This window comes from Pseudomonas sp. FW215-R2 (assembly GCF_058789255.1).
This window is the reverse complement of record NZ_JBYTBO010000002.1, coordinates 339,327-395,079: the sequence shown is the minus strand read 5'-3', so window position 1 is coordinate 395,079 and position 55,753 is coordinate 339,327. Positions and strand designations below refer to the sequence as shown.

Sequence of the window (55,753 nt, the reverse complement as noted above, 5' to 3'; positions counted from 1 at the left end):
GCTCGCGGCGCTGCCCGGCACCGGTGGTGGCGGGGTGGCGCAGCCGCTGGCCAGCAAGGCGAGGGCGGCGACGGCGAAGAGTTTGAAACGCATGCAAAGACTCCGTTCTTAAGGTTGTTTGAGGCTGGCCACAGCAGTGGCGTTGGCGCTCGGGATCACGTGGGCGGCGAGCCCGGCGGCAAACACCTGGTTGCCTACGGCGCGCAGGGTGATCACCTGATAACGCTGATCGACGGTGATCTTGACCACCGAACCACCCACGGCGCTCGGCAGGGTAACCTGATGCTCACCCTTTTTCAGGCGCAGACGCACCACCTGGGTGGTGTCCGGCAAGGTACGCCACGTACGGGTATCGGCACCTTCGAGCACAGCTGAAGAGATACCGACCGCCAGGCCCGCCAGCGGGTTGGTTTCGTTGATCTTCTTCTGCGCCACGCCTTTGGTGATCGCGCGCACCATGGTGCGTACGATGATCCCCGGCATGTCATCGCGCAGGGCGCGGCGGGACATGGCAGTGGTGCTGTTGAGGGCGGTCAGGTTCAGTTGCTGGCCGTCGACACCGATCTGCGCGAACGGCGCGGTCGAGGTGTCAGGCTTGATGATCGGGAACGACAGCGGGGTGATCACCACGCTGTTGGAGATCGGCAGCGGCAGCGGGACGCGGATCGAGTCGCGGGCCGGTGCCAGACCGCTTTGCACCACGATCAGGATGTCGCTGTCATCGCTCTTGACCGGTTTGTCCAGGTTGACCAGCGCCTGCTCCAGCAGCGGCGTGTTCGGGCGCAGCTCGGCGGCCTTGCGATAACCCGGTGCCGCCAGGTCTTTTTCGTCCAGGGCTTCGTAGACGAAGCCGGCCAGGTAGTGGCTGAACGCACTCTGGTAGCTGTTCTTCAGGCCGACCACTTCCGGGGCGTCGAGGCTGGCGACCGGGTAGCCTTGCAGGTCCTTGTACTGGGTCTTGATGCCTTCTTTCTCGGCTTCCTCTTCGCTCTTGAGGTATTCCTTGTCGCGCAGGTCGGCGATCACGGCTTCACGTTCGTGGGTCTTCTTGATCGCGGTGCGGGCGCCGTCGAAATCGTTGACCGCCAGCAGGTTCAGGGCCATCTGCGTGGTCAGCATGACTTTTTCGTAGTCGTAGCCTTCGTAGCGACGAACCTTGTCGTTGACCAGGAAGCTGCCGAACTGGGCCAGGTATTTGTCGGTGTCGAGCTTGACCGAGTCTTCCCACTTGCCCACTACCTGGTCGGCGCTGGTCCAGGCGTTCTGGCTGCCGGACAGATCACCCTTGGCGCGTAGCAGTTCGCCTTTTTCGAAGTAGTAGAGCAGGTCCTTGTCTGGACCGGTGTTGTTCTTTTCCAGCAGGGTCAGGGCGGCGTCGACGTTGCCGGTGGCCAGTTGCTGGTTGGTCTGGGCCAGTTCGGAATCGTAGTTGCGAAACGCCGAACAGCCGGACAGCAGGGTGACTGCGCCAAGCGCGATCAGAGTGGGAGCGCGGAATGCCATGGGGTACTTCTTCCATGAGTAGCGACAGCCTCGGGTGCGGGTCGGGCTGCTGGGACCGATCGGCAGTGGCGTTGGCCTCCTGCCAATTCCTCATAATCAGAGGAGCTTTAATGCCGCATCGCGATAACGAGGGCGCGGCATTATAGGCGGCCGATGCTGGCTATGTAATAGCTTTTTAATCGCACCGGTTAGTTCTGTGCCACTACTTATCAGGTAGCCCGGCATTGCCGATCGCATTGCCGATATCGCTCAAAAGTCTCAAGTTGACCAATTGATGATCGCGGTCGATCCGCAGGGTGACCGGTGCCGCACCCGGCACATTGGGGGCGCCGAACTGATGATTGCCCTTTTTCAGCCGCAGCCGTGCCACCAGTGTCTTGTCTGGCAGGGTGCGCCAGGTTCGCGTATCCGCTTCTTCAAAGGGGTCGTGCTCAGTGACGACCAGCGAGGCCTTGGCCGGGTTGCGTTCATTTTCATGGGCCTGGGAAATGGCCGCCATGTTGGCGCGGAACATCGCCCGGGAAATGATCGCCGGCATATCGTCGCGTAACGTGCGAAATGCCATGTCGGTGACGCTGTTGATCGCGGTCAGCGGCCGTTTGCGGCCATCCACCATGATGTGGTCGAACGCCGGTGTGACAGTGTCCGGCACCAGGATGGGAAAGGAGATCGGCGCGGTAATGACCAGGTTTTCATTGAGCCGCACCGGGATCGGCACGCTGACGGAACTGCGAGCCGGGGCCAGACCGCTCTGGACGACGATCAGCACGTCGCTTTCATCATTGTTGGCCGGTGGCTTGTCGAGGTTGCGCAGCGCCTGTTCGAGGAACGGTGTATTCGGGCGCAACTCGATTGCCTGGCGATATCCCGGAGCCGCCAGACCCCGCTCGCCCAGCGCTTCATAGGTGAATCCGGCCAGGTAATGGCTGAAGGCACTCTGGTAGCCGTTTTTCAGTTCAATCACCGCCGGCGCATTCAGGGTCTGGACCGGATAGCCCTGCAGATCCTTGTATTGCACGGAGATGCCTTGAGTCTTGGCCTGCTCCTCGAGTTCCTCGTACTGACGTTCCCGTTGACGGGCAATCAGTGTTTCGCGCTCGTGGGTTTTCTTGATGTCGGCCCGGGCGCCGTCGAAATCGCCGACGGCCAGTTGGTTGAGGGCCATCTGCGTGGTCAGCATGACCTTTTCGTAGTCGTAGCCGTCGTAGCGGCTCAACTTGTCGTTGACCAGCATGGTGCCCATTTCATAGGAGAACCGATTGAGCAGCTTCATGGGCGCAGAAGGCACGACCTCTTCACGTTGAAACACCATGCGGTCGGCGCTGCGCCAGGCCGTCTGACTCTGCGGCAAGGCGTTGGCGAAGCTGAGTATCGAGCCCTTTTCGAAGTAATAGAGCAGATCCTTGTCTTCCCAGGGGTTGTGCCATTCCAGCAGATCCAGCGCGCCCTGAAAGTCGCCGCGCATCAACTGGGCATTGGTCTGTTGCATCTCCAGATCGTAATTGCGGTAGGCGGCGCACCCGCTCAGTTGCAGGATCGTGCCGATTAACACCGGGAACAGCAGGCATTGGCGCATGGAGTGCAGCTCGTCCTTGAACAGTGAGGCGGGAGGTGTCGGATTATAGGGGCGGGCGATGGCTATGTGCCGGAGATTGGAGAGAAAGCTTGAGTCAGGCTTCCGCGACGTGAACAATGTGTTACTTCGCATTTCCAATTGAGACCCCTTCATGACTGCCTCGTCCCGATTCCTGGCCTGGCTGGTGTTCCCGTTGTTTGCCCTGAGCAGCTTCAATCTGCTGGCCGAAACCGTGGAAGGCGCGCCGCAAGCGCTGCACCTGCTCGATTACATCAGCGCCGATTACCCGCCAACGGTAGAGGCAGGCAAGGTCATCGACGATGCCGAATACCGTGAACAACTGGAGTTCACCCGCGCGCTGCAAGGCTTGATTGCCGGCATGCCGGCCAAACCGGAGAAGGCTGGTCTGGAGCAAGGCATCGACGCTCTGCTCGCCGCGATCACCGCCAAGCAGGACGGCACGGACGTCGCCCGTCAGGCCCGGCAACTGGGGGCGAAACTGGCGGTGGCCTATGAAGTCAGCCAGGCCCCGATCATCACCCCGGATCCGACCCGTGGCGCGCCGCTCTATACCCAGCACTGCTCGGTGTGTCATGGCACCAACGGTGCCGGCGATGGCCCTGCGGGTGTCGGCATGGAGCCCGCGCCGGCCAACCTGCGTGATGCGGCGCGCCTGGATCACCTGAGCCTGTACGCGATCTACAACACCCTCGGCCAGGGCGTCGAAGGCACCGACATGCCGGCCTTCGCCGATCAACTGGACGATCGTCAGCGCTGGGATCTGGCGACCTATATCGCTCAGTTCAGCGCCGATCCGGCCACGGCCAAAACCGACAAGACCTACAACATCGCCGACCTCGCCCGCCAGACGCCGGCCGAAGTGCAGGCTGCCGAGGGCGCTGAAGCCGCTGCGATCTTCCGTGCGCAACGGGCTCAACCGCCGCAGGTCAAGCGAGGCCCGGCGCAGTTGCTCGACTACACCGCCGCGACGCTGGACAAGAGCCTTGCCGCTTACCGCGCCGGCGAGCGTGATCAGGCTTATGACTTGTCCGTTGCCGCGTATCTGGAAGGCTTCGAACTGGTCGAAAGCTCGCTGGATAACGTCGACGCCAACGTGCGCAAGGACACCGAAAAATCCCTGATGGCCTACCGGCAATCGCTGCAGGATGGCTTGTCGGTCGAGCAGGCCGAGCAGCGCCTCGACGCGGCCAAGGCCAAACTCAAGGAATCCGCCGGCCTGCTGGGCAGCGACGGACTGAGCTGGTCGCTGAGTTACATCTCCGGGCTGCTGATTCTGTTGCGTGAAGGGCTGGAAGCGATTCTGGTGCTGGCGGCGATCCTCGCGTTCCTGCGCAATACCGGCCAGCAATCGGCGGTGCGCAGCGTCAACGTCGGCTGGGGCCTGGCGCTGCTGGCCGGTCTCGGCACCTGGGCGCTGGCGGCGTATGTGATCGATGTCAGCGGCTCCCAGCGCGAACTGCTGGAAGGCGCCACCGCGCTGTTCGCCAGTGTCATGGTGCTGTGGCTCGGGGTGTGGATGCACGACCGTCGCCACGCAGCGGCCTGGCAGGACTACATCAAGCAGAGCCTGGTCGGTGGCGGTGGTCGATTCGGCTTCGCGATCCTGGCGTTCTTCTCGGTGTACCGCGAGCTGTTCGAGGTGATCCTGTTCTACGAAACCCTGTGGTTGCAGGCGGGGCCTGCCGGGCACAACGCGGTGTTGGCGGGTGGGGCGACGGCGCTGGTGCTGCTGTTCGGTCTGGCGTGGGTGATCCTGCGCGGCTCGGCGAAACTGCCGCTGGCACTGTTCTTCAGCATCAACGCGGCGTTGCTCTGCGCGCTGTCGGTGGTGTTTGCCGGTCATGGTGTGAAGGCGCTGCAGGAGGCCGGGATTTTCGGCACTCGCCCGGTGGCGTTCTTCGATTTCGAATGGCTGGGGATTCATGCCGACGCCTACTCGCTGACGGCTCAGGCTGTGGCGATTGCGGCGATCATCGTGCTGTATGGCCGCAGTTGGGTGGCTGAAAAGCGCCGAGTGGCGGCTTGAGATGATGCGCGTATGGATCGATGCCGACGCCTGCCCGAAGATGGCCAAGGAGTTGGTGGTGAAGTTCGCCCTCAAGCGCCGCTTCGAGGTGGTGCTGGTGGCGGGGCAGCCGCAGAGCAAACCGGCGCTGGCCATCGTCAAGCTGATCGTGGTGCCGAGCGGCCCGGATGCGGCGGATGATTATCTGGTGGAACACGCGGTGCCGGGCGAACTGGTGATCTGCAGCGATATCCCGCTGGCCGACCGGCTGGTGAAGAAAGGCGTTGCAGCGCTGGATCCGCGAGGCAAGGAGTTCGACGCACAGAACATGGGTGAACGGCTGGCGACACGCAACCTGTTCACCGATCTGCGTGAGCAGGGCCAGGTCAGCGGCGGCCCGGCGCCGTTCGGTGACCGAGAGAAGCAGGCGTTCGCCAATGCGCTGGACCGGATCCTGACGCGGTTGTCCCGCGAGGTTTGATCGTCACCCGCAGCACTTGATCGTTCCCACGCTCCGCGTGGGAATGCAGCCTTGGACGCTCCGCGTCTGATCTGTATCCGCGGTGAGGCTGGGACGCGGAGCGTCCCGAGAGACATTCCCACGCAGAGCGTGGGAACGATCGCCGTAGAAGAGGGGTCAGGCGTCGTTTTCGTGGGTCAGTTCAAGCACGCGATCCACCAATTTGTTGATCCCCGAAGCCGCTTCACTGATCGACTGCGCCAGCATGTAGGCCGGGGTGGTCACCAGTTTGCGCGCCTTGTCTTCGATGATGTCGGTCACGGCGCAGTCTTCGTGGGTGGCGCCCATCTTGCTGATCGCCGTGGCGGTGTCGGCATCGTTGCCGATGGTGCAGGTCACGCCCGGGCCGTAGATCTTGGCAGCCAGCGCCGGCGAAATGCACATCAGGCCCACCGGTTTACCCGCTTCGGCAAAGGCCTCGGTCAGCGCCAGTACGTCCGGCTGAACGCAGCAGCCCGCGCCGTCGACGGCGAAGTTCGACAGGTTCTTCGCTGCGCCAAAACCGCCGGGCACGATCAGCGCATCAAAGTCATCGACATCGGCTTCACGGACATCCTTGACGTTGCCCCGGGCGATGCGTGCCGATTCCACCAGCACGTTGCGCGACTCGGGCATCTCCTTGCCGGTGAGGTGGTTGATCACATGCAATTGCGCGATGTCCGGTGCGAAGCACTGCACCTGGGCGCCGCGTTGGTCGAGGCGCAGCAGGGTGATGACGCTTTCGTGGATCTCGGCGCCGTCGTACACGCCGCAACCGGACAGGATCACTGCAACTTTTTTGCTCATGGGTTTCTCTCCAGATTCATGGCGCTAAATGTCCACTAATTTGTCGTTCGTTGCCATAGGGTCGGGCCGCGGCTACACCTAGGATCTGTGCACACGGATCTCGATCAGGGCGCGTCATGAACTTCATTCTGTATGCGGTGCCGTTTTTCTTCGTATTGATCGCGGCCGAGCTCATCGCCGACCGTTGGCGCGGGGTGAGCAACTATCGCCTGGCCGATGCGGTGAACAGCATCAGCACCGGGGTGTTGTCGACCACCACCGGCCTGCTGACCAAAGGCGTTGGGCTGGTGACCTACGGCTTTGCCCTGGAGCATCTGGCGCTGGTCAGGTTGCCGGCGGACAGTGTCTGGGTGTGGGTCTTTGCTTTTGTCCTCTACGACTTCTGCTATTACTGGCTGCACCGCATGGGGCACGAGCGGAACATTCTCTGGGCGGCGCATTCGGTGCATCACCAGAGCGAGGACTACAACCTTTCCACCGCCTTGCGCCAGACCAGCACCGGGTTTCTGCTGGGCTGGATCTTCTATCTGCCGATGGCCGTGCTCGGCGTGCCATTGCTGGTGTTCGTCAGTGTTGCGGCACTGAATCTGCTGTACCAGTTCTGGGTTCACACCAGACACATTCCCAAGCTTGGCTGGTTTGAATGGTGCTTCGTCACGCCGTCCAATCATCGGGCCCACCATGCACAGAACGCTCTCTACATGGATCGCAACTACGGCGGGGTGTTCATTATTTGGGATCGCCTGTTCGGCTCGTACCAGGAAGAAGATGATAACGAGCCGGTGATTTTCGGTGTGACCACACCGCTGGCGAGCTGGAATCCGCTGTGGGCCAACGTGCAGTTCTACGCGCAGTTGTGGGACGACGCGCGCCGCGCCGGGAGCAAATGGGACAAGCTGCGGATCTGGTTCATGCGCACGGGGTGGCGGCCGGCGGACGTGGCGGCGAAATACCCGATGAGCAAGCCGGACCTGAGCCGGTTCCGCAAATTCGAAGTGCCGCTGGGCGCACGACAGCAGTGGTATGTGGTGCTGCAATTCGGAGTTTATGTGGTGCTGGGCAGTTATCTGATGAATCTGGAGCACAGCCTGTCGACCGGCGCCCTGGTTCTGGGCTGGGGCGCGGTGGCATTTGGTTTGTTTGTGTTGGGCGTGGCCCTGGAGAATCGCCCGTGGGCGCTGAGGCTAGAACTGCTGCGGTTGGCGGCGAATTTGCCGCTGGTATGGCTGGCACCGCAGGTCGGGCTATGGCCGGCCGGCCCGCAGATGTGGGGCGGCCTGTTCGGTTACAGCCTGCTCAGCGGCGTCGGGCTGTATTGCTGCCGCCAGCGGTTTATTCGGCTGGCGTCTTAGGGTCGGTAGCCTTGGCCAGTTCGGCCTTGTGCCGTTCGGCTTTGGCCAGTTGTTCGGCCTGCTCGTCCTCGTAGACCTTCTTGGCCAGCCGGGCATTCTTGAACCGGCGGCGCAGCCACAGGCCGACACCCAGCACCAGCAGCGCACCGAGTACCCACAACTCATATTTCTTGATGCTGCCCAGCATGCCTTCGAGCACCGCACCGAAGTGGTATGCGGCCGCAGCGAGGGCGGCGGCCCAGATCGCAGCGCCAATCCCGTTCAGCAGCAGATAGCGTCCCGGCGGGTAGCCCGACAGGCCGATCGCCACCGGCATTACCGTGCGCAGGCCGTACACGAAGCGGAAGCTCAGGACCCAGATGTCCGGGTGCTTGCGGATATGCTCCAGCGCGCGGTCGCCCATCATTTGCCAGCGCGGTTTGCGCGCCAGCAACTTGCGTCCGTGTTTGCGGCCCAGGAAGTACCACAGCTGATCGCCGGCATAGCTGCCGAAGAACGCCACGACCACCACCAGGTTGATGTCCATGTATCCACGGAACGCGAGGAAGCCCGCGAGCACCAGGATGGTTTCGCCTTCGAAGAACGTGCCGAGAAACAGGGCAAAGTAGCCGAAGTCATGCAGAAATTGTTGGAGCATTGTCTGGGTGCTGGCGAAATGAACGCGCAGCCTAACCCTTCGGACACATTCAGGAAAGTGTCGAAATGTGTCTCGACGTGAACATTTCCTACAACGACAATGGAATGCGACTACCTGCCACAGGGGTGCACATAACTGTAATACGTTGGTCATAATGGCCATCTATAACTGTCACGCTCGCCCGTTTGCGCGGGCTCAGGAGTCTGCCGTGAGCTTTACCCCAGCCAACCGTCTGTTCCCTGCCACCCGCCTGCGTCGCAATCGCCGTGATGATTTTTCCCGGCGACTGGTGCGTGAGAACGTGTTGACGGTCGATGACCTGATCCTGCCGGTGTTCGTGCTCGACGGTGAAAACCGCCGCGAAGCCGTGGCTTCGATGCCAGGTGTCGAGCGCCTGACCATCGACCTGCTGCTTGAAGAAGCCGCCAAATGGGTCGAGCTGGGGATTCCGGCGCTGGCGCTGTTCCCGGTCACGCCACCTGAGCTCAAATCCCTCGATGCCGTCGAAGCCTGGAATCCCGAAGGTATCGCCCAGCGCGCCACCCGCGCCCTGCGTGACCGATTCCCGGAGCTGGGCGTGATCACCGACGTCGCCCTGGATCCGTTCACCACTCACGGTCAGGACGGCATTCTCGACGAAGAAGGCTATGTGCAGAACGACATCACCGTCGATGCACTGGTCAAACAGGCGTTGTCCCACGCCGCCGCCGGCGCCCAGGTGGTTGCCCCGTCGGACATGATGGACGGCCGCATCCAGGCGATTCGCGAGGCGCTGGAGCTGGCCGGTCACGTCAACGTGCGGATCATGGCCTACTCGGCCAAGTACGCCAGCGCCTATTACGGCCCGTTCCGCGATGCCGTGGGTTCGGCCGCGAACCTGGGCAAGGCGAACAAGGCTTCCTATCAGATGGACCCGGCCAACAGCGACGAAGCGCTGCACGAAGTGGGCGCGGACTTGTCTGAAGGCGCGGACATGGTCATGGTCAAACCCGGCATGCCGTACCTGGACATTTTGTTCCGGGTAAAAGATGCCTTCAAAGTGCCGACCTTCGTCTATCAGGTTAGCGGCGAATACGCCATGCACATGGCGGCGATCCAGAATGGCTGGTTGAGCGAAGGCGTGATCCTCGAATCCCTGACCGCCTTTAAACGTGCCGGCGCTGATGGCATCCTGACTTACTTTGCTGTCCGTGCCGCTCAATTGTTACGAGAGCAGAAATAGCCCTCCCAGGAACATTCGATGAATACCGAAGGACTCACTGAAGTTGCCGTAAAAGAAGCTCAACCCGTGGTCGAGCAGATTACCGAAACCCCGCCGGAACTGGAGCCCGCGCCACCCGCGCCGGCAACTGAACCCGCTCCGGCGGCCCCGGCGATCGCGATTCCCGGCCTGGATGACAGCAGCCTGTATATCCACCGGGAATTGTCGCAACTGCAGTTCAACATCCGCGTGCTGGAACAGGCGCTGGACGAGTCCTATCCGTTGCTGGAGCGGCTGAAGTTCCTGCTGATCTTCTCCAGCAACCTCGACGAATTCTTCGAGATCCGCGTCGCCGGCCTCAAGAAGCAGATCACCTTCGCCCGTGAACAGGCCGGCGCCGACGGCCTGCAACCGCATCAGGCATTGGCGCGGATCAGCGAGCTGGTGCACGGTCATGTAGACCGTCAGTACGCGATCCTCAACGACATCCTGCTGCCGGAGCTGGAAAAACATCAGGTGCGCTTCATCCGTCGCCGCTACTGGACGACCAAGCTCAAGACCTGGGTGCGCCGTTACTTCCGCGACGAGATCGCGCCGATCATCACCCCGATCGGCCTCGACCCGACGCACCCGTTCCCGTTGCTGGTGAACAAGAGCCTGAACTTTATCGTCGAGCTCGAAGGCATTGACGCCTTCGGTCGCGATTCCGGCCTGGCGATCATCCCGGCGCCACGCTTGCTGCCGCGGATCATCAAGGTGCCGGAAGAAGTCGGCGGCCCTGGCGACAACTATGTGTTCCTGTCGTCGATGATCCATGCTCACGCCGATGACCTGTTCCAGGGCATGAAGGTAAAAGGCTGCTACCAGTTCCGTCTGACCCGAAACGCTGACCTGGCGCTCGACTCCGAAGACGTCGAAGACCTGGCCCGCGCCCTGCGTGGCGAGTTGTTCTCGCGTCGTTACGGTGACGCCGTGCGCCTGGAAGTCGCCGACACCTGCCCGAAACACCTGTCGGACTACCTGCTCAAGCAGTTCAACCTGAGCGAGACCGAGCTGTATCAGGTCAACGGTCCGGTCAACCTGACGCGTCTGTTCAGCATCACCGGTCTGGACAGTCATCCGGAGCTGCAATACACACCGTTCACGCCGCAGATTCCGAAACTGCTGCAAAACAGCGAGAACATTTTCAGCGTTGTCAGCAAACAGGACATCCTGCTGCTGCACCCGTTCGAGTCGTTCACCCCGGTGGTCGACCTGCTGCGCCAGGCTGCGAAAGACCCGCACGTTCTGGCTGTACGCCAGACCCTGTACCGCTCCGGCGCCAACTCGGAAATCGTCGATGCGCTGGTGGACGCCGCGCGTAACGGCAAGGAAGTGACGGCGGTCATCGAGCTGCGTGCGCGCTTCGACGAAGAATCCAACCTGCAACTGGCCAGCCGTCTGCAAGCGGCCGGTGCGGTGGTGATCTACGGCGTGGTCGGCTTCAAGACCCACGCCAAGATGATGCTGATCCTGCGCCGCGAAGCCGGCGAGATCGTGCGTTACGCGCACCTCGGCACCGGTAACTACCACGCCGGCAACGCACGTCTGTACACCGACTACAGCCTGCTGACCTCCGACGACGCCTTGTGCGAAGACGTCGGCAAACTGTTCAGCCAGTTGATCGGCATGGGTAAGACGCTGCGCATGAAGAAGCTGCTGCACGCGCCGTTCACCCTGAAGAAGGGCATGCTCGACATGATTCTGCGCGAGACGCAATTCGCGCTCGACGGCAAGCCGGCGCACATCATCGCCAAGTTCAACTCGCTGACCGATCCGAAGATCATCCGCGCGCTGTACAAGGCCAGCCAGTCTGGCGTGCGTATCGATCTGGTGGTGCGCGGCATGTGCTGCCTGCGTCCGGGCATCGCCGGGGTTTCGCACAACATTCACGTGCGCTCGATCATCGGTCGCTTCCTTGAACACACCCGCGTGTTCTACTTCCTCAACGGTGGCGAGGAGCAGATGTTCCTCTCCAGCGCCGACTGGATGGAGCGCAACCTCGACAAGCGCGTCGAGACTTGCTTCCCGGTGGAAGGCAAGAAGCTGCTGACCCGGGTCAAGAAAGAGCTGGAGTTGTACCTGACCGACAACACCCACAGCTGGAGCCTGCAGTCGGACGGCCGCTACATCCGCAACACGCCGACCGGCAACCAGAACCCGCGCAGTGCGCAGGCGACGTTGCTGGAGCGGTTGGGCAGTCCGATTCTGCCGGTCAGCAGCTGACTGAAGATTTCGGCGCAATAAAAAAGGCGATCCATCCGGATCGCCTTTTTTGTGCCTGCCGGTTACTCAGTGCACGGTCAGAACAATCCCCACCCGCGTCAGCCACTCGGCCTCAAGTGCGAAATCCGCCTGAGTCAGCTGGTTTTCATCCAGCCAGTTCTCCGGGAATTCCACATCGAGGTTGTCGCCATTGGCGTGCAGCGCGACCTGCGGCATGGTCTGGGTGCCGCGAATGTGATGGAACAGGATCGCAAAGCGCAGCAGCACGCACAGGCGGATCAGCTTGTCGCCGTCGTCGCCGAACTCGGCAAACTTGTCCTTGGGGATGTTGCGGCGGTGGCCGCGCACCAGCAGGGCGAGCATTTGCTGGTCTTCGCGGGAGAAACCGGCCAGGTCCGAGTGCTCGATCAGGTAGGCGCCGTGCTTGTGGTATTGGTAGTGAGCGATGTCGAGCCCGACTTCGTGCACTTTCGCCGCCCAGCCCAGCAGTTCGCGCCAGATACCATCGTCCAGCTGCCAATCGACAGCCACTTGATCGAAGGCGTGCAGGGCTTTGCGCTCGACGCGTACGGCCTGTTCCAGGTCGACGTGGTAGCGCTCCATCAGCGAGGTCAGGGTGCGTTCGCGCACGTCTTCGTGATGATGGCGGCCGAGCAGGTCGTAGAGTACGCCTTCGCGCAGTGCGCCTTCGCAGTGATCCATACGTTGCAGTTCGAGGGCGTCGAAGATCGCTTCAAGAATCGCCAGGCCGGCCGGGAAGATCGCGCGGCGATCCGGCTTGATGCCTTCGAAATCGATCTTGTCGACATCGCCGAGCTTGAACAGGCGGCGCTTGAGCCATGCCAGGCCTTCGGCGTTCACTTCGCCGGTGCCATGTCCGCCGGCCTTCAGCGCCAGGCCGATGGCGCGGATGGTGCCCGAGGAGCCGATGGCTTCATCCCAGGTCAGGCGGTGCAGGGCGTGTTCGATGCTCATGATTTCCAGCCGCGCCGCCGTGTAGGCCTGGGCGTAGCGTGCCGGGGTGATCTTGCCGTCCTTGAAGTAGCGCTGGGTGAAACTCACGCAGCCCATTTGCAGGCTTTCGCGCAACAACGGCTCGAAGCGCTGGCCGATGATGAATTCGGTACTGCCGCCGCCGATGTCGGCGACCAGGCGTTTGCCCGGAGTGTCGGCGAGGGTGTGAGAGACGCCGAGGTAGATCAGGCGCGCCTCTTCACGGCCGGAGATGACTTCCACCGGGTGGCCGAGGATTTCTTCGGCGCGGCGGATGAATTCGCCACGGTTGCGCGCCTCGCGCAGGGCGTTGGTGCCGACGATCCGCACGGCGCCCAGCGGCATACCGTTGATCAGTTGAGCAAAACGCTTGAGGCAATCAAGCCCGCGCTGCATGGATTCTTCGTTGAGATGGCGCTCATCGTCGATGCCGGCGGCCAGCTGAACCTTCTCCCCGAGACGTTCGAGAATACGGATTTCGCCGTTCTGGGCCTTGGCCACGACCATGTGGAAGCTGTTGGAGCCCAGGTCGATCGCGGCGATCAGGGACAGATTCTTGGCTTGGGATTGCGGCATGGTCTGGGGGTCTCGGTCGATAACCTCGACATCGTGCCACGATCAAACGCTGCCGCCAACGCGCATGGTACAAACCCTTGATTTAGCGCACTGACGGCCTGCTTTCAGCCTGCGACTTCCACGGTTCCGATGAAATTCGCCAGTTCCGGCGTCTGCGGATCGGCAAACAACACCTTCGGGTCGCCCACCTCATGCACCTTGCCCTGGTGCATGAACACCAGTTTGTCCCCGACCTCCCGGGCGAAGCGCATTTCGTGGGTGACCATGATCAGCGTCATGCCTTCCTTCGCGAGCTGGCGGACCACGCTGAGCACTTCGTTGACCAGTTCCGGGTCCAGCGCCGAGGTGATCTCGTCGCACAGCAGCACCTTGGGCGACATCGCCAGCGCCCGGGCAATCGCCACGCGTTGTTGCTGGCCGCCTGAGAGGCGATCCGGGAAGGCGTCGAACTTTTCGCCGAGGCCGACGCGCTCAAGCATCTGCCGCGCCAGTTCCGCAGCCTTGGCCTTGGGCACCTTCTGCACCACTTGCGGCGCGAGCATCACGTTTTCGCCCACCGTCAGGTGCGGGAACAGATTGAACTGCTGGAACACCATCCCGACTTTCTGCCGCAGGCTGCGCAGATCGGCGCGGGCGGCGTCGAGGTATTCGCCATCGACTTCGATCACGCCGTCGTTGATCGATTCCAGGCCGTTGAGGGTGCGCAGCAGGGTGGATTTGCCCGAGCCGCTGCGGCCGATGATCGCCACGACCTGACCTTCCTCGACGCTCAGGTCGATGCCTTTGAGTACGTGGTGATCGCCGTAGTATTTATGCAGGGCGGAAATTCTAAGCAGAGGCATGCAGTCTCCTTTCCAGGTAGCGCGCACTGAGGGACAAGGGGTAGCAGAGCAGGAAGTAGCCGGCGGCGACGAGGCCGTAGACCATGAACGGTTCGAAGGTGGCGTTGGCGAGCATGCCGCCGGTCTTGGTCAATTCGGTGAAGCCGATGATCGAGGTCACGGCGGTGCCTTTGACCACCTGCACCGAGAAGCCCACGGTCGGCGCCACGGCGATGCGCAGCGCTTGCGGCAGGATCACGTAACGCAGTTGCTCCAGCGGGTTGAGCGCCAGGCTCGACGAAGCTTCCCACTGGCCATTGGGAATCGCCTCGACGCAACCGCGCCAGATCTCCGCCAGATAGGCGCTGGTGAACAGCGTCAGGGCAATGGCTGCCGCCATCCACGGTGAAATCTCTACGCCGGCCAGCGCCACGCCGAAGAACACCAGAAACAGCTGCATCAGCAACGGCGTGCCCTGGAACAGTTCGATCCAGGTGCGGGCGATGCTGCTGGGCAGCGGTTTTTTCGAGATGCGCATGATCAGGATCAGCAACCCGACGATCCCGCCGCCAATGAACGCCACCAGCGACAACGCCAGCGTCCATTGCAGGCCGGTGAGCAGGTTGCGCAGGATGTCCCAGAACGTGAAGTCGCTCATTGGCTGCTCCTTGCGCTGCTTTTCGACAGGTAGCGCCGACCGAGCCAGTTCAGTAACTGACGGATCAGCAGCGCCATGCACAGATAAATGAGGGTGGTCAGGGCATAGGTTTCAAAGGCGCGGAAGTTGCGCGACTGAATGAAGTTGGCGGCGAAGCTCAACTCCTCGGTGGCGATCTGCGAACACACCGCCGAACCGAGCATGATGATGATGATCTGGCTGCTCAGGGCCGGCCAGACCTTGCCCAGTGCCGGCAGCAGCACCACGTGGCGGAACGCTTCGAAACGGCTCATCGCCAGCGCAGCAGCGGCCTCCAGCTGTCCGCGCGGAATCGCCTGGATACCCGCGCGGATGATCTCGGTCGAGTACGCACCGAGGTTGATCACCATCGCCAGCACCGCCGCCTGCCACTCCGAAATCTGCACGCCGAGGGACGGCAGGCCGAAGAAGATGAAGAACAGCTGCACCAGGAACGGCGTGTTGCGGATCAACTCGACGTATACGCCGAAGATTGTCGAGAACGGGCGGATGTTCCACGCCCGTACCAGCGCCCCGACAATACCCACACCAACCCCGAACAGCGCGCCGATGGCTGTCAGCTCAAGGGTGAACAGCGCCCCGCGCAGCAGCAGGTCGGTGTTTTCCACCACCGGCAAGAAATCGAACTGATAGGCCATGAAAGTCTCCCGCGTTGCCGGTCAGAGGTCGGCCGGCAGCGGCTCTTTGAGCCAGGTCTGCGCGTTCTTTTCCAGCGCGCCGTCAGCCTTGGCGGTGGTCAGGATCTCGTTGACCTTGCCCAGCAGCGCCGGTTCGTTCTTGTTCACGCCGACGTAGACCGGCGAATCCTTGAGCTTCACTTTCAGCGCCGGGACGCGTTTCGGGCTCTTTTCGCTGATCGCGACCATGACCACGTTGCCGCTGGCGATCAGGTCGACCTGGCCGGCGAGGTAGGCGGCGATGGTCGAGTTGTTGTCTTCGAAGCGCTTGATGGTCACGCCTTCGGGGGCGACCTTGGTCAGCTCGATGTCTTCGATGGCGCCACGGGTGACGCTGATGGTCTTGCCCTTGAGGTCGTCTAGGGTGCTGACGGCTGCCTCCGGCGGGCCGAACACGGCGAGGTAGAACGGCGCATAGGCGCGGGAGAAATCGATGACCTTCTCGCGCTCGGGGTTCTTGCCGAGGCTGGAAATCACCAGGTCGACCTTGCCGGTGGTCAGGAACGGGATGCGGTTGGTGCTGTTGACCGGGGTCAGTTCGAGTTTGACCTTGAGCTGGTCGGCCAGCAGTTTCGCGGTATCGATGTCCAGGCCGCGCGGCTTCATGTCCGGGCCGACCGAGCCGAAAGGCGGGAAGTCCTGAGGCACGGCGACTTTCAAGGTGCCGCGTTTGACCACGTCGTCCAGACCGTCGGCATGGGCGGGGGCCTGGCTCAGCATCAGACCGGCAAACAGGGCGGCGAGGAGGGCGCTGTAACGCTTCGTCATGGACAATCTCCGGATCGGCGGGAAGTGAATTCTGCGATCGGACAGAGCATGGGCCGTGCCAAGACAGCGGTTTGGCTGCGCAAAGCCACGGGTTTAGCGGGTTTGTTCGGTCTTACTGGTCTGAACAGTCAGGTTGGATTTCGCACTGCGATAGCGCATCGGCGTGCGCCGTCGAACCCCGCTGGGGCATGACTTGCCTGACGCCTCGAATAGCTTTACAACTGGCCGCACCTTGGCCTGGTCCGACTGGAAAACCATGAACTCGATCTCCCGCGCCGTACCCGAAGTGGCGCTGCAAGCGATCCGCAAACTGATTACCGAGCAGGGTTTCGGCCCCGGTGATGCGCTGCCCTCGCAGCGGGATCTGGCGGTACAGTTGGGGGTCAGCCGGGCGTCGTTGCGCGAGGCGTTGTCGTCCTTGAGTGCGCTGGGGGTGGTCAGCATCCAGCCGGGCAAGGGCGTATTCGTGCAGTCGCCGGTTGAGCTGCCGCGCGGGGAGGGTGCGCCGGCCTGGCCGTTTGCAGCCCAGGCCTCGCCGCTGGAGATCTTTCAGTTGCGCTATGCGCTGGAAGGGTTCGCGGCCGGGCTGGCGGCGGTGACGCTGAGTACGTTTGATCTGGATGAACTGGAAGACAACGTGGCGGCCATGCGCGAACAGCTGCGCGCTGGCGACTTCGAGGCCGCGGCGAAACTGGATTTCGAATTCCACCGGCGGATCCTGCGGGCCAGCGGCAATCAGGCGATGCTGAGCATCCTCACCGCCAGCGCCGACATCTTTCTGGAGAGCCAGAAGCTACCGTTCATCCGCGCCGAACGGGCCATGGAAACCTGGCAGGAACACCGCAAGATCCTCCGCGCCCTGGCGCGCCGGGCGTCCGCTGCCGCCCAGAAAGCCATGCAGGAGCACGTGCGCAACGCGGCGTTGCGCACTGGAATTGCCTTCATCGCCCCCGCCAGCGCGTGACTTGAGCTATACCCAAACTCATCGAGTGCCATAGCAAGACTCAATCATCTGCAGCTTCCTGAACAAGGGAAGGGCGGCTATGATGGGCCACGTTTTTTTGCTTACAACCTGGAGAATTCCATGAGCAGCGATCTGATCAAACACGTTAGCGACGCTAGCTTCGAAGCCGACGTACTCAAGGCCGAAGGCGCTGTCCTGGTCGACTACTGGGCTGAATGGTGCGGCCCTTGCAAAATGATCGCTCCGGTTCTGGACGAGATTGCAGAGACTTACAAAGGCAAGCTGACCGTTGCCAAGCTGAACATCGACGAAAACCAGGAAACCCCGGCCAAGCACGGCGTACGTGGTATTCCGACGCTGATGCTGTTCAAGAACGGCAACGTGGAAGCGACCAAGGTCGGCGCTCTGTCGAAGTCGCAACTGGCTGCTTTCCTCGACGCCAACATCTAAGCGTCGCGGTAAAGATTGTCCTCAAAAAGCCCCGCAAATCGCGGGGCTTTTTGCGTATTCAGGGCTAGACGCTCCGAAACTCAGGTGATACATTCGGCCCCGCACTGGTTTCTCCACTGCCCCCTGCTAGCCGTCGCCGACGCACTCCTTTTCGAACAAGTACGCGATCCTGTCGCCTTCTCCGCGGCGCGGCCTCATTAAGCCAAAAGCTTAATTTCCCCCCCTCCATAAATGATTACGTCATTCCTATATGAATCTGACTGAACTCAAGCAAAAGCCGATTACCGAACTGCTCGAATTGGCCGAACAGATGGGCATAGAAAATATGGCCCGTTCGCGCAAGCAGGACGTGATTTTCTCCCTGCTGAAAAAGCACGCGAAAAGCGGTGAGGAAATCTCCGGTGATGGCGTGCTGGAGATTCTCCAGGACGGCTTCGGCTTCCTGCGCTCCGCTGACGCTTCCTACCTCGCCGGCCCTGACGACATCTACGTCTCGCCGAGCCAGATCCGCCGTTTCAACCTGCGCACCGGTGACACCATCGTTGGCAAGATCCGGCCGCCAAAGGAAGGCGAGCGTTACTTCGCCCTGCTCAAGGTCGACACGATCAACTTCGATCGTCCAGAGAACGCGAAAAACAAGATTCTCTTCGAGAACCTGACCCCGCTGTTCCCGACCGTGCGCATGAAGATGGAAGCCGGCAACGGTTCCACCGAAGACCTGACCGGTCGTGTGATCGACCTGTGCGCCCCGATCGGCAAAGGCCAGCGCGGTCTGATCGTTGCACCGCCGAAAGCCGGTAAGACGATCATGCTGCAGAACATCGCGGCCAACATCGCCCGTAACAATCCTGAAGTTCACCTGATCGTGCTGTTGATCGACGAACGTCCGGAAGAAGTGACCGAAATGCAGCGCACCGTGCGCGGCGAAGTGGTTGCCTCGACCTTCGACGAGCCGCCGACCCGTCACGTACAAGTGGCTGAAATGGTGATCGAGAAGGCCAAGCGCCTGGTCGAACACAAGAAGGACGTGGTGATCCTGCTCGACTCCATCACCCGTCTGGCCCGTGCCTACAACACCGTGATCCCGAGCTCCGGCAAGGTACTGACCGGTGGTGTCGATGCCCACGCCCTGGAGAAGCCGAAACGTTTCTTCGGTGCTGCGCGTAACATCGAAGAAGGCGGCTCGCTGACCATTATCGCCACCGCGCTGGTTGAAACCGGCTCGAAGATGGACGAAGTGATCTACGAAGAGTTCAAGGGTACCGGCAACATGGAACTGCCTCTGGATCGCAAGATCGCCGAGAAGCGTGTGTTCCCGGCCATCAACATCAACCGCTCCGGCACCCGCCGCGAAGAGTTGCTGACCGCCGACGACGAACTGCAGCGCATGTGGATCCTGCGCAAGCTGCTGCACCCGATGGACGAAGTAGCTGCCATCGAGTTCCTGGTCGACAAGCTGAAAACGACCAAGACCAACGACGAGTTCTTCCTGTCGATGAAGCGCAAGTAACATCGTCGGTTGAGTCCGGAAGATGGCGCCCTTCAGGGGCGCCATTTTTTTGCCTGATTTTTGTCCGGGCGATCGCAGGTGTGCGATCTGTTAAGGTCCGTGTGCCGGAAAAACAAGAAGCAGCGCCTTGGGCTGTACAAAAAATAACCATCTGATTGGCATTAAAGATTTATGAGCACACTCGCTTATCGAAGGGATATCGACGGCTTGCGCGCAGTCGCTGTGATTGCCGTGGTGCTGTTCCACTTTGGCGTCCCGGGGTTCACCGGTGGATTTGTCGGCGTGGACGTGTTTTTCGTGATTTCCGGCTACCTGATCACCTCGATCATCTGGAACCAGCGCCAGGCCGGGCGTTTCAGCTTCGTCGAGTTCTGGGCCCGACGCGCCCGGCGGATCCTGCCGGCGCTGTTTGCGATGATCATCGCGGTGCTGGCGGTGGGCTGGTTCCTGCTGGCACCCAAGGACTACGAAGAACTCGGGCGCTCGGTGCGCTACCAGGTGACCTTCGTCTCGAACATTCTGTTCATGCGTCAGGATGGCTATTTCGACGTCGCTTCGGATCTCAAGCCGCTGCTGCACACTTGGTCGCTGGCGGTGGAGGAACAGTTCTACATTCTCTTCCCACTGTTGCTGACCCTGCTGTCGAGCCGTCTGAAACACTGGCGGCTGGCGCTGTTCGGCGTGTTGCTGCTGTCCTTCGGGCTGAGTGTGTGGGCGGTCCATCATTATCCGGAGAAGGCGTTTTTCCTGTTGCCGATGCGGGCGTGGGAGCTGCTGGCCGGTGCGATGCTCGCCGTGGCGCCCCGGCATTCGTGGCGCCTCAAACCGATGGCAGCGCAAGGGCTGAGCCTGCTCGGCATGGCGCTGATCCTGCTGGCCGTCTTCGGGTACGACAAAAGCACGCCATTCCCCGGCGCCGCGGCGCTGCTGCCGGTGCTGGGCGTGGTGGCGCTGATCCTGGCAAACGGTCATCGTGAAACATTGATGGGTCAATTGCTGAGCAGTCGGGTGATGGTCGGCCTCGGTCTGATTTCCTATTCCTGGTACTTGTGGCACTGGCCGGTGTTCGTGTTTTCCAGCTATGCCAGCGTCGAGGAACCGGGTGCGCAGGACATCGCAGGATTGATCCTGCTGACGCTGGTGCTGGGTTACCTGTCTTGGAAGTTCGTCGAAACGCCGTTCCGCGAGCGTCGCCTGCTCGCCGGACGCCGGCAGGTTCTGCTGGCCGGTTTTTGCGGCATCCTGGTGCTCGGCCTGGCCGGGCAAGCCCTGCGCTGGACCGATGGCTTGCCGTCGCGTCTGTCCGAACAGGCGTTGCAATATGCCAGGGGCCACGAGTGGCGGCCGGAGCTGATGGCGTGCCTGACGGACGACAAGGCCCCGGATGACAAGCTGTTCTGCCATTACGGTGTGGAAAGTCTGCCGGCCCAGGCGATGGTCTGGGGTGACAGCCACGCTACGGCACTGATTCCGGTGCTGGAGGACGCTGCGCAAGCCCATGGCGTCAACGTGATCCTCGCCAGCTCTGCCGGTTGTATTCCGGTTGAAGGGCTGGAGCATGACGCAGCCTGTTCGCGTTTCAATCGGCGTGTCGAGCAGGGGTTGAGCGCGCAACGTATCAGCGATGTGGTGCTGGTCGCGCGTTGGAGCCTCTATCTGTATGGCGACGCCAAAGGGGATCTCGACCATGCGCTCAGACAGCCGGATGGTAAGTACGACAGTGCCGTCGCTGAACAACGCCTGGCCGATGGGCTGCGCGCACGGCTTGCTCAATTGCGTGAGGACGGGCATCGGGTCTGGCTGGTGAAAGAGGCGCCGTTGCAGGCGTTCAACCCGCCGTATCGCCTGACACGCCTTGCGATGCTGGGCCATTCGGTGGATGAGGTCGGCCTGGCCATCGGTGAGCATGACAAGCGCCAGGCATTCATCAGCCGGTTGTTCGCCCAACTGGCGCAGGATCCGATGGTGCGGGTGATCGATCCGGCGCCACGGCTGTGTGATGAACACGGTCTGTGTCGCGCCGAACTCGACGGCTATTCGCTGTACAAGGATGACAATCACCTGTCGGAAGTCGGTGCGCGATTCGTGGCGCCGATCCTCGAACCGCTGTTTGTCAGTCTGCAGGCCGGTAAAAATCCGGGTAGCGGCCAGGTGAATGCAGCCAAGTAAGCAGTGACGGGCTGCCAGCGACCGGCATAGCAGGTAGGATGTACGCCTATTTTGAGGGTGCCATCGTCAATGAAATTCAAGGATCTTCGGGATTTCGTGCAGCAGCTTGAGCAGCGCGGAGAGTTGAAACGCATCCAGATTCCCGTCTCGCCGGTGCTGGAGATGACCGAAGTGTGCGACCGCACACTGCGGGCCAAGGGCCCGGCGCTGCTGTTCGAGAAACCGACCGGCTATGACATTCCGGTGCTCGGCAACCTGTTCGGCACGCCCGAGCGGGTCGCCATGGGCATGGGCGCCGAGTCGGTCAGCGAGCTGCGCGAAATCGGCAAGCTGCTGGCGTTCCTCAAGGAGCCGGAGCCGCCGAAGGGCTTGAAGGACGCGTGGTCGAAGCTGCCGATCTTCCGCAAGATCATCGCGATGGCGCCGAAAGTCGTCAAAGACGCCCCGTGCCAGGAAGTGGTCATCGAAGGTGATGACGTCGACTTGGCGATGCTGCCGGTGCAGACCTGCTGGCCGGGCGACGTGGCGCCGCTGATCACCTGGGGCCTGACCGTCACCAAAGGTCCTAACAAGGATCGGCAGAACCTCGGCATCTACCGTCAGCAAGTGATCGGCCGCAACAAGGTCATCATGCGCTGGCTCAGCCACCGGGGTGGTGCGCTGGATTTCCGTGAGTGGTGCGAGAAACATCCGGGCCAGCCGTTCCCGGTGTCCGTGGCCCTCGGCGCGGATCCTGCAACCATTCTCGGCGCCGTCACCCCGGTGCCGGACAGCCTCTCCGAATACGCCTTCGCCGGCCTGTTGCGCGATAGCCGCACAGAATTGGTGAAGTGCCGTGGCAACGACCTGCAAGTGCCGGCCACGGCCGAAATCATCCTTGAAGGCGTAATCCATCCGGGCGAGATGGCGGACGAAGGCCCGTACGGCGACCACACCGGTTACTACAACGAAGTCGACAGCTTCCCGGTGTTCACCGTCGAGCGCATCACCCACCGGATCAAACCGATCTACCACAGCACCTACACCGGCCGTCCACCGGATGAACCGGCGATTCTCGGCGTGGCGTTGAACGAAGTGTTTGTGCCGATCCTGCAGAAGCAGTTCCCGGAGATCACCGACTTCTACCTGCCGCCGGAAGGCTGTTCGTACCGCATGGCCGTGGTGACGATGAAGAAGTCGTATCCGGGGCATGCCAAGCGCGTGATGCTGGGTGTCTGGTCGTTTTTGCGACAGTTCATGTACACCAAGTTCGTTATCGTCACCGACGACGATATCAACGCGCGGGACTGGAACGACGTGATCTGGGCCATCACCACGCGCATGGACCCCAAGCGCGACACGGTGATGATCGACAACACGCCGATCGACTACCTCGACTTCGCCTCGCCGGTGTCGGGTCTTGGCTCGAAGATGGGCCTGGACGCCACTCACAAGTGGCCGGGCGAAACCACTCGCGAGTGGGGCCGCGTCATCGTCAAGGATGATGCCGTCACCCAACGGATCGATGCCATCTGGAATCAGTTAGGAATAGATTGATGCGTGTAACCCTGCAGCCCTCCGGAGCGGTGCTCGAGATACGGCCCGGAGAGCGGATTCTCGATGGTGCGCGGCGCCTGGGCTACGAATGCCCGCAAAGCTGCCGCAACGGCAATTGTCACGTGTGCGCAGCGCTGCTGGTGGAAGGCCGGGTCGAACAGGCCGGCAAGGTGCATGACCACGGCGAGTTCTACACTTGCATAGCGGAGCCGCTGGAAGACTGCATCCTGCTGTGGGATGGCGTGCTCGCGCTGGGAGAACTGCCGGTGCGCAGCCTGTCGTGTCAGGTCATCGAATGCCGGGACGTCGGTGGCGATACCTGGCGAGTGCGCCTGCGGGCGCCGGCCGGCAAGCCGCCGCGTTATCACGCGGGCCAGTACCTGATGATCGAGCGCGAGAGCGGCGAAAAGTCAGCCTTTTCCATGGCCTCGGCGCCCCACGGCGGGCGAGACCTGGAAATCCACGTACTGGCGCGTGAAGCCAGTGCCCTGAACCTGATCGAGCAACTGCAGCGCAATTCGATGGTGCGGGTCGAGCTACCGTTCGGCGACACCCACCTCGCGGAATTGCCCGACGGGCCGCTGGTGCTGATCGCCGCCGGCACCGGCATGGGTCAGATCCACAGCCTGATCGAACATTGCCGGGCCAACGGCTTCAAGCATCCGGTGCATTTGTACTGGGGCGTGCGTCGTCCGGAAGATTTCTATGAAATCGAGCATTGGGACGAATGGCTGAAGCTGCCCAACCTGTTCCTGCACAAAGTCGTCAGCGACCAGTGCGGCTGGGAAGGGCGCTGCGGGATGTTGCATGAGGCGGTGTGCGAGGACTTTCCGGATCTGAAACCCTTGCACGTCTATGCCAGTGGTTCGCCGGCGATGGTCTACGGCACGCTGGATGCGCTGGTGGAAGCCGGGATGGATGCCCACCAGATGCGCGCCGATGTGTTTGCGTATGCGCCGCGCTCTTGAGCCGCGCGACTGAGCCCACGGCTGAGCCTTCCTAGAACCGCACGCCCGTCGTCACCATGGCCGCGTTGGCGCCGAGAAAGACCAGCTCGGCGGCCAGCGGGCCGTAATGGGTGCCGACGGACGGGATGATCACCGGTGCAACGCCGAAGTGATTGAGCGGGATCTTGTCCTTGTAGTCACCCCGATAACCCTGCAGCAACCCACCGGTGAGTTTCACGTACACCGGATAATCGGCACTGTCGAAGCGTTTGCCGGCATAGGCGTAATTGGAGCGCTGGCGGAACGAGTTGCGGAAAGTTGCCCCGCCAAATACCCAGCCGGAAGCCTGATTGCGTTCAATGCCGATCAAGTCCTGATGATTATTGTGTTCGGGGTCGGGTGAGTAATGTTTGGTATAGACACTGGTCTGTGCATACCAGAAACCCTTGTCCTCTTGCGAATCATCGGCGGCCAGTGCGTGGCCGGTCTGAATCAATAAAAGTGCGGCCAAAAGCCTTGGTGTGTTCATCGTGCAGCCTCGGTTGAACGGGTTGGCTTGCGCCAGAGGAAAGCCGTTGTACGTAGGCGTTCAGCGACGGTAAATATGGGAAGTCCGAAATTTTAGTAGGAAAAATCCCGGGAGTTCATGAACGAAACCTGAACGAAGCGAAGGCTTATCGATATTTCATTCGGGTATTTAAGATATCTGCGCAATGGTATTAGGCTATATCAAACAAGATAGCCCTCGCGGATAACCCCGAATTAGCGCTATCAAAGGTGTCATACATCCTTTAGCACTTTTCGTTTTACAGTTACTGCTATATGTTCTATCAAGCGAATTGTGCTTACATCTTGTAATACTTGCGGGGCCGAATACTTCCGTCATGACAGCCATTGAATCTGCTTTTCTGAATCTGGCTTACCCTCCGCGGCTCGACCTGGGGCCGCAGCTGACTCACGAACAACTTCTCGCTTCCATGCAATCGACCATGGCACGCCACAAGGGTGGGCCGGTGTGGTTGTTCGCGTATGGTTCGTTGATCTGGCGGCCGGAATGTTCGGCGGTGGAGCGGGTGCGCGGGCGGGTGCATGGCTACCATCGCGGTTTGTACCTGTGGTCTCACGAACATCGCGGCACACCGGAAATGCCGGGGCTGGTGTTCGGTCTGGATCGCGGCGGCTCGTGCAGCGGCTTCGCCTATCGGTTGCCGGAAGACAACCTCGACAGTGCGCTGTATGCGCTGTGGAAACGCGAGATGCCGTTCCCGTCCTATCGGCCACACTGGCTCAACTGCCGTCTTGAAGATGGCAGCCAGGTACAGGCGTTGGGATTTGTCTTGGAACGACACCTGCCCAGCTATGCCGGCAATCTGCCGGATCATGTGCTGAGCCAGGTGTTCGAAAGCGCTTGCGGGCGTTACGGCACGACTCGCGATTATGTCGAGCAGACCGCTCACGCCCTGCGCAGCCACGCCATGCCAGACCGGAATCTGGAGGCGCGGCTCAAGCGCTGTAAGTCAAAAGCCGATCAGGCGACTGCTTCGCGGCTCTGACTGGCGACTTGCTTGTGCCACAGGGTCGGCGCCAGGAAGGCCATCGACAGCAGGCAAGCGCCCACCAGCAGCACGAAACCGCCATCCCAACCGAAGTGGTCCACGGTGTAGCCCATCGCTGCACTGGCCGCGACCGAACCACCCAGATAACCGAACAGGCCGGTGAAGCCCGCCGCAGTACCGGCGGCTTTCTTCGGCGCCAGCTCCAGCGCCTGCAGACCGATCAGCATCACCGGGCCGTAGATCAGGAAGCCGATCGAGAACAGCGCGATCATGTCGACGGTCGGGTTGCCGGCCGGGTTCAGCCAGTAAACCAGGGTCGCCACGGTCACCAGGGCCATGAACACCATGCCGGTCAGGCCACGGTTGCCACGGAAGATCTTGTCCGACATCCAGCCGCACAGTAGCGTGCCCGGAATACCCGCCCACTCGTAGAAGAAGTAGGCCCACGAAGTCTTGTCGACGTCGAAGTGCTTGGCTTCCTTGAGGTAGGTCGGCGCCCAGTCCAGTACGCCGTAGCGCAACAGGTAGACGAAGACGTTGGCCAGGGCGATGTACCAGAGCATTTTGTTGCGCAGCACGTATTTGACGAAGATTTCCTTGGCGCTGAATTCGTCTTCGTGGCTGGCGTCGTAGCCTTCCGGGTAATCGTTCTTGTACTTCTCGATCGGCGGCAGGCCGACCGATTGCGGGGTGTCACGCATGGTGATGAAGGCAAACGCCGCCACCGCCAGGGCTACCGCCGCCGGCACGTAGAATGCCGAATGCCAGTCGTTGAACAGGCCCATGCCGATCAGGAACAGCGGGCCGATCAGACCGCCACCGACGTTGTGCGCCACGTTCCACACGGACACCACGCCACCGCGTTCCTTCTGCGACCACCAGTGCACCATGGTCCGGCCGCTCGGCGGCCAGCCCATGCCCTGGGCCCAGCCGTTGATGAACAGCAGGATGAACATCATGGTCACGCTGGACGTTGCCCATGGCGCGAAACCGAAAATGAACATCACCCCCGCCGAGACCAGCAGGCCGAATGGCAGGAAGTAGCGCGGGTTGGAGCGGTCGGAGACCAGGCCCATCAGGAACTTGGAAAGACCGTAGGCGATTGCGATGGCCGACATCGCCAGACCCAGTTCGCCACGGGTATAACCCTCGTCGATCAGGTACGGCATGGCCAGGGAGAAGTTTTTGCGCAGCAGGTAGTAACCCGCGTAGCCAAAGAAGATACCGGCGAAGATCTGCCAACGCAGGCGTCGGTAAGTACTGTCTATTTTTTCTTCAGGCAATGGAGCCTGATGTGCGGCAGGTCGAAAGAAAGCAAACATTCAAGAGCTCCAAATTTCTTGTTTTGACTGCGGATGCGAATGTTACAGTTTCGTTACCGAAAATAGCACCGGTTCGCATCGGCAAAACAGCGGAAAATGTTGGAAGTCGCACGTTCTTTTACGAACCTGTCGCTCTGCTGTAAGAACAGGGCGTTTTCACCACTTGTGAACATGGGGTGGCTTAGACTCGCGATCCGTCGCCCGACTGATCAACAGAGATGAATGATGGCTTTGAAGGTTCGCATGCTGATGCGCCGATTATTGGCAGCGACGGTCATTGTCGTTGCGGTGCTGACATTGATTTACGCCGATCACCCTGCCCAGTCCGGTTTGCGCAATGCCACGGTGCTGATCATTCGCCATGCGGAAAAGCCGACTGAGGGGACAGTACTCAATGCCCGGGGCGAAGAAAGGGCCCGCGCCTACGTCGACTATTTCAATCCGTTGAAACTGGATGGCCAGACACTGACCCCGGAACGGCTGATTGCCGCCGGCGACAGCCCGGTGAGTTCTCGCTCACGCCTGACGTTGACCCCGCTGGCCGAGCGCCTGGGCCTGTCTGTCGAGCAGCCATACATCAATGGCGATGCCCACGAACTGGTCAAGCTGCTGCGCAAGAGCAATCAGGCGCCGACGATCCTGATCGCCTGGCATCACGGCCATATCAACCACCTGATTCAAGCATTCGGCGGTGACAGCACGGCCCTGATGGGCCAGAAAAAATGGCCGGACGAAGTCTACGACTGGCTGATCGTTCTGCGCTTCGATGAAGAGGGCCACCTCATCAAGGCCCGCAGCCGGAAGGTTCAGGAGCATCTGTTGCCGGGCGATGCTGAGGATCCTCCCGGCAACAGATGACGGCTCTGAGGTGCTTCAGCGCACCTGCACCACAACCTTGCCAACAGCCTTGCGCTGCCCAAGATCATTGATCGCCTGCGCCGCCTCGCTCAGCGGATACACCTGCGACACCAGCGGTTTCAACTTGCCCTCGGCAAACCAGCCGAACAGTTGCTGGAAGTTCGCTGCGTTATCCTGTGGCTGGCGCTGGGCGAAGGAGCCCCAGAACACGCCGAGCACGGCCGCGCCCTTGAGTAGCGCAAGGTTGACCGGCAGTTCGGGAATGCGTCCGCTGGCGAAGCCGACCACCAGCAGGCGGCCATTCCAGGCGATGGCGCGGATGGCCTGGTCGAACAGGTCGCCGCCGACCGGGTCGTAGATCACGTCGGCGCCCTGGCCGTCGGTCAGGCGCTTGATTTCGTCCTTGAGGCTGGTTTCGCTGTAGTTGATCAATTCGTCGGCACCGGCGGCCTTGGCCACGGCAAGCTTTTCGGCGCTGCTGGCGGCCGCGATCACCCGGGCGCCTATGGCTTTGCCGATCTCCACGGCAGCCAGGCCAACGCCGCCGGAAGCGCCGAGTACCAGCAGTGTTTCACCCGGTTGCAGGTTGCCGCGTTGCTTGAGCGCGTGCATCGAAGTGCCGTAGGTCATGCTGAACGCGGCGGCGGTGTTGAAGTCCATCGACGGCGGAATCGGCAACACGTTATAGCCCGGCACTGCGACCTGCTCGGCGAAGCTGCCCCAACCGGTCAGGGCCATGACCCGGTCACCGACCTTCAAATGACTGACTTTCTCACCTACCGAACTGACCACGCCGGAGGCTTCACCACCCGGGGAAAACGGGAAGGGCGGCTTGAACTGGTACTTGCCCTCGATGATCAGCGTGTCCGGGAAGTTGACCCCGGCGGCGTGCACGTCCAGCAGGATTTCATTCTTCTTGGCGACAGGACTGGCGACGTCTTCCAGCACCAGCGATTCGGCAGGGCCGAAGGCTTTGCACAGCACGGCTTTCATCAGGGCTATTCCTTTGGGAGTGATGGCCGATAAGTGTAGGTGTGGCAGTCAACGGGTCAACGAGCATGCCCGACCCTGATAGTCCGCCATAAGCTTGTGCTTGCGCGGCGGGTCGTTATGCTAGGCCGCAAACCGGATAAGGAGCGAATTGTGAAAGCGTGGATCATGTTGTTGCTGGCCCTGTCTCTGCCTGTGGCAGCGCTGGCCGAAGAAGCCAAAGAAGGCGAGGCGCCGAAGGTCAACTACATCACCTTGAGCCCGCCGTTCGTGGGCAACTACGGGCTGGACGGCACGCCGAAGCTCAAGGTCTACAAGGCCGACGTGGCGTTGCGGGTGACCGGTGACGAGGCGACCAAACTGGTCAAGGCCAACGAGCCGCTGATCCGCAATCAGCTGGTGGCGCTGTTCACCCAGCAGACCACCGATGCGATGGGCAGCATCGAAGGCAAGGAAAAACTGCGTCAGGAAGCCTTGAAGCAGACCCAGCAAGTGATGAATGACGAGACCGGCAAACCGGTGGTCGAGGATCTGTTGTTCAACAACCTGATCATTCAGTAAGACTGGATTGTGCATGAGCCGGTTTGCCGGCTCATGCACAGACGCATCAGCGCAATGCGATAACCGCCGCCCACTGCTCGGCCGTCACCGGCATCACCGACAGCCGCGAACCCTTTTGCACCAGTGGCATCTCGGCCAGGGCGGTCTGCTGTTTCAGGTAATCCAGCTTCAACACCCGGGCAAACGTCTCGACATGGGCGACATCGATCGCACTCCAGGCGTTTTTCTCCGGCGTGGCTTTCGGATCGTAGTAGTGGCTCTCGGGCTCGAGTGCCGTCGGGTCGGGGTAGGCCGCCTCGATAATCTTGCCGATTCCGGCAATGCCCGGCTCCGGGCAGCTGGAGTGATAGAAAAAGAACTCATCCCCCACCGCCATGGCCCGCAGGAAATTGCGCGCCTGATAGTTGCGCACCCCGTCCCAGCGCGCTTTGCCGAGTTTTTCCAGACCCTTGATCGAAAGTTCGTCGGGCTCGGATTTCATCAGCCAATAGGCCATGGTGTGTGCTCCTGAAACGGTCATTGGGCAGGTTGTCGGGCAATTTTATGACAAACCGACAGTCGGTTGACGCCAGCATTTGCGCAGAGGTTCACGTTGTCGCAAAATGCCGGCCTTTAAAGCTTGACGCTGCTGCACGGCCTACGAATGGAAACCGCTGCTGTCATCGTGATGATGTGCCTTGAGGGGGGCAATCGATGAAACGCAAACCGGATTTGCTGTGGACTTTGGTGATTTTGTTTGGTCTTGGCGTCGTGACCACCGGTTATGCGCAAAGTCTGTGGGCCAACAAGGCCGATGCTCCGATTGAAGTGGCGCAACAAGTACAGCAGTCGACAGCGTTCAAACGCTGACACCGTCTTTCCGACGCCGCTGAATCCCTCGCGGCGCCTACCCTGCGAAATACCACGCCTTGTCGGTCACCGTTCCCTGCAACGGTACATCCCAGCTGGCCTGCGCCAGTCGTTCGACTTTCTGACATTCATGGGCCAGGCCCAACAGCGTCGGCTTGCGCCAGTTCTGGCGTCGGGCCAGATACGCCAGGCTGCGGTCGTAGAATCCACCGCCCATCCCCAGGCGCCCGCCGACATCGTCAAACCCCACCAGTGGCAACAACACCAGATCCAGTGCCCAGATCTTGCGCTGACGGGCGACATTGACCCGGGGCTCAAGAATACGGAAACGGTTGGGCCGCAGCTTTTCGCCGGGCCGAATCTGCTGAAAGACCATTTTCGTCCGCGGCCAGGCGCTCAGCACCGGCAGATAGGTTTTCTTGCCTCGACGCTGGGCGGCGCGCAGCAGCAGGCGCGGGTCGATTTCACCGTCGGTGGGCAGGTACAGGGAAATGTGTCTGGCCCGGCGAAATTGCGGGTCCTGCGCGAGCTGTTTGTACAGACCTTCGGCGGCCTTGCGTTGCTGACTTGGCGTCAGGGAGCGGCGGGCCTTGCGCAGCAGGCGGCGCAGTTGGGGGCGGGGCAGCAACGCGGGTTCGGTCATGGTTCGGCTTCGGCAGGATGAGGACGAAAACGTACGCATAAAAAATCCGATGCCGGCATGCACCGGCATCGGATTCGAATCAGGCTCCCCGGATGAGCCGCTGTCGACTTAGCCCTTGAACCCGAGAGTTCAAGGTGGAGGATGCAGTAGGCTTTAAGGCTTTCCGTCTGGCGGACATGCACACCAGCCCAACGTGCAACCCCCAGGGTAGTGCAAATCGGCTCAGGGACATCGTCAACTGGCAAGCACCCCAGGGAGTGCGGCGAGTATACCTCAAGCCGCCTGGCGAATCAGCCCTTGCTGATGTCCGGATCGTCGGCCAGCGCCAGATCGACACGATCGAGCAAGTCTCGCACCTGTTCACGGGTCGAGCCGCTGGCCTGGATGTCCGGGCGCTCTTCTTTGTGCAAGAGATCGTGGGTGATGTTCAGCGCGGCCATCACGGCGATGCGGTCGGCGCCGATGACTTTGCCGCTGCTGCGGATCTCGCGCATTTTGCCGTCCAGGTAACGCGCGGCACTGACCAGATTGCTGCGTTCTTCCTGCGGACAGATGATCGAATATTCTTTGTCGAGGATCTGCACGGTAACGCTATTGCTTGAACTCATGAGTCTTGCTCCAGGGCCTTGAGGCGCGAAATCATCGATTCGACCTTACGCCGGGCGATTTCGTTTTTTTCAATGAGGTGAGCGCGTTCCTCGCGCCAGGTCTTTTCCTGAGCTTGTAAGAGTGCGTTTTGACTCTTTAGTTGCTCGACCCGAGTAATCAGCAGTTCGAGTCTGGCCATCAGCGCTTGCAGGTCGGTGTCTTCCATTGTGTCCACTGATTCGGTCTGATGGGTTTGGCTGGCGGACAGCCTTTAATGGTCTTGGCGAGTCTGTCGATGTAGGATACAAGGCCTTCATTCTAGACATAGCGCCGTCTGGCGCCTAGCTGCCCATGCCCATTCAGAATTCCCCGTACCAAGGCTTTGCCACCCTGCTGAATTCCAGCGGTCACTCCGTTTCGCCTGCCGAACTGCACGGCCTGTTGCTGGGCCGCAGTTGCGCCGGCGCCGGCTTCAATGCCGAAGAATGGCTGATCGATGCCGCCGAGCTGCTCGAAGGCGAGCCGCAGGACAACGTTCGTGCCGCGCTGATCGGTCTGCAGGAAATGGTCAAGAGCGAACTCACCGGCGACGACGTCACCGTGGTTCTGCTGCTGCCGAACGATGACGCGCCACTGGCCGAGCGCGCTGCCGCGCTGGGTGAATGGTGCCAGGGCTTCCTCACCGGTTTCGGCCTGAACTGCCGCGACAGCAGCATGCTGAGCACAGAGGCCACCGAAGTGTTGCAGGATCTGGCGGCAATCTCCCAGGTGCAAGACGCCCTGGAAGAGTCCGAAGACGGCGAAAGCGACTACATGGAAGTCATGGAGTACCTGCGCGTAGCGCCGCTGCTGCTGTTCTCCGAAACCAAGAAAGCCGACGTGCCGCCAGCCGCCAAGCCGTCGCTGCACTGATCGCGTGCCAGGGAAAGCCATCTGCCCATGATCCATATCCCGAAAGCGGAATACAGCCGTCGCCGCAAGGCGCTGATGGCGCAGATGGAACCCAACAGCATCGCCATCCTGCCCGCCGCTGCGGTTGCCATTCGCAACCGTGACGTCGAGCACGTCTACCGCCAGGACAGCGACTTCCAGTACCTGAGCGGTTTCCCCGAGCCACAGGCGGTCATCGTCTTGATGCCTGGTCGCGAACATGGCGAATACGTGCTGTTCTGCCGTGAACGCAATGCCGAACGGGAACTCTGGGATGGCCTGCGCGCCGGCCAGGAAGGCGCGATTCGCGATTTTGGCGCCGACGATGCCTTCCCCATCACTGACATCGACGACATCCTGCCGGGCCTGATCGAAGGCCGCGATCGGGTGTATTCGGCCATGGGCAGCAACCCGGAATTCGACCGTCATGTGATGGACTGGATCAACGTGATCCGCTCCAAGGCGCACCTCGGCGCCCAGCCGCCGAACGAATTCGTTGCCCTGGATCACCTGCTGCACGACATGCGCCTGTATAAATCGGCGGCAGAAGTGAAGGTGATGCGCGAAGCGGCGCGGATTTCCGCCCAGGCCCACATCCGGGCGATGCAGGCCAGCCGCGCCGGGCTGTACGAGTACAGCCTCGAAGCCGAACTCGATTACGAGTTCCGCAAGGGCGGGGCGAAGATGCCGGCCTATGGTTCGATCGTCGCCGCCGGGCGCAACAGCTGCATCCTGCATTACCAGCAGAATGACGCGTTGCTCAAGGATGGTGACCTGGTGCTGATCGACGCTGGTTGCGAAATCGACTGTTATGCCAGCGACATCACCCGCACCTGGCCGGTCAACGGCAAGTTTTCCGCCGAGCAGAAAGCGATCTACGAATTGGTATTGGCCTCGCAGGAAGCGGCGTTCGCCGAAATCGCCCCGAACAAGCACTGGAACCAGGCGCACGAAGCCACGGTTCGGGTCATCACCACCGGGCTGGTGAAGCTGGGGTTGTTGCAGGGCGAAGTTGACGAGTTGATCGCGTCCGAGGCCTACAAGGCGTTTTACATGCACCGCGCCGGCCACTGGCTCGGGATGGATGTGCATGACGTCGGCGAGTACAAGGTCGGCGGCGAATGGCGGGTGCTGGAAGTCGGCATGGCGCTGACCGTGGAGCCGGGCATCTACATCGCCCCGGACAATCAGAACGTAGCGAAGAAATGGCGCGGCATTGGCGTGCGCATCGAGGACGACGTGGTAGTGACCAAGAGCGGTTGTGAAATCCTGACCCACGGCGTGCCGAAAACCGTCGCCGAGATCGAAGCCCTGATGGCGCAAGCACGGACTTGCGCGGCATGAGTCGGGTCAATCTGGCAATCATCGGTGGTGGTCTGGTTGGCGCCAGTCTGGCGCTGGCCTTGCAGGCCGGGGCCAAGGCCCGTGGCTGGAAGATCGTGCTGATCGAACCGTTCGCCCCCGGCGACACCTGGCAGCCAAGTTACGACGCCCGTTCGTCGGCGCTGTCCTTCGGCTCGCGGCAGATCTATCAACGGCTGGGCGTGTGGCAGGAAATCTCCCGCCGCGCCGAGCCGATCAAGCAGATTCACGTGTCCGACCGTGGTCGTTTCTCCACCGCCCGACTGTCGGCGATGGAAGAGGGCGTACCGGCGCTCGGTTATGTCGTTGAAAACGCCTGGCTCGGACAGTGCCTGTGGCAGCACCTCGATAAAGAAGTGATCAGTTGGCGCTGCCCGGCGGAAGTCACTCGCATGGAACCGCTGCCAGACGGCTATCGCCTGACCCTCAACGATGAAACCACGGTCGAGTGCGATCTGGCGGTGCTCGCCGATGGCGGTCGTTCCGGTCTGCGCGAGCAACTGGGCATCAACGTGCGCAAACGCCCGTACAACCAGAGCGCGCTGATCGCCAACATCACCCCGAGTGAAGCGCACAACGGCATGGCCTTCGAGCGCTTCACCGATGAAGGCCCGATGGCGCTGTTGCCGCTGCCGGAGAACCGCTGCGCGCTGGTCTGGACCCGTCTGGGCATGGACGCGCAACGGCTGGCCGACCTGAGCGAACGTGATTTCCTCAGCGAGCTGCAAGGTGTGTTCGGCTACCGTCTCGGTACGTTGAAACAAGTTGGCGCGCGACATCTGTATCCGCTGTCGCTGGTGGAGGCCGAAGAGCAGGTGCGCTCGCATCTGGCCGTCCTCGGCAACGCCGCCCACAGCCTGCACCCGATTGCCGGGCAGGGTTTCAACCTGTCCCTGCGCGATGCCGATGCGTTGGCCGCCGCACTGCTGGCCAGCGACAAACCGCTGGGGGATTTCGCCACGCTGCAGGCCTATCGCGAGCGCCAGCGCCTCGATCAGGACCTCACCGTCGGTTTCTCCGATCAGGTCACGCGCCTGTTCGGCAGCACCCAGCCACTGGTGTCGCTGGGCCGCAACATCGGCCTGCTCGGCCTCGATCTGCTGCCGCCGGCCAAGCGCTGGTTTGCCCGTCAGGCCATGGGGCTGGGGACGCGGCCGGATGCGTGAGTGGCTGATCAAACAGTTTGGCAAGGCGCAGCTGATGCGCTGGATCATGACGTTCTACCCGCCGTACTTCGGCGCCGGCGTCCGGGTGAAGCACATCAGCGATGACTTTCGCGACATCCAGGTCTCGATGGGCCTGGGCTGGTACAACCGCAATTACGTCGGCACCCAGTTCGGCGGCAGTCTGTATTCGATGGTTGACCCGTTCTTCATGTTGATGCTCATGGAAAACCTCGGCTCGCGGTACATCGTCTGGGACAAGGCTGCCGACATTGACTTCATTGCGCCGGGCAAAGGCCCGGTGTTCGCCCGGTTCAACATCGACGACACCCTGCTCGACGAGATCCGTCGGCAGACCGCCAGTGGCGAGAAATACCTGCCGCAGTTGCAGGTCGACATTCATGACGGCGCCGGCAACCTGGTGGCGCGGGTCGGTAAAACCCTTTACGTGCGGCTCAAGCCGCAAGCGAGACAGGCTTAAAGCATGGAAATGCGCGCAGATCTGCTGATTGTCGGAGCCGGAATGGTCGGCAGCGCCCTGGCGCTGGCGTTGCAGAACAGCGGGCTGGAAGTCCTGCTGCTTGACGGCAGCCCGCTGAGCGTCAAACCCTTCAATGGCGATGCGCCGTTCGAGCCGCGAGTCAGTGCGTTGTCGGCAGCCAGCCAGCGGATCCTCGATCGCCTCGGCGTGTGGGACGGCATCGTCAACCGACGCAGCAGTCCCTACACCGACATGCACGTTTGGGATGGCAGCGGAACCGGGCAGATTCACTTCTCGGCCAGCAGCGTGCACGCCGATGTGCTCGGCCACATTGTCGAAAACCGCGTGGTGCAGGATGCCTTGCTCGACCGTTTGCACGATTGCGATCTGGGGCTGCTGCCCAATGCGCGACTGGAGCAGATGCGCCGCTCCGGCGACGACTGGCTGCTGACCCTGGCCGACGGCCGCACCTTGCGCGCGCCGCTGGTGATCGCGGCGGATGGCGCCAACTCTGCCGTGCGCCGTCTGACCGGTGTCGCCACCCGCGAGTGGGATTATCTGCATCACGCCATCGTCACCAGCGTGCGCAGCAGCAAACCGCACCGCATGACGGCGTGGCAGCGTTTTACCGATCACGGTCCGTTGGCGTTTCTGCCGCTGGAGCGTGATGGTCAGCAGGACTGGTGCTCGATCGTCTGGTCGACCACGCCGAGCGAAGCCGAACGGTTGATGGCGCTGGATGAAGCAGGTTTCTGCCGTGAGCTGGAACGCGCCTTCGAAGGTTGCCTCGGCGACGTCATCAGCGCCGATCCGCGTCTGTGCGTGCCGCTGCGCCAGCGTCACGCCAAGCGCTACGTGGCCGAAGGCCTGGCGTTGATCGGCGATGCCGCGCACACCATCCACCCACTGGCGGGGCAGGGCGTGAACCTCGGTTTCCTCGACGCCGCTGTGCTGGCCGAAGTGCTGCTGCAAGCGAACGAACGCGGCGAACGCCTGGCGGACGTGAAAGTGCTGAGCCGCTACGAGCGCCGGCGCATGCCGCATAACCTGGCGCTGATGGCCGCGATGGAAGGCTTCGAGCGGTTGTTCCAGTCCGATCCGCTGCCGCTGCGCTGGTTGCGCAACACCGGGCTGAAAATCGTCGAGCAGATGCCCGAGGCCAAAGCACTGTTTGTGCGTGAAGCGTTGGGACTGACCGGGGACTTGCCGGCCCTCGCCAAGGCCTGACGAATGTCGTGCAACATCTGGTAACTCCTTGGGAAAGTGATCGATTGAGCTGGTAAATGTGAGTCCTTATCATTTGGGCCACTTTTCCCGACCGAGAGATCACTCCCATGTTGGCACCCCAGCGTCTTTTGACCGCACTGGCCCTGACCCTGATTGGCAGCACCGCCGCCCAGGCCGCCGATGAGGTGGTGGTCTACTCGTCGCGCATCGATGAACTGATCAAGCCGGTGTTCGATGCCTACACCGCCAAGACCGGGGTGAAGATCAAGTTCATCACCGACAAGGAAGCGCCGCTGATGCAGCGGATCAAGGCCGAAGGCGAGAACGCCACCGCCGACCTGCTGCTGACCGTCGATGCCGGCAACCTCTGGCAGGCCGAGCAGATGGGCATTCTCCAGCCGTTCACCTCGAAAACCATCGACGCCAACATTCCCCTGCAATACCGCTCGTCCACCCACGCCTGGACAGGTCTGAGCCTGCGTGCGCGAACCATCGCCTATTCCACCGCACGGGTAAAACCGGGCGAGCTGACCACCTACGAAGCGCTGGCCGACAAGAACTGGGAAGGCCGCCTGTGCCTGCGCACGGCGAAGAAGGTCTACAACCAGTCGCTGACCGCCACCATGATCGAGGTGCACGGCGCCGAGAAAACCGAGAAGATCCTCAAGGGCTGGGTCAACAACCTGTCCACCGACGTGTTCTCCGACGACGTTGCGGTGCTGGAAGCGATCAACGCCGGCCAGTGCGACGTCGGCATCGTCAACACCTACTACTACGGTCGCCTGCACAAGCAGAAACCGGATCTGCCGGTGAAACTGTTCTGGCCGAACCAGGCGGATCGCGGTGTGCACGTCAACCTGTCGGGCATCGGTCTGACCAAGCATGCGCCGCACCCGGAAGCGGCCAAGGCGCTGGTGGAGTGGATGACCACGCCTGAGGCGCAGAAGATCTTTGCCGACGTGAACCAGGAGTTCCCGGCGAATCCGGCGGTGAAGCCTTCGGAAGAAGTGGCGGCGTGGGGGCAGTTCGTGGCTGATACGCTACCGGTTGAGGTGGCGGGCAAGCGTCAGGCTGAAGCGATCCGGATGATGGATCGGGCGGGTTGGAACTGACGTTGCGAGTCGAATCGCCGCAAGCGTGACGCGCAGCGTCACAGGATGTGTGCCCACGCAGAGCGTGGGCACATTCATTTAACGAGAGTCTTTCCTTGGCCCACCCCGCCCAACGTCGCTGGTACCCCATCGTCTTCGCCATCGCCGCGTTGGTGCTGCTCCCCCTCAGCGTGCTCCTGCTGTCATGGCAAACCATCGATCAACAGATCTGGTCGCACCTGTGGGAAACCCAGATGCCGCGTCTGCTGGGCAACACCCTGACGCTGGTGCTCGGTGTCGGCATCGGCGTGACCCTGCTGGGCGTAAGCCTTGCGTGGCTCACCAGCCTCTGCGAATTCCCCGGTCGGCGCTGGCTCGACTGGGCGTTGATGCTGCCCTTTGCGGTCCCGGCCTATGTGCTGGCGTTCGTGTTCGTCGGCCTGCTGGACTTCGCAGGTCCCGTGCAAAGCCTGTTACGCGAATGGTTCGGAACCGGCCTGCGTCTGCCGAGAGTGCGCTCCACCGGCGGGGTGATTCTGGTGTTGGTGCTGGTGTTCTATCCCTATGTTTACTTGCTGGCGCGCACCGCGTTCCTAGCGCAGGGCAAGGGATTGATGGAAGCCGCGCGAGTGCTCGGCCAGTCGCCGTGGCAAGCATTCTGGCGTGTAGCGTTGCCGATGGCGCGGCCGGCCATCGGCGCTGGCGTGGCGCTGGCACTGATGGAAACCCTGGCGGATTTCGGCGCGGTCTCGGTGTTCAACTTCGACACCTTCACCACCGCGATATACAAGACCTGGTATGGCTTCTTCAGCCTGTCGAGCGCTGCGCAACTGGCCAGCCTGTTGTTGCTGGTGGTGATGCTGGTGTTGTACGGCGAGCGGCGCGCCCGTGGCGCGAACCGGGCAAGCAACGAACGACCACGGGTCAAAGCGCTATATCACCTGCGCGGGCCCAAGGCCTGGGCGGCGACCGGCTGGTGCGGTCTGGTGTTCGCCTGTGCGTTTGTCATCCCGGTGCTGCAACTGCTGGTGTGGTTCTGGCAGCGCGGGCGTTTCGATCTGGATGAGCGTTACGCCGGGCTGATTCTGCACACCCTGTATCTGGGTGGCATGGCGGCGTTGATCACGGTCAGCGTGGCGATGTTGCTGGCGTTCGCCCGACGTCTGGCACCGACCCAGGCGATCCGTTCCGGCGTCAGTCTGGCCAATCTCGGCTACGCCTTGCCGGGCTCGGTGCTGGCGGTGTCGATCATGCTGGCATTCAGTTATCTGGATCGTGAGCTGGTGATTCCACTCTCCGGCTCGCTCGGCGGTGCAGGAAAACCGTTGCTGCTGGGCAGTCTGGCGGCGTTGTTGATGGCTTATCTGGTGCGGTTCGTGGCGGTGGCCTACGGGCCGCTGGAAAGCAGTCTGGCGCGTATACGGCCCTCTTTGCCTGAAGCGGCACGTAGCCTGGGTGTCAGTGGGCCGCGACTGTTTTTCAAAGTGTATCTGCCGCTGTTGCTACCCGGCACACTCAGCGCCGCACTGCTGGTGTTCGTCGATGTACTCAAGGAAATGCCCGCGACCCTGCTGATGCGCCCGTTTGGCTGGGACACGCTGGCCGTGCGGATCTTCGAAATGACCAGCGAAGGCGAATGGGCGAGGGCATCTTTGCCGGCGCTGACGCTGGTGCTTGTCGGGTTGTTGCCGGTGATCGGCCTGATCCGACGTTCGGCGCACAGAAACACTTAGTCGTCAGTCCTGAATCATGCGGCTACAATGCGCGGCATTCGGTGCGGTCCGTCTGACAGACCCTGTCGCTGAAATCGGCTGAAAGCCTTCTTCTACAGGGCTTTCAAACCGTGCAGCAGCGCTCCGCACCTTCGCCACGCCCGGAAGGAGAAACCCATGGGACAGCGTACGCCTCTGTATGACCTGCATCTCGCCCTCGGCGCGAAGATGGTCGATTTTGGCGGTTGGGACATGCCACTGCATTACGGCTCGCAGGTCGAGGAGCACCACGAGGTGCGTCGCGATTGCGGGGTGTTCGATGTATCCCACATGACCGTGATCGATGTCGCCGGCCACCAGGCCAAGGCCTGGCTCCAGCATTTGCTGGCCAATGACGTCGAACGCCTGCACAGCCCCGGCCGTGCGTTGTACAGCACCATGCTCAACGAGCGCGGCGGTATCGTCGACGACATGATTGTCTACCGTCTCGAGGACGGTTACCGACTGGTGGTCAACGCCTCGACCCGCGATCAGGACCTGGCGTGGATGCAGGCTCATCTCACCGGCTACGACGTGCAACTGCACGAGCGTACGGATCTGGCGATGCTCGCCATTCAAGGCCCCCATGCCCGGCACAAGATTGCCGAGCTGGTGACCCAGTCCCGTGCCAATCTGATCCAGATGCTCAAGCCTTTCGAAGGCCACGTCGACGGCGACTGGTTCATTGCGCGGACCGGCTACACCGGTGAGGACGGTCTGGAAATCGCCCTGCCGGCCGATCAGGCCCCCGGATTTTTCAACGATCTGGTGGGCGCCGGCATTTCTCCCATCGGCCTCGGTGCCCGCGACACCTTGCGGGTGGAAGCCGGGATGAACCTCTACGGCCAAGACATCCATCAAGACGTTTCGCCACTGGCTTCGAACATGGCCTGGAGCATCGCCTGGGAACCGGCCACGCGTCGGTTCATCGGTCGCGATGCGCTGGAAGCGGAAAAAACCGCCGGCGTGCAGCACAAACTGGTGGGTCTGGTGCTCGAGGAACGCGGGGTTTTGCGTGCGCATCAGGTGGTTCGTATCGCTGATGTTGGCGAAGGAGAGATCACCAGTGGTAGTTTCTCTCCTACGCTTAGCAAGTCGATTGCCCTGGCGCGTGTACCGATGGCGACTGCCGACCGCGCCGAAGTGGAAATCCGTGGCAAGTGGTATCCGGTACGAGTGGTCAAACCGACCTTCGTCCGTCACGGCAAAACCTTGATCTAACCTTTTCCGGCGGGCACGACCGCTGACAATTTCTTGAGGACACCGAGCATGAGCAACATCCCAGCCGAACTGCGTTTTGCCGAAAGTCATGAATGGGCGCGCCTGGAAGTCGATGGCACCGTCACCGTGGGCATCAGCGATCACGCGCAGGAAGCGCTGGGTGATGTGGTGTTCGTCGAGCTGACGGAAGTGGGTAACAAGTTTGCAGCTGAAGATCAGGCCGGTGTGGTGGAGTCGGTGAAAGCCGCTTCCGACATTTATTCGCCGATTGCCGGTGAAGTGATCGCTGTCAACGAAGAACTGAGCGCCTCGCCGGAACTGCTGAACTCCGACCCTTACGGCGCGTGGATCTTCAAACTCAAGCCAGATAACGCTGCGGACCTGGAAAAGCTGCTCGACGCTGCCGCCTACAAGGCTGCCATCGGCGAATAAGCTTCACGCAACACCGCAAAGCCCCGATCCGTCGGGGCTTTTTTGTGGCCGCAGCTTTCAATCGCGCGGCTCAGGCGTTGCCCAACACCGCTTTGACCGCCGCCACCGAGCGCTCGACATCTGCCTTGGTCATGGTGGTGAACATCGGCAACGACACAATCAGCCGCCCGACGCGCTCGGCCACCGGCAACATGCCTTCCTTGAAACCGCGCTCGCGGTACAGGCTCAGCAGGTGGATCGGCGGGTAGTGATAGCCGATGCCGACGCCCAGCGCCTGCATCTGCTCCATGAACGTGGCCCGCGCCGGCAAGCCGTCCTTGCGCTCCGGCAACACCAGCTGGAACAGGTGCCAGTTGCTGTTGGTGAAGTCGGCAGGTGGCAGTTGCGCGCCATACGTGGCTTCGAAGTCGTCGCCAAAGCATTTGAAGTAGTGGCGAGCCAGTTCCTGACGATGGGCGGTCAGCGCTTCGATGTGAGCGAACTGGCCGAGGCCGATGACGGCCGCCACATCGGTCATGTTGAACTTGCCACCCAGCACATCGACATCCAGACCGTCGAACCCGGTGCGGGTGACGCCTTGCAGGCGATATTTCTCCGCCAGACGCACTTCTTCCGGCGTATTCAGCACCAGGCATCCGCCTTCGGAGCAGGTCACGTTCTTGTTGGCCTGGAAGCTGAACGACACGAAATCACCGGTGGCACCGATGCTCTGGCCGTTCCAGCTCGAACCGAGTGCCTGCGCGGCGTCTTCGACGATGCGCAGGTTGTGTTTTTTGGCGATGGCGTACAGGCGCTCCATGTCCACCGGCAACCCGGCGAGATAGACCGGGATGATCGCCTTGGTGCGCGGGGTGATGGCCGCTTCCAGTCGATCCAGGTCGATGTTGCGGGTGACCGGGTCGATGTCGGCGAACACCGGTGTGGCCCCCACCTCAAGAATCACGTTGGCCGTGGCCACCCAGGAAATCGGCGTGGTGATCACTTCGTCCCCCGGGCCGATGCCGGCGATGCGCAGGGCGATTTCCATGGTGCAGGTGCCGGAGTTGAACGTGCGTACCGGGCGCCCGCCGAAATATTCCGACAGTTGCGCCTCGAAGGCCTGGACCTTCGGACCGCTGGTGATCCAGCCGGAACGCAGGACATCGCCGACGGCGGCAATGGTGGCTTCATCGATGACAGGTTTGGAAAACGGCAGAAACGGCTGTTGGCTCATGAGGATTCGATCATCCGAGGGTTGGGCGCGTGTTACAGGTGCCACAGCATGCCCCGTTCGGCCACCCGCCGCCAAGCCGTCCGCGACGGTATCGACTGCTATGCTGGTTTGACCGTGTTGCATTGACGCCGAGCCGCCAGCCAAGAGAGAGCCCGTCATGTCCCAGTTGCCATCCCTGAGCCAGTTACGCGACCCCCATGCCTTCCTGCGCCGTCACCTCGGCCCCGATGCCGCCGAGCAGCAGGCGATGCTCGACAGCCTGGGCCTCGGCAGCCGGATCGAACTGATCGAGCAGACTGTCCCGCCCGCCATCCGCCTCAACCGCGAACTGGACCTGCCGCCCGCGCTGGACGAGCAAGCAGCCCTGGCGAAACTGCGCGGGTACGCCGAACAGAACCAGGTCTGGACCAGCCTGATCGGCATGGGGTACCACGGCACCCTCACGCCGACGGTCATTCTGCGCAACGTGCTGGAAAATCCCGGCTGGTACACCGCCTATACGCCCTATCAACCGGAGATTGCCCAGGGCCGGCTCGAAGCGTTACTCAACTTCCAACAACTGACCATCGACCTGACTGGCCTGGAGCTGGCCAACGCCTCGTTGCTCGATGAAGCCACTGCGGCCGCCGAGGCCATGGCGCTGGCCAAACGCGTGGCGAAGTCGAAGAGCAATCTGTTTTTCGTCGACGAAAACTGTCATCCGCAAACCATTTCCGTGGTGCAGACCCGCGCCGAAGGCTTCGGCTTCGAGCTGATCGTCGACACGGTGGATAACTTGAAGCAGCACCAGGTGTTCGGCGCGCTGCTGCAATACCCCGACACCCACGGCGAGGTCCGCGACCTGCGCCCGTTGATCGATCACCTGCATGCGCAACAGGCGCTGGCATGCGTGGCGGCCGATTTGCTCAGTCTGTTGTTGCTGACGCCACCGGGTGAACTGGGCGCCGATGTGGTGTTCGGCTCTTCACAGCGCTTCGGTGTGCCGATGGGTTACGGCGGGCCGCACGCGGCGTTTTTCGCCAGTCGCGAGGAGTACAAACGGGCGATCCCCGGGCGGATCATCGGCGTGTCGAAGGACGCTCGTGGCAACGTGGCGCTGCGCATGGCCCTGCAAACTCGGGAGCAGCATATTCGCCGGGAGAAGGCCAATTCGAACATCTGCACCGCCCAGGTGTTGCTGGCCAACATCGCCAGTTTTTACGCGGTCTATCATGGGCCGCAAGGGCTCAAGCGGGTCGCCCAGCGCGTGCACCGGCTGACCTGCATCCTCGCTGCCGGCCTTGAGCGGCATGGCATCAAGCGCATCAACCAGCACTTTTTCGACACGCTGACCCTGGACGTCGGCGGCGCGCAGACCGCGATCATCGAAAGCGCTCAGGCCGCGCAGATCAACCTGCGGATTCTCGGTCGCGGCCATTTGGGCCTGAGCCTCGATGAAACCTGTGACGAGAGCACCGTCGGCAAACTGTTCGATGTGCTGTTGGGTGTCGATCATGGATTGAACGTCGAAGAACTCGACGCTGAAACGCTGGTGTCCGGGATTCCGGATAATCTGCTGCGCAGTTCACCCTATCTGCGCCACCCGGTTTTCAACGCCCATCACAGCGAAACCGAGATGCTGCGCTACCTCAAGCAGCTGGAGAACAAGGATCTGGCGCTCAACCAGTCGATGATTCCGCTCGGCTCCTGCACCATGAAACTCAACGCCACCAGTGAAATGATCCCGATCACCTGGCCGCAGTTCGCCAACCTTCACCCGTTCGTGCCTCGAGAGCAGGCCGTCGGTTACACACTGATGATCGAAGAGCTGGAGCGCTGGTTGTGCGCGATCACCGGGTTCGACGCGATCTGCATGCAGCCCAACTCCGGTGCCCAGGGTGAATACGCCGGGTTGCTGGCGATCCGCAAATACCACGAAAGTCGCCAGCAGGGCGGGCGCGACATCTGCCTGATTCCGTCCTCGGCCCACGGCACCAACCCGGCCTCGGCGCAGATGGCCGGGATGCGCGTGGTGATCGTCGAGTGCGACGAGGCGGGCAACGTTGATCTGGATGACCTGAAATCCAAGGCATCCGAGGCGGGAGACAAGTTGTCGTGCCTGATGGCGACGTATCCGTCGACCCACGGCGTGTACGAGGAGGGCATCAGCGAAATCTGCGAAGTTATCCACAAGCACGGCGGTCAGGTGTACATGGACGGTGCCAACCTCAATGCCCAGGTCGGGCTGGCGCGGCCGGCGGACATTGGCGCCGACGTTTCACACATGAATCTGCACAAGACCTTCTGCATTCCCCACGGCGGAGGCGGGCCGGGCATGGGGCCGATCGGTATTCGTGCGCATCTGGCGCCGTTCGTCGCCAACCACCCGGTGGTGCCGATCGATGGGCCGCAACCGCAGAACGGCGCGGTGAGCGCAGCACCCTGGGGCAGTGCGAGCATTTTGCCGATCAGCTGGATGTACATCGCCATGATGGGGCCGCAACTGGCGGACGCCAGCGAAGTGGCGATCCTCGCGGCGAATTACCTGGCGCAGCATCTGTCCGGCGCCTTTCCCGTGCTCTACACCGGGCGCAATGATCGGGTGGCCCATGAATGCATTCTGGATCTGCGGCCGCTTAAAGCGCAGACCGGCATCAGTGAGGAAGACATCGCCAAACGCCTGATGGATTACGGCTTCCATGCGCCGACCATGTCGTTCCCGGTGCCGGGCACCTTGATGGTCGAGCCGACCGAGAGTGAGTCCAAGGCCGAACTGGACCGCTTCATCGGCGCCATGTTGAGCATCCGCGCGGAAATCACCGAAGTGCAAAACGGCAACTGGCCGGCCGAGGACAATCCGCTCAAGCGTGCGCCGCATACGCTGGCCGATGTCACCGGCGTCTGGGAGCGGCCTTACACTATTGAGCAGGGCATCACGCCGGATGCGCATACCAAGGCGCACAAATACTGGCCGGCGGTGAACCGGGTGGACAACGTCTATGGCGACCGCAACCTGTTCTGCGCGTGTGTGCCGGTGGATGATTACCGCTGATTGGCGGGCAAAAAAATGCCGCTCATGTGAGCGGCATTTTTTTGGGCGAAAGGTTTATTCCGATGCTACGGCGTTCTTCGCCAGGATCGCGTTCGCCAGTTCCATGTCCGTCGCTTGCAGGCCCGGGTTGTCGGCGCGGACTTTCTGCATGGCGGCTTCCAGGTACGGGCCACGGATGCCGCCATCGCTGGCGACAAAACTGCCGGCGTCATCCTGGGCGGCGACGATCAGCTTGTGATCCTTGAAGGTCAGGTACGTCGAGCCAGTGGTTGCGCCGGACGAAATGACGTTACGCCAAAAGCTGTCGGCCATCGCTGAACCAACGGGAAGGGACAGCAGGGCGAGGGTGGCGACAGCAAGTTTGAGACGCATGATGGGTGACTCCACAGGGGGTTGAACTGAGACCTTGGATCGCCATTTACCCTGTCGAGTTCCATGGCGGCTCAAGTAGCGCTAGAGGCGCGGTCACTTGTTTGAGACCATGCCCCCTGATTTTTTCGCAGGGATGCAATCGTGGGTGTTATCGCGCTGATTTACGGGGTGATGTGGACGGTGCTGATGGGCGCGTTCATCGGCCTTCCTGGCCTTTTGATCATGCTCTGTGTTCCGCCATGGCGCAGGGCGCTGCTGCGCCATCCGCGCAAATTTGCTGTCCTGATGCTGGTCTGTGTCTGCGTGGTTGGCTTTACCTTGTTTCAGGTGGTGGTCAGTTATCGGGAAAACAAGCTCCTTAATCCGAAACTGGAGGATGCGGTTCAAGTTCAGGGTCTGAATTTTCCTGCCGGCACCCGGTTGCACCTGAGATCAGCCGAACCGCTGGACGGGAGCGGCCAGCCTCAGGTCTATGGACTGGCCAACCTGCGGGGTGCCGAGTTTGCTGTACCGCATACCATCAAGGGAATGCGAGTTTCTACCCTGCAGATGACTCTCCCGTTGGCAGTAGATTTGAAGCTCGTCGGGGATCAAGAGGTGGAGGGCTGGCCCTGTCGCGGAGGGAGTTGGGTTCATCTGGGCTTCGGCGAGCATACCCGGTTTCAGCCGGAGCATTGGCAGTTCAGCGATTGTCAGTTGGTGGCTGGTACGAAAATCGCCGGGCTGAACTGGCCGGACTCCAGCCAGCTCTACAAGCTGGACACCGGCTACGCTGTTACCCATTTTCGTTCGACGTCCGCGGTTTTCATCGACGGCATTGAACTGGCGAACGTGAGCGTCCGTCTGGATCCGCAGCGCACGCTCGTGCGTTGGGAGGGGAACCTGAAGAGCCCGCTGACCCTTGGCGAGTGGACGTACCCTCAAGGAATGAGAGTGCAACAGAACGCGCCATCCACATTGATATTCAGTGCGGACGAATACTACACCGGACGAAACCTGCACTCCGGCAAGAAGCTGGGTCCCGGCCAATCGATTGAGCAGCATAGGCTGGACGGCTCCGAGCTATGGATCAAACCCAGCACCGAGGTTGAGGGGTTCAACCGGTAACCGAGCTATTTCTGCTCACTCTGCGGCGTCACCCGCAACACCTCCTCGATAGTCGTCAGCCCCGCCGCGACTTTCTGCGCGCCGGACAATCGCAGACTGCGCATGCCTTCCTTGAAAGCCTGGCGCCGGAGCGCCGTCAGATCGGTATCCGGGCTGATCAACGCCTTGAGGCTGTCGGTCAGTTGCATGATTTCGTAGACCCCGGCACGACCGTGATAACCGGTGTCGCGGCACTCGAGGCAACCGATGGCCCGTTGTGCATTGCCCGGCAGCGGCGCCTGCCACGGTCGGGTCAGGGTTTGCCAGTCTTCCTCGCCGATGGGCAATGGCACCTTGCAGTGCGGGCACAGCGTACGCACCAGCCGTTGGGCCATGACCCCGAGCACCGTGGCCTTGATCAGGTAATGCGGCACGCCGAGTTCCAGCAGGCGGCTGATGGCGCTCGGTGCATCGTTGGTGTGCAGGGTCGACAGCACCAGGTGCCCGGTCAAGGCGGCCTGGATCGCCATTTCAGCGGTCTCCAGATCACGGATCTCGCCGATCATGATGATGTCCGGGTCCTGCCGCATCAGCGCCCGTACCCCGGCGGCGAAGGTCAGGTCGATGTTGTGCTGCACCTGCATCTGGTTGAAGGCCGGCTCGACCATCTCGATCGGGTCTTCGATGGTGCAGAGGTTGATTTCCGGGGTCGCCAGTTTTTTCAGGGTGGTATAGAGCGTGGTGGTCTTGCCCGAACCGGTCGGCCCGGTCACCAGAATGATGCCGTTGGGCTGGCGGGTCATGTCCTGCCAGCGGCGCAGGTCGTCGGCGGAAAAACCGAGCTGATCGAAATCCTTGAGCAGCACCTCCGGGTCAAAGATCCGCATCACCATTTTCTCGCCGAACGCGGTGGGCAGCGTCGACAGGCGCAACTCGACCTCGCCGCCGTCCGGGGCCTTGGTCTTGACCCGGCCGTCCTGGGGTTTGCGCTTCTCGGCGACGTTCATTCGGCCAAGGCTTTTCAGGCGACTGACAATCGCCATCGTCACCTGCGGCGGAAATTGATAGACGTTGTGCAGTACGCCGTCGATACGAAAGCGCACCGTGCCTTGCTCGCGGCGTGGTTCGATGTGGATATCGCTGGCCCGTTGCTGGAAGGCGTACTGGAACAGCCAGTCGACGATGTTGACGATGTGCGCGTCGTTGGCGTCCGGCTCCTGATCGCTGGCGCCGAGGTTGAGCAACTGTTCGAAGTTGCCGAGGTTGCTGCCCGGCTGGTCGGCGTTGCTGGCACCGCTGACCGATTTGGCGAGTCGAAAGAACTCGACACTGAAGCGCTGGATGTCCACCGGGTTGGCGACGACCCGTTTGATCGGCAGTTTCAGCACGTGGGTCAGGTCGGCTTCCCAGCCATTGACGTAGGGCTGGGCGCTGGCGACGGTCACTGCATCGCGGTCGACCGACACCGCAAGGATCTTGTGGCGCTGGGCGAAGGCGTAGGACATCAGCGGGGTGATGGCGGCGACATTGATTTTCAGCGGATCGATCCGCAGGTACGGCTGGCCGGCCTGCTGCGCCAGCCACAGGGTCAGGCTTTCCAGGTCCAGGTGTTTGCCCGGACGGCTGAGGTCGTCCAGTTGCTGGCCGGCGATGAATTCCAGCGGGTGCACCTGCCCATGGGTGGCATGGCGGCGGCGCGCATTCAGCGCATGCTCGGCCGAGTCCTGGCTGATGAAGCCCTGGGCGACCAGTTCACGCAATACATCATTGAGATCCAGCCAGCGGTCCTGAGTGGCGAGTTGAACGGACATGCGGGCTCCTTTTGAACGACAGTTCGCAAAGGATAGTCGTGGCCCCACAGACCGTTGGGCCACTACCCGACAAAGGCGTTTCGGTTCTTGTCAGCCGGCCGCCTGCGCTGGCGCATCCCACGCCGTCTCGGGGTTTTGCAGGTTCACCGAGCAGACGCTGATCAGGTTACGAAGTTTTTCCGCGATCACCTGGGCGCGATGCCAGCTCAGGCCACCCATGATGATGTCGATGGACAGCAGATCGTCCAGACGCTGGACGCTGACCTGCTCCGGGGTGAGGAACTGCAAGGCGAACAGGTTCAGCACTCGCACCAGCAAATCCGGCTCGGCCTCGGCCAGTATCTGGTACTGCGCAAGGCAATGGGCGTTGTTGACGTTCCACACATCGGCACGGGGCGCTGGGGTGTTGACGGCTTCGAGGTGTGGCATGGCTGGTCTCCGGAATCAGTGGGGGAATTTTTACATTCGATGCCGGGCATTTCTTATCTAAGATGAGCTGATTACGTGATTGATCGGTTTGATCAATTCGCCATTGGCTTGTTTTGAGGATTTTTTATGCACAGTGAGCTGGACAGCTACGACCGGCGCATTCTCGCCCTGCTGCAAGAGGACGCTTCCTTGTCCAGCGCACAGATCGCCGAACAGGTGGGCTTGTCGCAGTCGCCTTGCTGGCGGCGGATTCAGCGGATGAAGGAGGAGGGGATCATTCGTGGTCAGGTGACCTTGCTCGATCGCAAGAAAATCGGCCTGAACACGCAGATCTTCGCCGAAATCAAACTCAACGCCCACGGCCGTTCGAACTTCACCGAATTCACCGAGGCGATTCGCGGCTTTCCCGAGGTGCTGGAGTGTTACGTGCTGATGGGGGCGGTGGATTTCTTGTTGCGGATTGTCGCGGCGGACATTGAGGCGTATGAGCGATTCTTCTTCGAGAAGCTGTCGCTGGTGCCGGGGATTCAGGAAGTGAACTCGATCGTGGCGCTGTCGGAGATCAAGTCGACGACGAGCCTGCCGGTACTGCGCTGATGATCGTTCCCACGCGTGGGAACGATCATCATCCGGGGATTACATGCGCAGCAGCATTTTCCACGCGCGATTCTGGTAAACCGCAATTGCCTGATGCTTGCGCGCATCGAGCAGTTCATCCGTGATGGTCGGCTCGTTGGCCAGTTGCGCCAGTTTGTTCAGCTCGCCGTACAGACGATCCATTTCCGGGATCTCCAGCACGTTGCGCGCGTGGTGCAGCCAGACCTGGATGCGCTCGATGCGCGGCAGTTGCTCGGCCAGATCTTCCGGCTGCTGCTGATAACGCTGTAATTGCAGCGAAGTGGCTTCTTCGCCCAGCAGACGCGGCAACCAGCTGCCCAATTGCGCAGCGCCCTGGCGATTGCCACGGGTGTTGCGGTCGGCCGCCCAGGTGCGGGCCAGCAACCAGCGCGACGTGTTCAGCGAGAACAGGCCCCAGCGCGGGTCTTCCAGTTCTTCGAGGAACTGCTCCGGCGCGGCTTTGCGCACGTCTTCGTCTTCAATACCGACCTGTACCAGTGGACGCCAGTCTTCCAGCAAGGCGTCCAGTGCAACGCGCAGGTCGTGGGTCGACTGACGCGGTGCGGCCTGGCCGAGACTGCTGAGCAGGGCGCGCATTTCCGCGAGGTTCTCGACCCAGTCCTGCAGCAGGCGCCAGTGGCCGTTGAAGCGATACTGTTCGGCCAGACGCTGGCTGCTGCCGAGCAAGTGCCAGCTCAGGGCAGCGAAGGCATCGTCCAGCGGGGTTTCAGCGGTGATGGCCGGCGCCGGCAGGCTCAGCGAGTAGCTGTTGGCATCGTACAGACGATAGCCGCGCTCGGCCTTGCTGATGTCGCACGGCATCAGGGCCAGGGTTTCGGCCAGTTCGGCGGCCAGTTCCAGCAACGCGGCAGGCTCGCCTTCGCGCAGTTCCAGTTCCAGCTCGCAGATTTCTTCTTTCTGTTTGCCGACTACCACGTGGCCCAGGTCCAGCGCGGCTTCGATGACCACTTTGGTCTTGCCACGGCCCCAGGCGATTTCGGCGCGCTCGCGGACGAAATCGGTGGTGAAGATCGGTTTCAGGGTTTTCTTGTCCAGCTCGGCGAGGGACTCGGGCCAGCATTCGCCGTCGAGTTTCTTCACGTCGAGCTTGGCTTTGGGCAGGTTCCAGTCGTACTCGTTACGCTCGGACAGACCGGCAACACTCTGGCCACGGGTCTTGAGGGTCTGAATCACTTCTTCGCCGTCCTTGCGCAGGCGCAGGGCAACCTTGGCCCGGGCCAGGTCACGCTCGGGCGTGTCGAAGTACTGATTCATCAACTCACGGCGTTCCCAGCCACTTTTGTTGCGTTTTTTCAGGAGAGGGTGCTCGCGCAGGGCGGCGAGAGTTTCGCGGCTGACGCGGAGTTTGATTTCGGTTTCTTTCTGCATGGCCGGAAAATCCAGGATCGGGAGCGCAGCCGGGGGAATGTGTGGCTGCCAAGGCCGTGCAGTGTACAGGACTCAAACTTCCTACGCCTTGCGGCGGTTTATTCTCGGCGCCGGATGGTTCTATGATGGACTTCAATCCGGGAGTTGGAGTCAGCGATGCCTTTGCCGTCCATGCAAGACCAGTTCGCTGCACTGATCGCCGTGCCGTCGGTCAGTTGCACCCAGCCGAGCCTCGATCAGTCCAACCGGGCAGTGATTGACTTGCTCGCGGGTTGGCTCGGTGATCTGGGCTTCAGCTGCGATATCCAGCAGGTCAGCCCCGGCAAATTCAACCTGCTCGCCAGTTTCGGCAGCGGCCCCGGCGGGCTGGTGCTGGCCGGGCACAGCGACACGGTGCCCTACGACGATGCGTTGTGGAAAACCGATCCGCTGAAACTCACTGAAGTCGACGGCCGCTGGGTCGGCCTCGGCAGTTGCGACATGAAGGGCTTCTTCGCCCTGATCATCGAAGCCGTGCAACCGCTGCTCGACCAGCCGTTCAGGCAACCGCTGCTGATCCTCGCCACCTGCGATGAAGAAAGCTCGATGTCCGGCGCCCGGGCGCTGGCTGAAGCGGGGCGGCCACTGGGCCGGGCAGCGGTGATCGGTGAGCCGACCGGGCTCAAGCCGATCCGCATGCACAAGGGCATCATGATGGAGCGCATCGACATCCTCGGGCAGAGTGGCCATTCGTCGGATCCACGCCTGGGGCACAGCGCCCTCGAAGCGATGCACGACGCCATCGGCGAACTGCGTGGCCTGCGCCTGCTGTGGCAACGCGAATTCAACAACCCGCAGTTCAGCGTCCCGCAGCCGACCATGAACTTCGGTTGCATCCATGGTGGTGACAACCCCAACCGTATCTGCGGTCAGTGTTCGCTGGAGTTTGATCTGCGGCCGTTGCCGGGAATGGACCCGAAGGTCCTGCGGGCCGAGATCCTGCGCAAGCTCAACCCGGTTGCCGAGCGGCATCAGGTGAAGATCGACTACGCACCCTTGTTCCCCGAAGTGCCGCCGTTCGAGCAGGCCGAGGACGCCGAACTGGTGCGAATTGCCGAAAAACTCACCGGCCACACGGCCGAAGCGGTAGCGTTCGGCACCGAAGCGCCTTATCTTCAGCGCCTTGGCTGCGAAACCATCGTGCTCGGCCCCGGCGACATCGCCTGCGCCCACCAGCCGGACGAGTACCTTGAAATGTCACGTTTGCAGCCTACCGTGCATCTATTGCGGCAGTTGATCGAACATTACTGTCTCAAAGCTGTATAAATTGCCGTCCGGCCAACCCGTATTCATGAGGAGAGCGCGCGTGTCGCCAAGCCTGTTCCGACGATAACCATCAGCCCGCTGTGCGTTTTCCGTTTCGCCCTTTTTCCGGCTGCTATTTATTACAGGCCCAGGTTCATGCCCGAATACGTCAATTGGCTTCGTCACGCGTCCCCTTATATCAATGCCCACCGCGACTGCACCTTCGTCGTCATGCTGCCCGGCGACGGCGTGGAGCATCCGAATTTCGGCAACATCGTCCATGACATCGTGCTGCTGCACAGTCTTGGCGTGCGACTGGTGCTGGTGCATGGCTCCCGTCCGCAGATCGAAACCCGTCTTGCCGCGCGCGGCCTGACCCCGCATTACCACCACGGCATGCGCATCACCGATGCCGCGACGCTGGAGTGTGTGATCGACGCGGTCGGCCAGTTGCGCATCGCCATCGAAGCACGGCTGTCGATGGACATGGCCTCGTCGCCGATGCAGGGCTCGCGCCTGCGAGTGGCCAGCGGCAATCTGGTGACCGCACGGCCGATCGGCGTGCTGGAAGGTGTCGATTATCACCACACCGGCGAAGTGCGCCGGGTCGACCGCAAGGGCATCAACCGTCTGCTCGACGAGCGCTCCATCGTGCTGCTATCGCCGCTGGGTTACTCGCCGACCGGTGAAATCTTCAACCTCGCCTGTGAAGACGTCGCCACCCGCGCCGCCATCGATCTGGGCGCTGACAAGCTGCTGCTGTTCGGCGCGGACCTCGGTCTGATCGACGAAAACGGCAAACTGGTACGCGAACTGCGTCCACAACAGGTTCCGGCGCATTTGCAGCGCCTGGGCAGCAACTATCAGGCGGAACTGCTGGATGCCGCCGCCGAAGCCTGCCGTGGTGGCGTGGCGCGTAGCCATATCGTCAGTTATGCCGAGGACGGCGCGCTGCTGACCGAACTGTTCACCCGTGACGGTGGCGGTACGCTGGTGGCCCAGGAGCAATTCGAGCGGGTGCGCGAGGCGGCGATTGAAGACGTCGGCGGCTTGCTCGACCTGATCAGTCCGCTGGAAGAGCAGGGGATTCTGGTGCGCCGTTCGCGCGAAGTGCTGGAGCGTGAGATCGAGCAGTTCAGCGTGGTCGAGCGTGAAGGGATGATCATCGCCTGTGCGGCGCTGTATCAGATTGCCGATTCGGATGCCGGTGAGCTGGCATGCCTGGCGGTGAACCCGGAATACCGCCATGGCGGTCGCGGCGACGAATTGCTCGAACGCATCGAGACTCGTGCCCGGGCGCAAGGCCTGAAGACTCTGTTCGTCCTCACCACCCGCACCGCCCACTGGTTCCGCGAGCGCGGCTTCGAGCCGAGCAGCGTCGAGCGCCTGCCGGCGGCGCGGGCTTCTCTCTATAACTATCAGCGCAACTCGAAGATCTTCGAAAAAGCCCTGTGATCTGCAATTGCCCCCACGCGACTCGTGGGGGCATCTCCTTTACTCAGCGACAAACTTCGCACTGACATACGGCGAGTAGTCGGGCAGTACGCTTTCGACCTTGCCCTGTTCCTTCAGGAATTTCGCCGTTTCGCCAATCGCCTTCGCCGTGCCGCCGTCCAGCAGCGCAGTGGTCTGTTGCGCCTTGGCATCGGGGAACGCCGAACCTGCGAGCAATTCCGGGACATCGGCGGCGTTGGCACCGGTCAGTTTGGCGATTTTCTGCACCGGTACCGAGTCGGCCGTCCAGCTGTCTTTATGGGCGGCATAGTCGGCGAACGAGTCCAGAGTCACCTTGGCAAATTTGGCCACGACTTCCGGGTGCTTCTCCGCAAAGTCCTTGCGCGCTACCCAGACTTCGAAGGTCGGCGCGCCCCACTGGCCGACCTGCGCGGCATCGGTCAGGGTCTTGCCGGTCTTGCGGATCTCACCCAGCGCTGGCGACCAGACAAAGGCGCCGTCGATGTCACCGCGTTTCCAGGCCGCCGCGATTTCTGCGGGTTGCAGGTTCACCACTTTGACTTTCGAGGTGTCCAGGCCCCAGTGCTTGAGCGCACCGAGCAGGCTGTAGTGGGAGGTGGAGACGAACGGGGTGGCGATGGTCTTGCCGATCAGATCCTCGGGCTTGTTGATACCGCTACCGTTGCGAACGACCAGGGCTTCGGCGGCATTGATCTGTGCCGAGACGATGAACGCAACAATCGGCAGGTTGCGCGAAGCGGCGGCAGCCAGCGGGCTGGAACCGAGGTTGCCGATCTGTACGTCACCGGAGGCGATGGCTGTCACAACTTCCGGGCCACTGTTGAAACGGCGCCAGTCGATTTTCTCGCCGATGGTCTTCTCGTAAACGCCATCGGCCTGAGGGACTTTGCTTGGATCGATGCCGGTCTGGTAGCCGACAGTGAGGTTGGCGGCGTGGGCTGAGAAAGAAATCAATGCCGATACAAAAACTGTAACAAATTGACTAGATAGTGCGCGTTTGGCCATGATGGCGTCGCCTTTTCGATAGGGTTTGACGAATCGGGGTTTCGCCAAAGCTAAACGATCTAAAAAAAGGCTAATAAATACCATTTAGGAATGAGCTTAGTCGCCGATACGCTGTATCCCGGTGCAGATGGCCATTACAGAGCCATATACCCGAATGGTATGAAAAAGAATGAATAAATTCTTTTTGGGTTTATCAGGAAGTCTTTACCCTGCAAGGACCAAATAACTGCGATTAGACCTTGGTCGTAGACACACAAGGTTACGATTGACTTGTCAGTCACGGTCTGGCGCTAATCGCGCATCTTAGGATCCAGGGGCATCAGACCCCGGACCAGGAACACAAGAATTAGAAACGAGAGGAGCGATACATGAACAAGTCCACCTTGGCCCTGGCCGTGGCCGTAGGGGTTATTGCGCAGCAGGCAGGCGCAGCCGGTTTCATCGAAGACAGCAAGGCCACCTTGGGGCTGCGTAACTTCTACATCAACACCGATAACCGCGATGGCACTGGTCCGAACAAGAACGAAGAGTGGGGCCAAGGCTTCGATCTGCGTTTCACCTCGGGTTACACCCAAGGTACCGTTCAGTTCGGCGTTGACGCTATCGGCCTGTACGGCGTGCGTCTGGACTCCAGCCCGGCTACCAGCGGCAACTCCGCAGGTACCGCTTCGGGTGGCACTGTTTTCCCAAGCGACGGCAACCGTGCTGTGCATGACTTCGCCAGCCTGGGCGTGACCGGCAAGGTCAAAATCTCCCAGACCGAACTGAAGGTCGGTACTCTGCTGCCGAACAACCCGGTCATCAAGTACAACGATGGTCGTCTGCTGCCACAAACCTTCCAGGGCGAAGCGATCACTTCGAACGAGATCAAGGACCTGACTCTGACTGCCGGTCAGGTTGAGGCCGTGAAGGGTCGTAACTCCAGCAACAACGAAAACATGTCGATTGCTGGTGCGAACGCTGGTTCGAACTACGACAAAGGCGTGTTCAGCAACAAGTTCTACTACGCCGGTGCTGACTACAAGCTGACCAAAGACCTG

Annotated in this window: 53 protein-coding genes and 1 other RNA gene (2 of these 54 only partly in view); 30 read left to right on the top strand and 24 right to left on the bottom strand. The window is 61.5% G+C overall.

The annotated features are described in order from the left end of the window. The 3 genes from AC3WRD_RS04350 to AC3WRD_RS04340 form a co-directional block, all read right to left on the bottom strand. Window positions 1-93, bottom strand: partial view of a YcfL family putative periplasmic lipoprotein gene (locus tag AC3WRD_RS04350; protein ID WP_102619622.1) — the start only. It extends 282 nt beyond the left edge of the window; the window shows 93 of its 375 coding nt (coding positions 1-93); the start codon lies at window positions 91-93; its stop codon lies beyond the left edge, outside the window. Window positions 94-108: 15 nt separating this feature from the next. After that, window positions 109-1,503 carry a COG3014 family protein gene (locus AC3WRD_RS04345; RefSeq protein ID WP_102619623.1) on the bottom strand — a complete coding sequence of 465 codons (1,395 nt, stop codon included), beginning with the start codon at window positions 1,501-1,503 and terminating at the stop codon, window positions 109-111. A gap of 202 nt (window positions 1,504-1,705) precedes the next feature. Beyond that, complete coding sequence (locus AC3WRD_RS04340) at window positions 1,706-3,079, bottom strand: COG3014 family protein (RefSeq protein WP_102619624.1); 1,374 nt, start codon at window positions 3,077-3,079, stop codon at window positions 1,706-1,708. Between the two features lie 151 nt (window positions 3,080-3,230). Between AC3WRD_RS04340 and AC3WRD_RS04335 the strand changes: the two genes are divergently transcribed. Then, window positions 3,231-5,126, top strand: a complete 1,896-nt coding sequence (locus AC3WRD_RS04335) for an FTR1 family protein (protein WP_102619625.1) — start codon at window positions 3,231-3,233, stop codon at window positions 5,124-5,126. A gap of 4 nt (window positions 5,127-5,130) precedes the next feature. Beyond that, entirely contained in the window at window positions 5,131-5,586 is a 456-nt protein-coding gene (locus AC3WRD_RS04330; protein ID WP_102619803.1) for a YaiI/YqxD family protein, read from the top strand. A 156-nt stretch (window positions 5,587-5,742) separates the two neighbouring features. Here the strand turns inward: AC3WRD_RS04330 and elbB are convergent, their stop codons facing one another. Continuing rightward, complete coding sequence (gene elbB, locus AC3WRD_RS04325; RefSeq protein ID WP_102619626.1) at window positions 5,743-6,411, bottom strand: isoprenoid biosynthesis glyoxalase ElbB; 669 nt, start codon at window positions 6,409-6,411, stop codon at window positions 5,743-5,745. A gap of 116 nt (window positions 6,412-6,527) precedes the next feature. On the opposite strand from elbB, the gene AC3WRD_RS04320 reads away from it, so the two are divergent. Further along, a complete protein-coding gene (locus tag AC3WRD_RS04320) occupies window positions 6,528-7,763 on the top strand; it encodes a sterol desaturase family protein (RefSeq protein ID WP_102619627.1) in 1,236 nt (411 codons plus the stop codon). Here the strand turns inward: AC3WRD_RS04320 and AC3WRD_RS04315 are convergent. After that, window positions 7,744-8,400 (bottom strand): DedA family protein, encoded by a 657-nt coding sequence (locus tag AC3WRD_RS04315; protein WP_096817385.1) that lies wholly within the window; start codon window positions 8,398-8,400, stop codon window positions 7,744-7,746. The genes AC3WRD_RS04320 and AC3WRD_RS04315 overlap by 20 nt on opposite strands. 208 nt (window positions 8,401-8,608) lie before the next feature. On the opposite strand from AC3WRD_RS04315, the gene hemB reads away from it, so the two are divergent. Together hemB and ppk1 are read left to right on the top strand one after the other, a co-directional pair. Further along, on the top strand, window positions 8,609-9,622 hold the full coding sequence (gene hemB / locus AC3WRD_RS04310) for a porphobilinogen synthase (RefSeq protein ID WP_102619628.1): 1,014 nt from the start codon (window positions 8,609-8,611) through the stop codon (window positions 9,620-9,622). A gap of 18 nt (window positions 9,623-9,640) precedes the next feature. Next, window positions 9,641-11,866, top strand: coding sequence for a polyphosphate kinase 1 (gene ppk1 / locus AC3WRD_RS04305; protein WP_096817387.1), 2,226 nt, complete (start codon window positions 9,641-9,643; stop codon window positions 11,864-11,866). A gap of 66 nt (window positions 11,867-11,932) precedes the next feature. Here the strand turns inward: ppk1 and ppx are convergent, their stop codons facing one another. The 5 genes from ppx to AC3WRD_RS04280 all read right to left on the bottom strand — a co-directional run bounded on the left by ppx (window position 11,933) and on the right by AC3WRD_RS04280 (window position 16,398). After that, the gene (gene ppx / locus AC3WRD_RS04300) at window positions 11,933-13,435 is read right to left on the bottom strand and encodes an exopolyphosphatase (protein WP_096817389.1); all 1,503 of its coding nucleotides are present in this window, start codon (window positions 13,433-13,435) and stop codon (window positions 11,933-11,935) included. Window positions 13,436-13,539: 104 nt separating this feature from the next. Next, a complete protein-coding gene (locus AC3WRD_RS04295) occupies window positions 13,540-14,277 on the bottom strand; it encodes an amino acid ABC transporter ATP-binding protein (protein ID WP_096817391.1) in 738 nt (245 codons plus the stop codon). Next, entirely contained in the window at window positions 14,264-14,914 is a 651-nt protein-coding gene (locus AC3WRD_RS04290; protein ID WP_102619629.1) for an amino acid ABC transporter permease, read from the bottom strand. The genes AC3WRD_RS04295 and AC3WRD_RS04290 overlap by 14 nt, the downstream gene beginning before the upstream one ends. Continuing rightward, a complete protein-coding gene (locus AC3WRD_RS04285; RefSeq protein WP_102619630.1) occupies window positions 14,911-15,591 on the bottom strand; it encodes an amino acid ABC transporter permease in 681 nt (226 codons plus the stop codon). The genes AC3WRD_RS04290 and AC3WRD_RS04285 overlap by 4 nt, the downstream gene beginning before the upstream one ends. Window positions 15,592-15,612: 21 nt before the next feature. Continuing rightward, window positions 15,613-16,398, bottom strand: coding sequence for a transporter substrate-binding domain-containing protein (locus AC3WRD_RS04280; RefSeq protein WP_102619631.1), 786 nt, complete (start codon window positions 16,396-16,398; stop codon window positions 15,613-15,615). Between the two features lie 256 nt (window positions 16,399-16,654). Between AC3WRD_RS04280 and AC3WRD_RS04275 the strand changes: the two genes are divergently transcribed. From AC3WRD_RS04275 to AC3WRD_RS04250, 6 genes are all read left to right on the top strand, one after another. Continuing rightward, a complete protein-coding gene (locus tag AC3WRD_RS04275; protein ID WP_096817395.1) occupies window positions 16,655-17,362 on the top strand; it encodes a FadR/GntR family transcriptional regulator in 708 nt (235 codons plus the stop codon). A gap of 120 nt (window positions 17,363-17,482) precedes the next feature. Next, on the top strand, window positions 17,483-17,812 hold the full coding sequence (trxA, locus tag AC3WRD_RS04270; protein ID WP_003206727.1) for a thioredoxin TrxA: 330 nt from the start codon (window positions 17,483-17,485) through the stop codon (window positions 17,810-17,812). A gap of 250 nt (window positions 17,813-18,062) precedes the next feature. Next, window positions 18,063-19,322 (top strand): transcription termination factor Rho, encoded by a 1,260-nt coding sequence (rho, locus tag AC3WRD_RS04265; RefSeq protein ID WP_003229334.1) that lies wholly within the window; start codon window positions 18,063-18,065, stop codon window positions 19,320-19,322. 171 nt (window positions 19,323-19,493) lie between these two features. Further along, window positions 19,494-21,491, top strand: a complete 1,998-nt coding sequence (locus AC3WRD_RS04260; RefSeq protein ID WP_102619632.1) for an acyltransferase family protein — start codon at window positions 19,494-19,496, stop codon at window positions 21,489-21,491. Window positions 21,492-21,560: 69 nt separating this feature from the next. After that, window positions 21,561-23,027: a 4-hydroxy-3-polyprenylbenzoate decarboxylase gene (gene ubiD, locus AC3WRD_RS04255; RefSeq protein WP_007951823.1), complete on the top strand. Its 1,467-nt coding sequence runs from the start codon at window positions 21,561-21,563 to the stop codon at window positions 23,025-23,027. Further along, on the top strand, window positions 23,027-23,995 hold the full coding sequence (locus AC3WRD_RS04250) for a CDP-6-deoxy-delta-3,4-glucoseen reductase (protein WP_096817398.1): 969 nt from the start codon (window positions 23,027-23,029) through the stop codon (window positions 23,993-23,995). Before ubiD ends, AC3WRD_RS04250 begins: the two co-directional genes overlap by 1 nt. A gap of 31 nt (window positions 23,996-24,026) precedes the next feature. On the opposite strand, the gene AC3WRD_RS04245 is transcribed toward AC3WRD_RS04250, so the two are convergent. Further along, on the bottom strand, window positions 24,027-24,503 hold the full coding sequence (locus AC3WRD_RS04245; RefSeq protein ID WP_102619633.1) for a sn-glycerol-3-phosphate transporter: 477 nt from the start codon (window positions 24,501-24,503) through the stop codon (window positions 24,027-24,029). Between the two features lie 355 nt (window positions 24,504-24,858). Between AC3WRD_RS04245 and AC3WRD_RS04240 the strand changes: the two genes are divergently transcribed. After that, window positions 24,859-25,527 carry a gamma-glutamylcyclotransferase gene (locus tag AC3WRD_RS04240; RefSeq protein WP_085708964.1) on the top strand — a complete coding sequence of 223 codons (669 nt, stop codon included), beginning with the start codon at window positions 24,859-24,861 and terminating at the stop codon, window positions 25,525-25,527. Here AC3WRD_RS04240 and glpT read toward each other — a convergent pair. Continuing rightward, window positions 25,503-26,852, bottom strand: coding sequence for a glycerol-3-phosphate transporter (gene glpT / locus AC3WRD_RS04235; RefSeq protein WP_096817403.1), 1,350 nt, complete (start codon window positions 26,850-26,852; stop codon window positions 25,503-25,505). The genes AC3WRD_RS04240 and glpT overlap by 25 nt on opposite strands. Window positions 26,853-27,077: 225 nt before the next feature. On the opposite strand from glpT, the gene AC3WRD_RS04230 reads away from it, so the two are divergent. Further along, a complete protein-coding gene (locus AC3WRD_RS04230; protein WP_102619634.1) occupies window positions 27,078-27,710 on the top strand; it encodes a flagellar basal body-associated protein FliL in 633 nt (210 codons plus the stop codon). Between the two features lie 15 nt (window positions 27,711-27,725). Here the strand turns inward: AC3WRD_RS04230 and AC3WRD_RS04225 are convergent, their stop codons facing one another. After that, window positions 27,726-28,703, bottom strand: a complete 978-nt coding sequence (locus AC3WRD_RS04225; RefSeq protein WP_102619635.1) for an NADPH:quinone oxidoreductase family protein — start codon at window positions 28,701-28,703, stop codon at window positions 27,726-27,728. 150 nt (window positions 28,704-28,853) lie between these two features. Here AC3WRD_RS04225 and AC3WRD_RS04220 point away from each other — a divergent pair, with 150 nt between their 5' ends. After that, the gene (locus AC3WRD_RS04220; RefSeq protein WP_065259922.1) at window positions 28,854-29,261 is read left to right on the top strand and encodes a flagellar basal body-associated protein FliL; all 408 of its coding nucleotides are present in this window, start codon (window positions 28,854-28,856) and stop codon (window positions 29,259-29,261) included. A gap of 46 nt (window positions 29,262-29,307) precedes the next feature. Here AC3WRD_RS04220 and AC3WRD_RS04215 read toward each other — a convergent pair whose 3' ends face one another. Further along, window positions 29,308-29,757 carry an EVE domain-containing protein gene (locus tag AC3WRD_RS04215; protein WP_096817412.1) on the bottom strand — a complete coding sequence of 150 codons (450 nt, stop codon included), beginning with the start codon at window positions 29,755-29,757 and terminating at the stop codon, window positions 29,308-29,310. Between the two features lie 197 nt (window positions 29,758-29,954). On the opposite strand from AC3WRD_RS04215, the gene AC3WRD_RS04210 reads away from it, so the two are divergent. Further along, window positions 29,955-30,110, top strand: coding sequence for a hypothetical protein (locus AC3WRD_RS04210; protein ID WP_007911192.1), 156 nt, complete (start codon window positions 29,955-29,957; stop codon window positions 30,108-30,110). Between the two features lie 37 nt (window positions 30,111-30,147). Here the strand turns inward: AC3WRD_RS04210 and AC3WRD_RS04205 are convergent, their stop codons facing one another. From AC3WRD_RS04205 to AC3WRD_RS04190, 4 genes are all read right to left on the bottom strand, one after another. Next, complete coding sequence (locus AC3WRD_RS04205; RefSeq protein ID WP_102619636.1) at window positions 30,148-30,753, bottom strand: 5-formyltetrahydrofolate cyclo-ligase; 606 nt, start codon at window positions 30,751-30,753, stop codon at window positions 30,148-30,150. Window positions 30,754-30,834: 81 nt separating this feature from the next. After that, window positions 30,835-31,013, bottom strand: a non-coding RNA gene (gene ssrS / locus AC3WRD_RS04200) — 6S RNA. A 30-nt stretch (window positions 31,014-31,043) separates the two neighbouring features. After that, entirely contained in the window at window positions 31,044-31,361 is a 318-nt protein-coding gene (locus AC3WRD_RS04195) for a cell division protein ZapA (protein WP_096817416.1), read from the bottom strand. Then, on the bottom strand, window positions 31,358-31,567 hold the full coding sequence (locus AC3WRD_RS04190; RefSeq protein WP_096817418.1) for a TIGR02449 family protein: 210 nt from the start codon (window positions 31,565-31,567) through the stop codon (window positions 31,358-31,360). Before AC3WRD_RS04190 ends, AC3WRD_RS04195 begins: the two co-directional genes overlap by 4 nt. Before the next feature lie 125 nt (window positions 31,568-31,692). On the opposite strand from AC3WRD_RS04190, the gene AC3WRD_RS04185 reads away from it, so the two are divergent. The 9 genes from AC3WRD_RS04185 (at window position 31,693) to gcvH (ending at window position 40,999) form a co-directional block, all read left to right on the top strand. Beyond that, window positions 31,693-32,253 (top strand): YecA/YgfB family protein, encoded by a 561-nt coding sequence (locus AC3WRD_RS04185; RefSeq protein WP_102619637.1) that lies wholly within the window; start codon window positions 31,693-31,695, stop codon window positions 32,251-32,253. Window positions 32,254-32,280: 27 nt separating this feature from the next. Further along, window positions 32,281-33,615 carry a Xaa-Pro aminopeptidase gene (gene pepP / locus AC3WRD_RS04180; RefSeq protein WP_102619638.1) on the top strand — a complete coding sequence of 445 codons (1,335 nt, stop codon included), beginning with the start codon at window positions 32,281-32,283 and terminating at the stop codon, window positions 33,613-33,615. Further along, on the top strand, window positions 33,612-34,799 hold the full coding sequence (ubiH, locus tag AC3WRD_RS04175) for a 2-octaprenyl-6-methoxyphenyl hydroxylase (protein WP_007951808.1): 1,188 nt from the start codon (window positions 33,612-33,614) through the stop codon (window positions 34,797-34,799). The genes pepP and ubiH overlap by 4 nt, the downstream gene beginning before the upstream one ends. Next, on the top strand, window positions 34,792-35,277 hold the full coding sequence (locus AC3WRD_RS04170) for a DUF4442 domain-containing protein (protein ID WP_102619639.1): 486 nt from the start codon (window positions 34,792-34,794) through the stop codon (window positions 35,275-35,277). The genes ubiH and AC3WRD_RS04170 overlap by 8 nt, the downstream gene beginning before the upstream one ends. Before the next feature lie 9 nt (window positions 35,278-35,286). Then, entirely contained in the window at window positions 35,287-36,504 is a 1,218-nt protein-coding gene (locus AC3WRD_RS04165; RefSeq protein WP_173861304.1) for a 2-octaprenyl-3-methyl-6-methoxy-1,4-benzoquinol hydroxylase, read from the top strand. A gap of 107 nt (window positions 36,505-36,611) precedes the next feature. Beyond that, a complete protein-coding gene (locus AC3WRD_RS04160; RefSeq protein ID WP_096817428.1) occupies window positions 36,612-37,616 on the top strand; it encodes an extracellular solute-binding protein in 1,005 nt (334 codons plus the stop codon). A 95-nt stretch (window positions 37,617-37,711) separates the two neighbouring features. Next, complete coding sequence (locus AC3WRD_RS04155) at window positions 37,712-39,328, top strand: ABC transporter permease (RefSeq protein WP_102619641.1); 1,617 nt, start codon at window positions 37,712-37,714, stop codon at window positions 39,326-39,328. A gap of 156 nt (window positions 39,329-39,484) precedes the next feature. Continuing rightward, window positions 39,485-40,567 carry a glycine cleavage system aminomethyltransferase GcvT gene (gene gcvT / locus AC3WRD_RS04150; protein ID WP_096817431.1) on the top strand — a complete coding sequence of 361 codons (1,083 nt, stop codon included), beginning with the start codon at window positions 39,485-39,487 and terminating at the stop codon, window positions 40,565-40,567. Between the two features lie 48 nt (window positions 40,568-40,615). Then, the gene (gcvH, locus tag AC3WRD_RS04145) at window positions 40,616-40,999 is read left to right on the top strand and encodes a glycine cleavage system protein GcvH (protein WP_102619642.1); all 384 of its coding nucleotides are present in this window, start codon (window positions 40,616-40,618) and stop codon (window positions 40,997-40,999) included. Between the two features lie 70 nt (window positions 41,000-41,069). Here the strand turns inward: gcvH and AC3WRD_RS04140 are convergent, their stop codons facing one another. Further along, window positions 41,070-42,212, bottom strand: coding sequence for a DegT/DnrJ/EryC1/StrS family aminotransferase (locus AC3WRD_RS04140; RefSeq protein WP_102619643.1), 1,143 nt, complete (start codon window positions 42,210-42,212; stop codon window positions 41,070-41,072). Between the two features lie 157 nt (window positions 42,213-42,369). Between AC3WRD_RS04140 and gcvP the strand changes: the two genes are divergently transcribed. Next, entirely contained in the window at window positions 42,370-45,243 is a 2,874-nt protein-coding gene (gcvP, locus tag AC3WRD_RS04135) for an aminomethyl-transferring glycine dehydrogenase (RefSeq protein WP_102619644.1), read from the top strand. Window positions 45,244-45,297: 54 nt separating this feature from the next. Here the strand turns inward: gcvP and AC3WRD_RS04130 are convergent, their stop codons facing one another. Beyond that, window positions 45,298-45,618 carry a DUF2388 domain-containing protein gene (locus AC3WRD_RS04130; protein ID WP_169843014.1) on the bottom strand — a complete coding sequence of 107 codons (321 nt, stop codon included), beginning with the start codon at window positions 45,616-45,618 and terminating at the stop codon, window positions 45,298-45,300. A gap of 138 nt (window positions 45,619-45,756) precedes the next feature. Between AC3WRD_RS04130 and AC3WRD_RS04125 the strand changes: the two genes are divergently transcribed. Continuing rightward, window positions 45,757-46,722, top strand: a complete 966-nt coding sequence (locus AC3WRD_RS04125; RefSeq protein WP_102619645.1) for a hypothetical protein — start codon at window positions 45,757-45,759, stop codon at window positions 46,720-46,722. Window positions 46,723-46,727: 5 nt separating this feature from the next. Here AC3WRD_RS04125 and tfpB read toward each other — a convergent pair whose 3' ends face one another. Then, the gene (gene tfpB, locus AC3WRD_RS04120) at window positions 46,728-48,512 is read right to left on the bottom strand and encodes a type IV pilus assembly ATPase TfpB (protein WP_102619646.1); all 1,785 of its coding nucleotides are present in this window, start codon (window positions 48,510-48,512) and stop codon (window positions 46,728-46,730) included. A gap of 90 nt (window positions 48,513-48,602) precedes the next feature. Then, window positions 48,603-48,941 (bottom strand): ACT-like domain-containing protein, encoded by a 339-nt coding sequence (locus tag AC3WRD_RS04115; protein ID WP_102619647.1) that lies wholly within the window; start codon window positions 48,939-48,941, stop codon window positions 48,603-48,605. A gap of 126 nt (window positions 48,942-49,067) precedes the next feature. On the opposite strand from AC3WRD_RS04115, the gene AC3WRD_RS04110 reads away from it, so the two are divergent. Beyond that, window positions 49,068-49,538: an Lrp/AsnC family transcriptional regulator gene (locus tag AC3WRD_RS04110; protein WP_007951785.1), complete on the top strand. Its 471-nt coding sequence runs from the start codon at window positions 49,068-49,070 to the stop codon at window positions 49,536-49,538. Between the two features lie 39 nt (window positions 49,539-49,577). On the opposite strand, the gene AC3WRD_RS04105 is transcribed toward AC3WRD_RS04110, so the two are convergent. Continuing rightward, window positions 49,578-50,948, bottom strand: coding sequence for a CYTH domain-containing protein (locus AC3WRD_RS04105; RefSeq protein WP_096817442.1), 1,371 nt, complete (start codon window positions 50,946-50,948; stop codon window positions 49,578-49,580). A gap of 156 nt (window positions 50,949-51,104) precedes the next feature. Between AC3WRD_RS04105 and argE the strand changes: the two genes are divergently transcribed. Both argE and argA read left to right on the top strand, forming a co-directional pair. After that, entirely contained in the window at window positions 51,105-52,253 is a 1,149-nt protein-coding gene (argE, locus tag AC3WRD_RS04100; RefSeq protein WP_096817444.1) for an acetylornithine deacetylase, read from the top strand. Between the two features lie 135 nt (window positions 52,254-52,388). Further along, window positions 52,389-53,687, top strand: coding sequence for an amino-acid N-acetyltransferase (gene argA / locus AC3WRD_RS04095; RefSeq protein ID WP_102619648.1), 1,299 nt, complete (start codon window positions 52,389-52,391; stop codon window positions 53,685-53,687). Between the two features lie 39 nt (window positions 53,688-53,726). Here argA and tauA read toward each other — a convergent pair whose 3' ends face one another. Beyond that, window positions 53,727-54,716: a taurine ABC transporter substrate-binding protein gene (gene tauA, locus AC3WRD_RS04090; protein ID WP_102619804.1), complete on the bottom strand. Its 990-nt coding sequence runs from the start codon at window positions 54,714-54,716 to the stop codon at window positions 53,727-53,729. A gap of 365 nt (window positions 54,717-55,081) precedes the next feature. On the opposite strand from tauA, the gene AC3WRD_RS04085 reads away from it, so the two are divergent. Next, window positions 55,082-55,753, top strand: partial view of an OprD family porin gene (locus tag AC3WRD_RS04085; protein ID WP_102619649.1) — the 5' portion only. Its footprint extends 654 nt past the window's final position; the window shows 672 of its 1,326 coding nt (coding positions 1-672); the start codon lies at window positions 55,082-55,084; its stop codon lies beyond the right edge, outside the window.

Coding starts and splice junctions, on each gene's coding strand:
- AC3WRD_RS04190 (WP_096817418.1), bottom strand. CDS start 31,567: ATGGAAGACACCGACCTGCAAGCGCTGATGGCCAGACTCGAACTGCTG.
- AC3WRD_RS04140 (WP_102619643.1), bottom strand. CDS start 42,212: ATGAGCCAACAGCCGTTTCTGCCGTTTTCCAAACCTGTCATCGATGAA.
- rho (WP_003229334.1), top strand. CDS start 18,063: ATGAATCTGACTGAACTCAAGCAAAAGCCGATTACCGAACTGCTCGAA.
- gcvT (WP_096817431.1), top strand. CDS start 39,485: ATGGGACAGCGTACGCCTCTGTATGACCTGCATCTCGCCCTCGGCGCG.
- elbB (WP_102619626.1), bottom strand. CDS start 6,411: ATGAGCAAAAAAGTTGCAGTGATCCTGTCCGGTTGCGGCGTGTACGAC.
- AC3WRD_RS04340 (WP_102619624.1), bottom strand. CDS start 3,079: ATGCGCCAATGCCTGCTGTTCCCGGTGTTAATCGGCACGATCCTGCAA.
- AC3WRD_RS04160 (WP_096817428.1), top strand. CDS start 36,612: ATGTTGGCACCCCAGCGTCTTTTGACCGCACTGGCCCTGACCCTGATT.
- ubiD (WP_007951823.1), top strand. CDS start 21,561: ATGAAATTCAAGGATCTTCGGGATTTCGTGCAGCAGCTTGAGCAGCGC.
- AC3WRD_RS04210 (WP_007911192.1), top strand. CDS start 29,955: ATGAAACGCAAACCGGATTTGCTGTGGACTTTGGTGATTTTGTTTGGT.
- pepP (WP_102619638.1), top strand. CDS start 32,281: ATGATCCATATCCCGAAAGCGGAATACAGCCGTCGCCGCAAGGCGCTG.
- argE (WP_096817444.1), top strand. CDS start 51,105: ATGCCTTTGCCGTCCATGCAAGACCAGTTCGCTGCACTGATCGCCGTG.
- AC3WRD_RS04165 (WP_173861304.1), top strand. CDS start 35,287: ATGCGCGCAGATCTGCTGATTGTCGGAGCCGGAATGGTCGGCAGCGCC.
- AC3WRD_RS04205 (WP_102619636.1), bottom strand. CDS start 30,753: ATGACCGAACCCGCGTTGCTGCCCCGCCCCCAACTGCGCCGCCTGCTG.
- AC3WRD_RS04250 (WP_096817398.1), top strand. CDS start 23,027: ATGCGTGTAACCCTGCAGCCCTCCGGAGCGGTGCTCGAGATACGGCCC.
- AC3WRD_RS04295 (WP_096817391.1), bottom strand. CDS start 14,277: ATGCCTCTGCTTAGAATTTCCGCCCTGCATAAATACTACGGCGATCAC.
- ppx (WP_096817389.1), bottom strand. CDS start 13,435: ATGCCGCAATCCCAAGCCAAGAATCTGTCCCTGATCGCCGCGATCGAC.
- AC3WRD_RS04170 (WP_102619639.1), top strand. CDS start 34,792: ATGCGTGAGTGGCTGATCAAACAGTTTGGCAAGGCGCAGCTGATGCGC.
- AC3WRD_RS04195 (WP_096817416.1), bottom strand. CDS start 31,361: ATGAGTTCAAGCAATAGCGTTACCGTGCAGATCCTCGACAAAGAATAT.
- ubiH (WP_007951808.1), top strand. CDS start 33,612: ATGAGTCGGGTCAATCTGGCAATCATCGGTGGTGGTCTGGTTGGCGCC.
- gcvP (WP_102619644.1), top strand. CDS start 42,370: ATGTCCCAGTTGCCATCCCTGAGCCAGTTACGCGACCCCCATGCCTTC.
- tfpB (WP_102619646.1), bottom strand. CDS start 48,512: ATGTCCGTTCAACTCGCCACTCAGGACCGCTGGCTGGATCTCAATGAT.
- gcvH (WP_102619642.1), top strand. CDS start 40,616: ATGAGCAACATCCCAGCCGAACTGCGTTTTGCCGAAAGTCATGAATGG.
- ppk1 (WP_096817387.1), top strand. CDS start 9,641: ATGAATACCGAAGGACTCACTGAAGTTGCCGTAAAAGAAGCTCAACCC.
- AC3WRD_RS04245 (WP_102619633.1), bottom strand. CDS start 24,503: ATGAACACACCAAGGCTTTTGGCCGCACTTTTATTGATTCAGACCGGC.
- AC3WRD_RS04330 (WP_102619803.1), top strand. CDS start 5,131: ATGCGCGTATGGATCGATGCCGACGCCTGCCCGAAGATGGCCAAGGAG.
- AC3WRD_RS04285 (WP_102619630.1), bottom strand. CDS start 15,591: ATGGCCTATCAGTTCGATTTCTTGCCGGTGGTGGAAAACACCGACCTG.
- AC3WRD_RS04335 (WP_102619625.1), top strand. CDS start 3,231: ATGACTGCCTCGTCCCGATTCCTGGCCTGGCTGGTGTTCCCGTTGTTT.
- AC3WRD_RS04260 (WP_102619632.1), top strand. CDS start 19,494: ATGAGCACACTCGCTTATCGAAGGGATATCGACGGCTTGCGCGCAGTC.
- AC3WRD_RS04230 (WP_102619634.1), top strand. CDS start 27,078: ATGGCTTTGAAGGTTCGCATGCTGATGCGCCGATTATTGGCAGCGACG.
- AC3WRD_RS04105 (WP_096817442.1), bottom strand. CDS start 50,948: ATGCAGAAAGAAACCGAAATCAAACTCCGCGTCAGCCGCGAAACTCTC.
- AC3WRD_RS04320 (WP_102619627.1), top strand. CDS start 6,528: ATGAACTTCATTCTGTATGCGGTGCCGTTTTTCTTCGTATTGATCGCG.
- AC3WRD_RS04185 (WP_102619637.1), top strand. CDS start 31,693: ATGCCCATTCAGAATTCCCCGTACCAAGGCTTTGCCACCCTGCTGAAT.
- AC3WRD_RS04225 (WP_102619635.1), bottom strand. CDS start 28,703: ATGAAAGCCGTGCTGTGCAAAGCCTTCGGCCCTGCCGAATCGCTGGTG.
- trxA (WP_003206727.1), top strand. CDS start 17,483: ATGAGCAGCGATCTGATCAAACACGTTAGCGACGCTAGCTTCGAAGCC.
- AC3WRD_RS04290 (WP_102619629.1), bottom strand. CDS start 14,914: ATGAGCGACTTCACGTTCTGGGACATCCTGCGCAACCTGCTCACCGGC.
- glpT (WP_096817403.1), bottom strand. CDS start 26,852: ATGTTTGCTTTCTTTCGACCTGCCGCACATCAGGCTCCATTGCCTGAA.
- argA (WP_102619648.1), top strand. CDS start 52,389: ATGCCCGAATACGTCAATTGGCTTCGTCACGCGTCCCCTTATATCAAT.
- AC3WRD_RS04240 (WP_085708964.1), top strand. CDS start 24,859: ATGACAGCCATTGAATCTGCTTTTCTGAATCTGGCTTACCCTCCGCGG.
- AC3WRD_RS04215 (WP_096817412.1), bottom strand. CDS start 29,757: ATGGCCTATTGGCTGATGAAATCCGAGCCCGACGAACTTTCGATCAAG.
- AC3WRD_RS04345 (WP_102619623.1), bottom strand. CDS start 1,503: ATGGCATTCCGCGCTCCCACTCTGATCGCGCTTGGCGCAGTCACCCTG.
- AC3WRD_RS04110 (WP_007951785.1), top strand. CDS start 49,068: ATGCACAGTGAGCTGGACAGCTACGACCGGCGCATTCTCGCCCTGCTG.
- AC3WRD_RS04115 (WP_102619647.1), bottom strand. CDS start 48,941: ATGCCACACCTCGAAGCCGTCAACACCCCAGCGCCCCGTGCCGATGTG.
- AC3WRD_RS04315 (WP_096817385.1), bottom strand. CDS start 8,400: ATGCTCCAACAATTTCTGCATGACTTCGGCTACTTTGCCCTGTTTCTC.
- AC3WRD_RS04275 (WP_096817395.1), top strand. CDS start 16,655: ATGAACTCGATCTCCCGCGCCGTACCCGAAGTGGCGCTGCAAGCGATC.
- AC3WRD_RS04280 (WP_102619631.1), bottom strand. CDS start 16,398: ATGACGAAGCGTTACAGCGCCCTCCTCGCCGCCCTGTTTGCCGGTCTG.